The organism is Kitasatospora sp. NPDC005751, from assembly GCF_040630835.1.
Taxonomy (GTDB): Bacteria; Actinomycetota; Actinomycetes; order Streptomycetales; family Streptomycetaceae; genus Kitasatospora.
The window spans coordinates 1-56951 of the sequence record NZ_JBEXYC010000031.1; the positions used below are offsets into that span (position 1 = coordinate 1).

At 74.1% G+C, this 56951-nt stretch carries 50 protein-coding genes and 1 pseudogene (1 of these 51 running past the window's edge); 17 read left to right on the plus strand and 34 right to left on the minus strand.

Translation table 11 applies throughout. The features are described 5' to 3' along the window. Positions 1–146: 146 nt before the first annotated feature. The 7 genes from ABZ497_RS24410 to ABZ497_RS24440 form a co-directional block, all read right to left on the minus strand. On the minus strand, positions 147–680 hold the full coding sequence (locus tag ABZ497_RS24410) for an alpha/beta fold hydrolase (protein WP_359808241.1): 534 nt from the start codon (positions 678–680) through the stop codon (positions 147–149). A 131-nt stretch (positions 681–811) separates the two neighbouring features. Next, a complete protein-coding gene (locus tag ABZ497_RS24415; protein ID WP_329488952.1) occupies positions 812–1633 on the minus strand; it encodes an integrase in 822 nt (273 codons plus the stop codon). A 342-nt stretch (positions 1634–1975) separates the two neighbouring features. Next, the gene (locus ABZ497_RS24420) at positions 1976–3319 is read right to left on the minus strand and encodes an amidase (protein ID WP_359808243.1); all 1344 of its coding nucleotides are present in this window, start codon (positions 3317–3319) and stop codon (positions 1976–1978) included. A gap of 89 nt (positions 3320–3408) precedes the next feature. Next, positions 3409–3639: a hypothetical protein gene (locus ABZ497_RS24425; protein ID WP_329488950.1), complete on the minus strand. Its 231-nt coding sequence runs from the start codon at positions 3637–3639 to the stop codon at positions 3409–3411. A 75-nt stretch (positions 3640–3714) separates the two neighbouring features. Beyond that, entirely contained in the window at positions 3715–4812 is a 1098-nt protein-coding gene (alc, locus tag ABZ497_RS24430) for an allantoicase (protein WP_359808245.1), read from the minus strand. Positions 4813–4871: 59 nt separating this feature from the next. Beyond that, a complete protein-coding gene (locus ABZ497_RS24435) occupies positions 4872–5780 on the minus strand; it encodes a LysR family transcriptional regulator (RefSeq protein ID WP_359808323.1) in 909 nt (302 codons plus the stop codon). An 84-nt stretch (positions 5781–5864) separates the two neighbouring features. Continuing rightward, the gene (locus ABZ497_RS24440; RefSeq protein WP_359808246.1) at positions 5865–6515 is read right to left on the minus strand and encodes an ATP-binding protein; all 651 of its coding nucleotides are present in this window, start codon (positions 6513–6515) and stop codon (positions 5865–5867) included. A gap of 228 nt (positions 6516–6743) precedes the next feature. On the opposite strand from ABZ497_RS24440, the gene ABZ497_RS24445 reads away from it, so the two are divergent. The 10 genes from ABZ497_RS24445 to ABZ497_RS24490 all read left to right on the plus strand — a co-directional run bounded on the left by ABZ497_RS24445 (position 6744) and on the right by ABZ497_RS24490 (position 18981). Beyond that, positions 6744–7583, plus strand: a complete 840-nt coding sequence (locus ABZ497_RS24445) for a hypothetical protein (protein WP_359808247.1) — start codon at positions 6744–6746, stop codon at positions 7581–7583. Between the two features lie 189 nt (positions 7584–7772). Then, positions 7773–8531, plus strand: coding sequence for a YcnI family protein (locus ABZ497_RS24450; protein WP_352296424.1), 759 nt, complete (start codon positions 7773–7775; stop codon positions 8529–8531). Between the two features lie 87 nt (positions 8532–8618). After that, positions 8619–9284, plus strand: coding sequence for an SCO family protein (locus ABZ497_RS24455; RefSeq protein WP_329488945.1), 666 nt, complete (start codon positions 8619–8621; stop codon positions 9282–9284). Further along, complete coding sequence (locus ABZ497_RS24460; protein WP_329488944.1) at positions 9281–9781, plus strand: copper chaperone PCu(A)C; 501 nt, start codon at positions 9281–9283, stop codon at positions 9779–9781. The genes ABZ497_RS24455 and ABZ497_RS24460 overlap by 4 nt, the downstream gene beginning before the upstream one ends. 12 nt (positions 9782–9793) lie before the next feature. Then, positions 9794–11824 (plus strand): FixH family protein, encoded by a 2031-nt coding sequence (locus ABZ497_RS24465; RefSeq protein WP_359808248.1) that lies wholly within the window; start codon positions 9794–9796, stop codon positions 11822–11824. 5 nt (positions 11825–11829) lie between these two features. After that, the gene (gene efeB, locus ABZ497_RS24470; protein WP_359808249.1) at positions 11830–13125 is read left to right on the plus strand and encodes an iron uptake transporter deferrochelatase/peroxidase subunit; all 1296 of its coding nucleotides are present in this window, start codon (positions 11830–11832) and stop codon (positions 13123–13125) included. Positions 13126–13264: 139 nt separating this feature from the next. Next, a complete protein-coding gene (gene pheA, locus ABZ497_RS24475; protein WP_329488941.1) occupies positions 13265–14200 on the plus strand; it encodes a prephenate dehydratase in 936 nt (311 codons plus the stop codon). A gap of 627 nt (positions 14201–14827) precedes the next feature. Next, on the plus strand, positions 14828–16102 hold the full coding sequence (gene serS, locus ABZ497_RS24480; protein WP_329488940.1) for a serine--tRNA ligase: 1275 nt from the start codon (positions 14828–14830) through the stop codon (positions 16100–16102). Positions 16103–16151: 49 nt separating this feature from the next. Beyond that, positions 16152–17000 carry an HAD family hydrolase gene (locus ABZ497_RS24485; RefSeq protein ID WP_329488939.1) on the plus strand — a complete coding sequence of 283 codons (849 nt, stop codon included), beginning with the start codon at positions 16152–16154 and terminating at the stop codon, positions 16998–17000. A 178-nt stretch (positions 17001–17178) separates the two neighbouring features. Beyond that, complete coding sequence (locus tag ABZ497_RS24490) at positions 17179–18981, plus strand: LCP family protein (RefSeq protein ID WP_359808252.1); 1803 nt, start codon at positions 17179–17181, stop codon at positions 18979–18981. 54 nt (positions 18982–19035) lie between these two features. On the opposite strand, the gene ABZ497_RS24495 is transcribed toward ABZ497_RS24490, so the two are convergent. Further along, on the minus strand, positions 19036–19803 hold the full coding sequence (locus ABZ497_RS24495) for a sporulation protein (protein WP_359808254.1): 768 nt from the start codon (positions 19801–19803) through the stop codon (positions 19036–19038). Positions 19804–19968: 165 nt separating this feature from the next. Here ABZ497_RS24495 and ABZ497_RS24500 point away from each other — a divergent pair, with 165 nt between their 5' ends. Together ABZ497_RS24500 and ABZ497_RS24505 are read left to right on the plus strand one after the other, a co-directional pair. Next, entirely contained in the window at positions 19969–20709 is a 741-nt protein-coding gene (locus tag ABZ497_RS24500) for a FadR/GntR family transcriptional regulator (protein ID WP_359808255.1), read from the plus strand. Positions 20710–20771: 62 nt separating this feature from the next. Beyond that, positions 20772–22004, plus strand: coding sequence for an MFS transporter (locus ABZ497_RS24505; protein WP_329488935.1), 1233 nt, complete (start codon positions 20772–20774; stop codon positions 22002–22004). 45 nt (positions 22005–22049) lie between these two features. Here ABZ497_RS24505 and ABZ497_RS24510 read toward each other — a convergent pair whose 3' ends face one another. From ABZ497_RS24510 to ABZ497_RS24525, 4 genes are read right to left on the minus strand one after another with little or no spacing between them, the layout of a single operon-like run. Beyond that, on the minus strand, positions 22050–22766 hold the full coding sequence (locus ABZ497_RS24510; RefSeq protein WP_329488934.1) for an ABC transporter permease subunit: 717 nt from the start codon (positions 22764–22766) through the stop codon (positions 22050–22052). A gap of 40 nt (positions 22767–22806) precedes the next feature. Beyond that, complete coding sequence (locus ABZ497_RS24515; protein WP_329488933.1) at positions 22807–23754, minus strand: ABC transporter ATP-binding protein; 948 nt, start codon at positions 23752–23754, stop codon at positions 22807–22809. Between the two features lie 24 nt (positions 23755–23778). Further along, complete coding sequence (locus ABZ497_RS24520; protein ID WP_359808256.1) at positions 23779–24681, minus strand: ABC-2 transporter permease; 903 nt, start codon at positions 24679–24681, stop codon at positions 23779–23781. Continuing rightward, a complete protein-coding gene (locus ABZ497_RS24525; RefSeq protein ID WP_329488931.1) occupies positions 24665–25636 on the minus strand; it encodes an ABC transporter ATP-binding protein in 972 nt (323 codons plus the stop codon). Before ABZ497_RS24525 ends, ABZ497_RS24520 begins: the two co-directional genes overlap by 17 nt. A 190-nt stretch (positions 25637–25826) precedes the next feature. Here ABZ497_RS24525 and ABZ497_RS24530 point away from each other — a divergent pair, with 190 nt between their 5' ends. After that, positions 25827–26255 (plus strand): hypothetical protein, encoded by a 429-nt coding sequence (locus ABZ497_RS24530; protein WP_352297741.1) that lies wholly within the window; start codon positions 25827–25829, stop codon positions 26253–26255. 13 nt (positions 26256–26268) lie between these two features. Next, entirely contained in the window at positions 26269–28545 is a 2277-nt protein-coding gene (locus ABZ497_RS24535; protein ID WP_329488928.1) for a hypothetical protein, read from the plus strand. A 90-nt stretch (positions 28546–28635) separates the two neighbouring features. Here the strand turns inward: ABZ497_RS24535 and ABZ497_RS24540 are convergent, their stop codons facing one another. The 5 genes from ABZ497_RS24540 to ABZ497_RS24560 all read right to left on the minus strand — a co-directional run bounded on the left by ABZ497_RS24540 (position 28636) and on the right by ABZ497_RS24560 (position 33312). After that, positions 28636–29754 carry a hypothetical protein gene (locus ABZ497_RS24540; protein ID WP_359808259.1) on the minus strand — a complete coding sequence of 373 codons (1119 nt, stop codon included), beginning with the start codon at positions 29752–29754 and terminating at the stop codon, positions 28636–28638. Beyond that, positions 29751–30629, minus strand: coding sequence for a hypothetical protein (locus ABZ497_RS24545; RefSeq protein ID WP_359808260.1), 879 nt, complete (start codon positions 30627–30629; stop codon positions 29751–29753). The genes ABZ497_RS24540 and ABZ497_RS24545 overlap by 4 nt, the downstream gene beginning before the upstream one ends. Next, positions 30626–31507: a hypothetical protein gene (locus tag ABZ497_RS24550; protein WP_359808262.1), complete on the minus strand. Its 882-nt coding sequence runs from the start codon at positions 31505–31507 to the stop codon at positions 30626–30628. The genes ABZ497_RS24545 and ABZ497_RS24550 overlap by 4 nt, the downstream gene beginning before the upstream one ends. A 53-nt stretch (positions 31508–31560) precedes the next feature. Beyond that, complete coding sequence (locus ABZ497_RS24555) at positions 31561–32355, minus strand: hypothetical protein (RefSeq protein WP_359808263.1); 795 nt, start codon at positions 32353–32355, stop codon at positions 31561–31563. Positions 32356–32724: 369 nt separating this feature from the next. Beyond that, on the minus strand, positions 32725–33312 hold the full coding sequence (locus ABZ497_RS24560) for a hypothetical protein (protein WP_359808265.1): 588 nt from the start codon (positions 33310–33312) through the stop codon (positions 32725–32727). 35 nt (positions 33313–33347) lie between these two features. Here ABZ497_RS24560 and ABZ497_RS24565 point away from each other — a divergent pair. Beyond that, positions 33348–33644, plus strand: a pseudogene (locus tag ABZ497_RS24565) (LLM class flavin-dependent oxidoreductase); the annotation flags it as partial. Positions 33645–33692: 48 nt separating this feature from the next. Here the strand turns inward: ABZ497_RS24565 and ABZ497_RS24570 are convergent. Both ABZ497_RS24570 and ABZ497_RS24575 read right to left on the minus strand, forming a co-directional pair. Beyond that, positions 33693–34094: a DNA-binding protein gene (locus ABZ497_RS24570; RefSeq protein WP_359808267.1), complete on the minus strand. Its 402-nt coding sequence runs from the start codon at positions 34092–34094 to the stop codon at positions 33693–33695. Then, the gene (locus ABZ497_RS24575) at positions 34091–34339 is read right to left on the minus strand and encodes a hypothetical protein (protein WP_359808268.1); all 249 of its coding nucleotides are present in this window, start codon (positions 34337–34339) and stop codon (positions 34091–34093) included. The genes ABZ497_RS24570 and ABZ497_RS24575 overlap by 4 nt, the downstream gene beginning before the upstream one ends. Before the next feature lie 20 nt (positions 34340–34359). On the opposite strand from ABZ497_RS24575, the gene ABZ497_RS24580 reads away from it, so the two are divergent. Next, positions 34360–35289 (plus strand): LLM class flavin-dependent oxidoreductase, encoded by a 930-nt coding sequence (locus ABZ497_RS24580; RefSeq protein ID WP_359808270.1) that lies wholly within the window; start codon positions 34360–34362, stop codon positions 35287–35289. A 43-nt stretch (positions 35290–35332) separates the two neighbouring features. Here the strand turns inward: ABZ497_RS24580 and ABZ497_RS24585 are convergent, their stop codons facing one another. Continuing rightward, on the minus strand, positions 35333–35515 hold the full coding sequence (locus ABZ497_RS24585) for a hypothetical protein (RefSeq protein WP_329488919.1): 183 nt from the start codon (positions 35513–35515) through the stop codon (positions 35333–35335). Positions 35516–35910: 395 nt separating this feature from the next. Here ABZ497_RS24585 and ABZ497_RS24590 point away from each other — a divergent pair, with 395 nt between their 5' ends. Further along, the gene (locus ABZ497_RS24590) at positions 35911–36735 is read left to right on the plus strand and encodes an HAD family hydrolase (protein WP_359808272.1); all 825 of its coding nucleotides are present in this window, start codon (positions 35911–35913) and stop codon (positions 36733–36735) included. Positions 36736–36850: 115 nt separating this feature from the next. Here ABZ497_RS24590 and ABZ497_RS24595 read toward each other — a convergent pair whose 3' ends face one another. From ABZ497_RS24595 to ABZ497_RS24660, 14 genes are all read right to left on the minus strand, one after another. Further along, positions 36851–37738: a phosphate ABC transporter ATP-binding protein gene (locus ABZ497_RS24595; RefSeq protein ID WP_329488915.1), complete on the minus strand. Its 888-nt coding sequence runs from the start codon at positions 37736–37738 to the stop codon at positions 36851–36853. Between the two features lie 38 nt (positions 37739–37776). Further along, the gene (locus tag ABZ497_RS24600; protein WP_359808274.1) at positions 37777–38709 is read right to left on the minus strand and encodes a class E sortase; all 933 of its coding nucleotides are present in this window, start codon (positions 38707–38709) and stop codon (positions 37777–37779) included. After that, entirely contained in the window at positions 38706–40535 is a 1830-nt protein-coding gene (locus ABZ497_RS24605) for a substrate-binding domain-containing protein (protein WP_359808276.1), read from the minus strand. Before ABZ497_RS24605 ends, ABZ497_RS24600 begins: the two co-directional genes overlap by 4 nt. Before the next feature lie 65 nt (positions 40536–40600). Continuing rightward, complete coding sequence (gene pstA, locus ABZ497_RS24610; RefSeq protein ID WP_359808278.1) at positions 40601–41869, minus strand: phosphate ABC transporter permease PstA; 1269 nt, start codon at positions 41867–41869, stop codon at positions 40601–40603. Between the two features lie 133 nt (positions 41870–42002). Next, positions 42003–42917 carry a phosphate ABC transporter permease subunit PstC gene (pstC, locus tag ABZ497_RS24615; protein WP_352295183.1) on the minus strand — a complete coding sequence of 305 codons (915 nt, stop codon included), beginning with the start codon at positions 42915–42917 and terminating at the stop codon, positions 42003–42005. Between the two features lie 232 nt (positions 42918–43149). Further along, complete coding sequence (locus tag ABZ497_RS24620; protein WP_359808280.1) at positions 43150–45780, minus strand: hypothetical protein; 2631 nt, start codon at positions 45778–45780, stop codon at positions 43150–43152. Positions 45781–46091: 311 nt separating this feature from the next. Beyond that, entirely contained in the window at positions 46092–46685 is a 594-nt protein-coding gene (locus tag ABZ497_RS24625) for a hypothetical protein (RefSeq protein WP_359808282.1), read from the minus strand. 221 nt (positions 46686–46906) lie between these two features. Then, complete coding sequence (locus ABZ497_RS24630) at positions 46907–47938, minus strand: substrate-binding domain-containing protein (protein ID WP_359808283.1); 1032 nt, start codon at positions 47936–47938, stop codon at positions 46907–46909. Between the two features lie 449 nt (positions 47939–48387). Further along, a complete protein-coding gene (locus ABZ497_RS24635) occupies positions 48388–48795 on the minus strand; it encodes a hypothetical protein (protein WP_359808284.1) in 408 nt (135 codons plus the stop codon). After that, positions 48782–49141 (minus strand): DUF1508 domain-containing protein, encoded by a 360-nt coding sequence (locus ABZ497_RS24640; RefSeq protein WP_359808286.1) that lies wholly within the window; start codon positions 49139–49141, stop codon positions 48782–48784. Before ABZ497_RS24640 ends, ABZ497_RS24635 begins: the two co-directional genes overlap by 14 nt. 263 nt (positions 49142–49404) lie before the next feature. Beyond that, a complete protein-coding gene (locus tag ABZ497_RS24645; protein WP_359808325.1) occupies positions 49405–51069 on the minus strand; it encodes a GAF domain-containing protein in 1665 nt (554 codons plus the stop codon). Between the two features lie 170 nt (positions 51070–51239). Continuing rightward, positions 51240–54782 carry a thiol reductant ABC exporter subunit CydD gene (gene cydD, locus ABZ497_RS24650; protein ID WP_359808288.1) on the minus strand — a complete coding sequence of 1181 codons (3543 nt, stop codon included), beginning with the start codon at positions 54780–54782 and terminating at the stop codon, positions 51240–51242. A gap of 3 nt (positions 54783–54785) precedes the next feature. Then, positions 54786–55811, minus strand: coding sequence for a cytochrome d ubiquinol oxidase subunit II (gene cydB, locus ABZ497_RS24655; protein WP_359808290.1), 1026 nt, complete (start codon positions 55809–55811; stop codon positions 54786–54788). Between the two features lie 83 nt (positions 55812–55894). Then, on the minus strand, positions 55895–56951 hold the 3' portion of the coding sequence (locus ABZ497_RS24660) for a cytochrome ubiquinol oxidase subunit I (protein ID WP_359808291.1). The gene runs 488 nt beyond the window's last position; 1057 of the gene's 1545 nt are visible here — the last part of the coding sequence; its start codon lies off the right edge, out of view; the stop codon is at positions 55895–55897.

Here is a 56951-nt window from a genome sequence, read left to right on the forward strand (position 1 = left end):
GTAGATCAGGTCGGGCTGGTCGATGCGCAGCGGGTCCCGGTTGGTCGGAATCCGCCGAACCCCGTACGGGGTTCGGCGGGCCGCCGCGCTGTCTCCCACCGCCGCCGGTACGGCGATGTGAGCCACCGTCGGATTCGGACGGACCGTCAGTCCCAGCCGTTGTCCCCCCGGATGCTGGGGAGCACCAGCTCCAGGAGGCCCGGGTCCATGTCGGCCAGGGAGCTGTGGCCGAGCTGGCGCAGCTCGGCCAGGAAGTCGGCGTCGTCCGCGGCCGCCGACTCCTCGCGCTCACGGCGGTGCGGGGCCTCGGAGCCGGAGACGAACAGCCGCACCGGGCGCACGCCGTGCTCGGCGCCGAGCCGCAGCGTCACCTCGTGCGCGACCACGGAGCCCATGCTGTGGCCGAACAGGGCCAGCGGCACTCCGTCGGCGGCCAGAACGGCCAGGGCGGCGGCGATCTCGTCCGCCATCGCGTGGACGGAGGGCGCGTAGGGGTCGCCGAGGCGGTCCTGCCGGCCCGGGTAGCAGGCCGACAGCACCTCGATGTCCTCGGGCAGTTCGCGGGCCCAGGACCAGTAGGCGGTGGGTGCTCCGCCGGCGTGCGGGAAGCAGACCAGCCGCAGCCGCGGGGCCGGAGCCGTGTGGTAGGTGCGGAACCACAGCGCCACGGAGTCGGTCATGAGCGTCCTTCGGGGGAGGGGTGCGGCCATGGAGATGCCGATCTATCAGCACCGCCACGGTGCCGCCCGCTCCTATACCGCGCCCATATCGGGCGGTCGGCGGCGCAAGTCCGCCGCCACCGCCCGGTCCGCTACAGCAGCGCGTAGAGGGCCGAGGCGTCGTCGTGCGCCTTGCCGCGCGGCCACCGCTCGCAGGCCGTGTCCGACCGCTCGACCGCCCGCACCTGGGCGATCAGCTCGCCCGGCCCCGACTCGGCGAGCAGTCGCAGGGCGTCCGCCCAGCTGCCCAGTCCGAAGCGCTCGGTGTAGCGCGAGGCGCCGTCGCTCAGCGCGGCCACCGCGTGCAGCCGCTCCAGCTCGACGAAGCCGGTCTCGGCGTGCTGCGCGGCCTTGGGGCTGGCGGCGGCGATCCACGGGCCGGTGCCGGAGTTCCGGGCGGCCCGGACGGCCAGCGCGTACTCCAGGTGCAGCGCGGCGCGCTCGGTGGAGCCGGGCACCGTCGACCAGACCTGGCGGCGCACCTCCTCACCGGCGGGGAAGCGCTGGTTGTCGCCGATCACCTTGAGCGGCCCGTCCTTGTACTGCAGCACCAGCAGCGAGTCCCCGAGCACCAGGTACTCCAGCGCACTGCCGTGCCGCCGGGCGGCGACCACCATGGCGGCGGGCGTGTTGGGGTGGGCGAGGTCGCAGCGGCCCCCGTGCAGCGCCGCCGTCTCCACGATGGCGTCGGCCAGGCACTCGGCGATCGAGCGGTCCGCCCGGTCGGTCAGCCGGGCCAGCAGGTGCACCCCCAACCGCCGTACGTACCAGGGGGTGCCGTGCCGGCACCCCGACTCCAGCCCGGTCGGCGAGCTCGCGCCGTCGAGCAGTACGAGCGCCTCCGGCGAGGCCGCCGCGAAGTCCTCGCTCTCGCGGTCCGGCCGCCGTGCTTCCCCTGCCAGCTGTACCTGCATCCCGACAGTGTGGACGCCGGGTGGGGCGCGCGCCCAGACCCGTGCACGCGGTGCGCGCCGCCGGCGCCGGACCGTCCGGTGGCAGCGGGGGTAATTCGGCCATACCGTCGGATATCGAGTGGACAATTCGGCCAATCAGGGCCTGTCAGGTTTCGCGGTCTCCTTCGAGGGGCCGGGCCGCACGGGACTGACGAGGACGAGGAGCGACGGATGTTCTGGCAGTTCATCGTGCTGGTGGCCGCGTCGATCGGCTTTCCGACCGCGGCCCTGCTGTTCCTGATCGGCGGCCCCCGCTTCCCCGACGAGCAGCGCGACAGGCGCTGACCCCGCCCGCCGCGCCGTTCAGCGGGCCGGGCCGCCCAGGGCCCGCTCCAGCGGCGCGGCCAGGGCCAGCAGCGACTCGTCCGCACCGGCCGCGCCGACCACCTGGAGCCCGAGCGGCAGGCCGTCCGCGCTCACCCCGGCGGGCAGGCTGACGGCGGGCAGCCCGGCGTAGCTCCACGGCAGGGACATCACCGCGTCCCCGGTGCTGCCCAGCCCGGACGGGGCCGGACCGGTGGCGGAGGGCGCGACCACCAGGTCCACCCCCGCGGCCGCCCAGGCCTCGGCGAGCCGGGCGCGGACGTGCTCGCGGACGCCGAGCGCCGTCGCGTGGTCCTCCGGCCGGACGGCCTGGCCGTGCCGGATGCCGGCCGCCGTCTCCGGCCGGTAGAGGCCGCCGAACCGGGCGAACCAGTCGGCGTGGCCGCGGGCCTGCTCGAAGCGGTTGATCGTCCGCACCTGCCGCACCAGCCACGCGAAGTCGGGCAGCAACTCGATCTCGCGCACCGTCGACCCCGCGGCGGCCAGCCGGTCCAGCTGCGCCCGGAAGGCCGCCAGCGCCGCCGGTCCGGCCTGCTCCAGGTACGGCCCGGCGGGCACCCCGAGGACGGGCGGGCCGAGGACGGGCGGCCCGTCGCCGGGCGGACCGCCCTGCCGCTCGCCCCGCCAGTCGTCGCAGAGCAGCGGCGCCGCCAGCGCCGCCCCGGCGAGGTCGGCGGTGAACAGGCCGACGGTGTCGAAGCTCGGCGCGTTGGGGATCACCCCGTCGAGCGGGATCCGCCCGTACGTCGGCCGGAAGCCCACCACTCCGCAGTAGGCGGCGGGCCGGACCACCGAGCCGATCGTCTGGGTGCCGATCGCCAGCGGCACCAGCCCGGCCGCGACCGCCGCCGCCGAGCCGCTGCTGGAGCCTCCCGGCGTGTGCCCGGGGTGGTGCGGGTTCCGGGTCGGGCCCGGAGCGCTGCCGGCGAACTCGGCGGTCACCGTCTTGCCCGCCACCAGCGCGCCAGCGGCCCGCAGCCGGTCCACCACGGCGGCCTGCGGACCGGCCAGCACGCCCGGCGGCAGCGCCGATCCGGCGTGCGTGGGCAGGCCGTCGACGTGGACGATGTCCTTGATCCCGACCGCCACCCCGTACAGCGGCGGGGCGGTGGCCGGATCGGGATGGCGGGCGGCCAGCGCGCGGGCCTCGGCGTGCAGCCGCTCCGGCCGGCCGGCCTCGGGCACGAAGGTGTGCAGCAGCGGGTCCAGCCGCTCGATCCGGCCGCAGAGCCGGTCGACCCGCCCGGCGAGGTCGGCGTCACCGCCCCGCGACCGCGCGACCTCGTCGGCCAGCGACCGCGGACGGACCAGGGACTTCTCCATGCCGACCACGCTAGGGCCCGCCCGGCGGTTCGCGCCGCATCAGCGCGCGGCCGGAGCCGCCGGACGCGCCACGGGCGGCGGCCGCCGGGCTACGGGTGTTCGGTCGCCAGGTACGGGGTCTCGCGCAGGAAGTACGCGCCGCAGGTGTGGCAGCAGAGTTCGGGCGTCTTGCCCCAGTCCGCCGGATCCCGCAGCTGCGCCCCCTCGTCCAGCTCCCGGCCGCACATGGCGACGGCTTCGGAGCCGCGGACCATGTGCCAGAGCCTCACCCCGGCGGACGGACCGCCGTCACCGTACTCGGCGCGCATCTGGTGCATCATTCCCCCATCGTCCGGCGGCCCTCCGGCCCCGGCAACCGGGGGCCGACGGCGCCCGCCCGCCCCGGCCGTACCCGGTCAGACCAGGCTGCCGTGCAGCCGCAGCCGGGCGATGCCGCCGTCGGGGAAGACGTCGAGCCGGACGTGGGTGGCGGGCCGGGGCGCGTCCAGCACCAGACGGTGGACGGCGTCGGGCTGGAGCCGGGTGCGGGGCACCAGCTCGAACCACTCCTGCGGGTCGGCGGCCCGCTCGTCCCGCCCGTGGAGCGCGGCCCAGCCGGCCGCGTTGCCGACGTAGTAGCCGGTGTCGATCTCCACCGCGCGGATCGCGCCGCGCCCGGCGAGGCGCAGCAGGACCCAGTCGTGGCCGGCGTCCCGGCGCCGGCGGTTCTCCCAGCCGTCGCCCATCGCCCGGGACCGGCCGGGCAGCGCGAGGTTGGCCGGGGGCGAGAAGAAGCGGTCGGAGGCGTCCTCGACCGCGCCGCCGTGCTCGATCGCGGCCAGGTCGAAGGTGCCGAGCGCGGCCAGCCAGGCGGTGTCCGGCCGGGCCTCGCCGTGCACCCGCAGCCGGGCGATGCCGCCGTCGGGGTACTGGCTGAGCCGCAGGTGGGTGAAGCGGCGGCCGTCCTCGACGGCGAAGCCGTTGGCGGCGTGGCCGCGCACCGGCGAGGCGGGCACCAGCGGGTGCCAGACGGTGGAGTCGGCGAGCAGCTCCTCCGGGCCCGGGGTGCCGGGGAGTTCGGCGCCCTCCAGGGCGATCCGCTGCGGGTGGTTGCCGCGGAAGTGCGCGGTGTCGACGATCACGCCGTGCACGACCCCCGGCACTCCCAGGCGGATCAGCGCCCAGTCGTGGTCCTCGGCGGTCGGGTGCGGACGGTCGGTGCCGGCGCCGCGGCGGCGGCGGGTCTCCCAGCCGTCCATGATCTGGCCCTTGTTGCCGAAGGTGTGCGGGCGGAACTCGGCGGGCTCGAGCAGCAGCAGGTTCTCCCGCTCGGCGAAGAGCTCGTCGTTGGCGGCGATCACGGCGCCGCCGAGCCGGCGGTCGGCCAGGTCGGTGAGGGCGGTGAAGGCGAAGCTGGCGGAGCGGTAGTCGGCGTAGGGGTTGCCGCCCGCGTAGGGCAGCGCGTCGGCGGTCTCGGGGGCGGCGGTCTCGGGGGCGGTCGCGTCGGTGGTCATGCCTCCACGGTCACCCCGGCACACCCGTCAGGTCCATCACAAAGATCTGACCAGAACGTTCAGCCGGACTGAACGTCCCGGGCGGCCTCGGCCAGGGCCGCGAGCACCCGGCGCAGCGGCGGCGTCCCCTCCGTCCCCGCGCGGACCGCGGCGACCACCCGGCGGGTCGGCAGGTCGGCGGGCAGCGCCCGGACCACCGCCCCGCCGACCCGCCCCGCCGAGGCCAGCCGGGGCACCAGCGCCACCCCGAGTCCGGCCGCGACCATCGCCAGGATCGCCGACCAGTCCGCGGCGGTGTGCGCGCGCTCGGGCACGAACCCGGCGTCCGCGCACGCCGTCAGGGTGATCTCCCGCCAGGGGCCGGCGGCGCCGTAGATCCACGGCTCGTCGGCGAGGTCCGCGAGCCGCAGGTCCAGGGCGTCGGCCCTCGGGTGCCCGGGCGGCAGCGCCACGTCCAGCGGGTCGCTGAGCAGGACGGACTCGACGAAGCGGGGATCGCCGCCGGCCGGCCGCACCGCGAGCGAGAGCGCCAGGTCGACGTCCCCCGCCGCCAGCAGCCCGTAGGCCCCGGCCGCCTCCGTCTCCACCACCCGCACCGCCAGCCGCGGCGCGTCCGCCCGCAGCCGGGCGATCGCCGGGACGAGCAGCCCGCCGATCGCGGTGGCGAAGGCGCCCACCCGCACCTCGCCCGCCTCGCCGTGCAGGTACCCCGCCAGCTCCGCCTCGGCCCGCTCCAGCTGCCCGAACACCACCTCGGCGTGGCGCAGCACCAGCCGCGCCGCACTGGTCAGCCGGACCCGCCGCCCGTACGGCTCCAGCATCGGCGCGCCCACCTGCCTGGCCAGCGCCGACACCTGCTGCGAGACCGCCGACGGCGAGAGCCGCAGCCGCTCCGCCGCGGCCGTCACCGTCCCGCACTCACCGACCGCCCACAGCACCCGCAGCCGCCGCAGATCCCACTCACCCACCGCACCCATCGCGCCAGCGTAGTTCCGCCCCGGCCGCCCCGGAGGGCGCGCCCGGGCCGGCGCCGGGCGGGGTGTCCGCGGTGGTCAGCAGGCCCGCAGCAGGGCGTCGTCCTGCCACTTGAGGATCTTGTCGAAGCTGACGATCGCGCCGCGCAGGGGGTGGTTGCGGAGCTGGACGTGGTCGGTCAGGGCGTGGATCAGGAAGAGGCCGCGGCCGGACTCGGCGGTGAGGTCGGGGAGGGTGTCCAGGTCGACCGGGCGCAGGGTGGGGGCGGGGGCTCCGGCGTGGCAGGGGGGCAGCACGTGGGTGTCGTAGGGGCGGTCGTCGCGGCGGGGGCGGCGGGTGGTCAGGACCGGGCCGGGGACGCTGGCGCGGCCGCGCCGGGGGCGGCGGGCGCCCCGGCCGGTCGCGGCCGGGCGGGCCGGCGGGGCGGCCGGCCGGCGCGGCGGGAACGGGGCGGGGGCGGCGGGCGCGGCGAGGCCGGGGCCGGAGTCCGTGACCTCGATCCGCAGGAGGTCCCCGCTGATCGACGCGGTGACCTGGAAGCCGTCGTCCGAGCGGCCGCAGGCGCCGTGCTCCACCGCGTTGGCGCAGGCCTCGCTGAGGGCGACCCCGAGGTCGTCGGCGATCTGCGGGTCGACGCCCGCCGTCGCCATGGCACCGAGCAGGATGCGCCGGGCCAGCGGCACGCTGGCCGGGTCGCGCTTGAGGTGCAGAGTCCACCAGATGTCCACGGGAGGTCCCTCCTGGCTGCGGCTCCACATACAACTAGGTATCTCCGGGCGATCATGCGGTGAACCGTGCAGGGGGTCGGCTACCGCCCGTTCGGCGGATGGACTGGGGCCGGGGTGTGTGCCGAGCGGCGCACACCGGGGGCCGCACGCCGGGCCGAACGGGGCATTCGTAGGGATTTCCCACCCTGCCCTCGGCGGCGCGGGGGGCGATGAGATGATGGCCCGGCCATGACTGCCCTCGCCGCCGCCCCGCACCCGGGCGCCCCCGCACCGGACGCACCGGTGGGGGCCGCCGCCTGGGACCTGCGGCTTGCGCGGGCCGTCCCGTTCGCCCTGGTCTGCGCGCTGATCGCGGCCGCCGGGCACGCCCTGGCCGGCGGCGGGAACGTGGCCCTGCCCGCGCTCGCGACCGGCTTCGCGGCCGTCCTGGTGCTCGCGGTGGCCTTCGGCGGGCGGGAGCGCTCGCTCGGTGCCATCGCCGGCGCGCTCGGTGCGGGCCAGCTCGGGCTGCACTGCCTGTTCCACGCCTTCGGCGGGCACGCCACCGCGGCGGCCGGCGCGATGGCCGGGATGCACCACGGCGGCTCCGGCCCGCTGACGCTGCCCCAGGTGGCCGGCCGGCTGATCTGCAACGAGGCCAGTCCGGGCACGCTGGCCGGCCTGCCCGGCAGCCCGTCGGCCGAGCAGCTGGTCGCCGGCGCGGGGCTGGACCCGCGGGCGTTCGCCGTCGCGCCCTGGTGGCAGGACGGCCTGTTCGGGATGACGCCGTCGATGCTCGCGGGCCACCTGGCCGCCGCCCTGGCGGCCGGCTGGTGGCTGCGGCGCGGCGAGGCGGCGCTCTGGCGGCTGGTCAGGATCACCGCCACGGCCGCCCGGGAGCACTGGACCACCCCCCTGCGGACGGCGTTCGCGCTGGCCGCGGCGCTGCTGCGGGGCCTGCTCGGCACGCCCGCCGGTCCCGCCCGCCGCTCCGGCGCGCGGGCCGGGGACAGCCGGCCGCCGGCCCGTGCCGCACTGCGGCACAGCGTGGTGCGGCGCGGTCCCCCGTTCGGGGCCCTCGCGTACTGACCCGCCCCCGACGGAGCGCCGGCAAGGCCCCGTACCGGGTCCGGGTGTACGCGGCGACCGCGCCGTACCCGCCGCTCCCCCGCGGCGTGCGGCTCCCACTCGTCCCCACGCCGCGCGGCCCCGCCGAGGCACGGATCACCGTGTCCGGGAGCGGTCCTGCCGCCGAGCCTCCGAACGGAGACCCGAATCATGCGTTCCCTCCCCACCCGCCGTATCGCCGCCGTCGCCCTCACCGCCGCCGCGTCGGTCGTGGCGCTGGCCGGCCCCGCCTTCGCGCACGTCACCGTGAACCCGGGCAACGCCCAGCAGGGCGGCTACACCGCCGTGGACTTCCGGGTGCCGAACGAGAACGACAACGCGTCCACGGTGAAGCTGGAGGTCAACCTCCCGCTGGACCACCCGCTGGCCTCCGTCCGCACCCTGCCGATGCCGGGCTGGACCACGACCGTCGAGAAGTCCAAGCTCGACAAGCCGATCAAGGTGCACGGCAACGACGTCAACGAGGCCGTCTCCAAAATCACCTGGACCGCCGACGCGGGCACCAAGATCGCCCCCGGCCAGTTCCAGGAGTTCCGCGTCTCGATCGGCCCGCTGCCGACCGACACCGACAAGCTGGTCTTCAAGGCGCTGCAGAGCTACGACAACGGCGACGTCGTGCGCTGGATCGACGAGGCCAAGGACGGCCAGCCCGAGCCGGCCAAGCCCGCCCCCGTGCTGGCCCTCGACAAGGCCGCGGCCGGCGGCGAGCACGGCGCGACCGCCGCCCCCACGGCCACCGCCGACGGCCACGGGCACGGCGACGCCACCACCCAGGCCGCCGCCTCCTCGGACAAGGGCAGCGACTCCACCGCCCGCGTCCTCGCCGTGGTCGGCATCGTCGTCGGCCTGGTCGGCGCGGCGTTCGGCGTGCTCGGCCTGCGCCGCAAGAACGGCGGCTCCGCCTCCTGACCCCCGCACCGGCGGGGCCGCGCCCGTACCGCACCCGGGCCCGGGCGCGGCCCCGCCGGTGATCCACCGCGCACGATCGGATCCCCCATGTCCCGCACCCTCCGCACCGCCCGGCTGGCCGGCGCCGCCGCCGTCGCGCTCGCCGCGGCCCTCACCCTGACCGCCTGCGGCTCCGACGGCTCCACCGGCCCCGCCAAGGTCACCCAGCAGAAGGCCGACTCCCCGTACCAGGGCACCGTGCTCGGCAAGCACTTCGACAAGCCCGACCTCCAGCTGACCGACACCGCCGGCCAGCCCTTCGACCTGCGGCAGAAGACCAACGGCCGGAGCACCCTGCTGTTCTTCGGCTACACCAGCTGCCCGGACGTCTGCCCGACCACGATGGGCGACATCGGCGTGGCGATGACCAAGCTCTCCCCCGAGGAGCGCCAGAAGGTCGACATCGTCTTCGTCTCCACCGACCCCCAGCGCGACACCCCGCAGGTGCTGCGCACCTGGCTGGACTCGATGGGCAAGGACTTCATAGGCCTCACCGGGGACCTGGCCAAGGTGAAGGCCGCGGCCAAGTCCCTCGGCATCCTGATCGAGGACCCGGTGGTCAACGCGGACGGCACGGTCACCTCCACCCACGGCGCGCAGGTGCTGGCGTTCCTGCCCTCGGACGACAAGGCGCACGTCCTCTACCTCAGTGGCACCGAGGAGAAGACCTACGAGCACGACCTCCCGCTGCTCGCCCAGGGGGTCGCGGCATGAACGGCGCCGGCGGGCCGCGCGGGTTCCGGCGGACCGCGCTCGCGGGGGCGGTGCTGGCGACGGCACTGGGCGCCGGCGCCATCCTGGTCGCCTGCGGCGCGGGCGACGGCGAGGCCCGGGCCGACGGTCCGGCCCTGCTGAGCGTCGCCGACTCCTACATCCCGCTGCCCCCGGCGGGCGGGATGGCGGCCGGCTACCTCACCGTGCGCAACGACGGCGGCGAGGACCAGCTGGTCAAGGTCTCCAGCCCGGCCGCGCAGTCGGTCACCATGCACCGCTCCACCGCCTCCACCATGGAGCAGGTCGAGCGGCTGGACGTCCCCGCGCACGGCGCGTTGGAGCTCGCCCGGGGCGGCAACCACCTCATGATCATGGGATGGCGGAAGGCCCCCGCCCTCGGTGACGAGCTCGAACTCGACCTGACGTTCGCCCGGACCGGCACCGTCTCGGTCAAGGTGCCGGTCCGGGAACTCACCTACCGCCCGGGCCAGCAGTAAGGGATCCAGGAGATGCTGACGGCCGCGTTGCCGAACCCCACCACCCGCCGCCGGATCGTCGGGCTGCTGGGCCTGCTCGGCGCGGTGCTCGCGCTGCTGCTCGCCGGCGCCGGCCCCGCCTCCGCGCACGCCACCCTGCAGTCGACCGACCCCGCGCAGAACTCGGTCGTCGCGACCGCGCCGCAGGCCGTCACGCTGACCTTCAGCGAGTCGGTGTCGCTCTCCGGGGACTCGGTCCGGGTCCTCGACCCGGCCGGCAAGGCGGTCGACGGCGGCAACCCCGCGCACGCGGACGGCAAGGACAACACCGCCCGGGTCGGGCTGAACAGCGGCCTGGCCAACGGCACCTACACGGTGGCCTGGCGCGCGGTCTCCGAGGACTCGCACCCGATCGGCGGAGCGTTCACCTTCTCGATCGGCGCGCCCTCGGACACCTCCGTCTCCACCACCGCGCTGAGCGGCGCCGAGGCCGACGGCGTGGTCGCCGCGCTGTACGGCACCGGCCGGACCGTCGCCTACGGGGCGTTCGCGCTGCTCGTCGGCGCGGCCGCGTTCGTGCTGGCCTGCTGGCCGGCCGGGGCGGCGCAACGCGCCGTGCAGCGGCTGCTGATGACCGGATGGGTGGCGCTGCTGGTCTCCACCGTCGCGGTGCTGATGCTGCGCGGCCCGTACGAGCGCGGTTCGGGCGTCGGGCAGGCCTTCGACCTGTCGCTGGTGCGCGCCACCCTCGACGAGCGGATCGGCACCGCGCTGGCCGCCCGGCTGCTGCTGCTCGCGGCGAGCGGGGTCTTCCTGTCGTTGCTGGTCGGCCAGCTCGGACAGCCCGCGCCGGCCGCCCGCCCGGAGGAGGCGGACGACACGCGGGCGAGCGGCGACGCACGGACCGCCGAGGAGGCGGAGGAGGCCGAGCTGCGGCAGCTGGAGCGGCGCGCCGCCGAGCGCCCGCAGCACGAGACCCGACTGGGCCTCGGGGTGGCCGGACTGGTGCTGGCCATCGCCCTCTCGGCGACCTGGGTGGGCGCCGACCACGCCTCGGTCGGCATCCAGGTCTGGCTGGCACTGCCGCTCGGCATGCTGCACCTGATCGCGATGGCGCTCTGGCTCGGCGGCCTGGCCGCGATGGCGGTCGGGCTGCGGCACGGGATCGGCGCGGCGGCCGCCGAGCGGTTCTCCAAGGTCGCCTTCGGCTCGGTGGCGGTGCTCACCGCCACCGGGATCTACCAGTCCTGGCGCGGCCTCGGCAGCTGGAGCGCGCTGACCGACACCGAGTACGGGCGGCTGCTGCTGGTGAAGACCGGCTGCGTGGTCGCGATGCTCGGCGTCGCCTGGATCTCCCGGGCCTGGCTGGCCCGGCTGCGGGCCGCTCCGGCGGAGGCCGAGGCGGCCCGGCCGGTCGAGGCACCGGAGCCGGTCGCCGTCGCGGCCCACTCCGACGACCCGGTCCGGCAGGCCCAGCTGGACCGCCAGCGGGCCGCCCGGGCGAGCGCCGGCCGCGACCGCGGACTCACCCCGACCCGGGCCGGGCTGCGCCGCTCGGTGCTGATCGAGTCGGTGGCGGCGGTGGCCGTGCTGGTGGTCACCACGATGCTGACCAACTCCCCGCCCGGCCGAGTGGCGAGCGAGATCGCGGCGGCCGGCACCGCCAACGGCGCCACCGCGCCCGCGCCGGGCGTGCCCGCCCCGCAGACGGTGCCCGGCCAGACCATGGAGCTCAAGCTCCCGTACGACACCAAGGGCCGGACGCCGAACGCCAAGGGCACCGCGACCGTCACCCTCAACCCGGCCCGGACCGGCCCCAACGAAGTCCACCTGAGCCTGGACGGGGCGGACGGCAAGCCGGTCGAGGTCCCCGAGGTGGAGCTCGCCTTCACCCTGCCGGACCGCGACCTCGGCCCGCTGCCGGTGCCGCTGACCGCCGAGGGCCCGGGCCGCTGGAGCGGTACCGCGCAGCTCCCGCTGGCCGGGAACTGGGTGGTGTCGGTGCAGGTCCGCTCCTCGGAGATCGACCAGACCACCGAGATCAAGCAGCTGAAGATCGGGTGAGCGCGATGGGCAGCACCACGGACACCGGCCGGCCGCCCGGCGGCGCGGAGCCCGGCCCGCGCGCCGGCGTCACCCGGCGGGCCCTGCTGGGCACCGCCGGGGCCGGGCTGGTGGCCGGTGCGAGCGCGGGCGCGGCCGGGGCGGTCGCCCTGGACCGGGCGCCCGCGGCCGCACCCGCCGCCGCCGGGCCGAGCGGCGCGCTCGGCGCCGGACGGGTGCCGTTCCACGGCGAGCACCAGGCCGGCATCCTCGAACCGCAGCAGGCCCGGGTCCAGCTGGCCGCCTTCGACCTGGCCGCCGGCGTCGGCCGGGACGGGCTGCGGACGCTGCTGCGCGACTGGTCCCGGACGGCCGCGCTGCTGGCCGCCGGCGAGCCGGCCGACGCGTTCGAGAACCAGGTGGCGCTGGACGCCGGCCCCTGCTCGCTGACCGTCACCTTCGGCTTCGGCGCCACCCTGTTCGACCGGGCCGGACTGGCCGACCGCCGCCCGGCGGCGCTGGAGCCGCTGCCCGCCTTCCCGGCGGACGCGCTGGACCCGGCCCGCGGTGACGGCGACCTCTTCGTCCAGATCGGCGCCGACGACGCGCTGGTCGCCGTGCACGCCCTGCGGGTGCTCCAGCGCCGGGCGGCCGGCACCGCGGCGCTGCGCTGGCAGGCGGCCGGCTTCGCCCGGACGCCCGGCGCCACCGCGCGGCCGACGACCGGGCGCAACCTGATGGGCCAGATCGACGGCACCAACAACCCCAGGCCCGGTGAGGACGGCTTCGCCGACAAGGTGTTCTGCACCGCCGGTGACGAGCGGAGCGCCTGGCTGAACGGCGGCTCGTACCTGGTGTTCAGGCGGATCCGGATGCTGCTGGACTCCTGGGAGGCACTGCCGGTGGACCGCCAGGAGCGGGTGATCGGCCGCCGCAAGACGGACGGCGCGCCGCTCTCCGCGCCCGCCTCCGCCGGCGAGACCACGCCGGTGGACCTGACGGCGCAGAGGGCGGACGGCACGCTGGCCGTCCCCGCCGACGCGCACATCCGGGTCGCCGCACCGGCCGCCAACGGCGGGGCGGCGATGCTGCGGCGGGGCTTCTCCTACCACGACGGCCTGCTGGCCGACGGCTCGCCGGACGCCGGGCTGCTCTTCCTCGCGTTCCAGGCCGACCCGGGCCGGGGCTTCACCCCGGTGCAGCGCAAGCTCTCCCGGGGCGACGGCCTCTCCCGCTTCCTGCGGCACGAGGCGAGCGGGCTGTACGCCGTGCCGCCCGGCGCGCCGGAGGGCGGCTACGTGGGGCAGACGCTGCTGGAGTAGCGGCCGGCCGGGGCCCGGGGCACCTCCCCGCGCCCGCGCCGGCCCCCGCCCGGGATTCCCACGGACCGGAACGCGGCGGTGGGAGGCGGGCGAAGTGACTAAGGTGATCTGCTCGGTAACCCTTTCGCATGGAGGCGGCATGTCGGCCACCCGCTACACCTACCTCGGCCCGGCGGGCACCTTCACGGAGGCGGCCCTGCGCACCCTGCCGGAGGCGGCGACCCGGGAGCTGGTGCCGCTGGCCTCGGTGCCGCTGGTGCTGGACGCGGTGCGCGCGGGCGAGGCCTCGGGCGCGTTCGTGCCGATCGAGAACTCCGTCGAGGGCGCCGTCACCGCGACCAACGACGAACTGGCCGCCGGCACCCCGCTGATGATCTACCGGGAGGTGCTGCTGCCGATCTCCTTCGCGCTGCTGGTGCGGCCCGGCACCGAACTGGGCGACATCAAGACCGTCACCAGCCACCCCGTCGCCCAGCCGCAGGTGCGCCGCTGGCTGGCCGCCAACCTGCCGGACGCCCGCTGGGAGTCCTCGGCCTCCAACGCCGACGGCGCCCGGCTGGTCGCCGAGGAGCGGTTCGACGGCGCCTTCGCGGGCGAGTTCGCGGCGCCGATCTACGGCCTGGACCCGCTGGTCAAGGACATCGCCGACGCGCAGAACGCGACCACCCGCTTCATCCTGGTGGGCCGGCCGGGTCGGGTCTCCTCGCCGACCGGGGCGGACAAGACCTCGATGGTGGTCTGGCTGCCGGACGACCACCCGGGCGCGCTGCTGGAGCTGCTCCAGGAGTTCGCGGTGCGCGGGGTCAACCTGATGCGGATCGAGTCCCGCCCGACCGGTGAGGGACTCGGCAGCTACTGCTTCCTGATCGACTGCGAGGGCCACCTCGCCGACCGCCGGGTGAGCGAGGCGCTGATGGGCCTCAAGCGGATCTGCCCGCAGGTGCGCTTCCTCGGCTCCTATCCGCGCGCCGACCGGCAGGTCACCAAGCACCGGCGGCCGGGCACCTCGGACGCCGACTTCGGCGCGGCGGCCGACTGGCTCTCCCGCTGCCTCGACGGGCGCGGCGACATCTGAGGCGCGCGGGGCCGCCGGGGCGGACGGGGCGAACGGGGTACCCGGCTCCGGGTGTCCCGGGCCTGCGGGGCGGCGCGGCCGGCTGCGGCATCCGGGTGACTCCGGCCGCCCGGACATTTGATCGCCGGCTTTCGTTTTCCTGTTCTTTCTTGACTGTTTTCGACTGAACTCAGCCACCGGGGCAGGTGACCGCACCCGTCGTCCACAGGCTCCGAAGCGGCGGAACCGGCTGTCCACAGGCCCGGCGGCTGTCCACAGCCGAAAGTTATCCACAGGCCTGGGGGCGAGTCGACAAACCGGTATAGCCATCGGCCGTTTCGGTCGGAACACCGGTTAGCGGCGCAGAGATGACTAATCGGACCAGAGTCACCCGTGTGCCAGCAAATCACCCGTCTGAGTGCTTCAATTCCCTCACCCGGGAAGGTCAAATGAGGTTTGAAACCTCAATTCCTAGGTGGCGGCCTCTCTCCCCACCCGGATCCCGGCCATCCACAGCCCACCCGACCCACCTGTGGATAACTCACCCCCCGGCGCTTGCCCACAGGAGTTATCCACAGGATGGGGTGAGTTATCCCCAGGGGAAATCCGCTACCGGTGGACGGGCCCCCGCCCGGTAGGCTTGGCCCCGTGATTGACCTTCGCCTGCTCCGTGAGGACCCTGACCGAGTGCGCGCCTCGCAGCGCGTCCGTGGCGAGGACGTCGACCTGGTCGACGCCCTCCTCTCCGCCGACGAACGGCGGCGGTCCTCGGGCAGTCGCTTCGACGAGCTCCGCAATGAGCAGAAGACGCTCGGCAAGCAGGTCGCCAAGGCCCAGGGCGAGGAGAAGACCGCCCTGCTGCAGCGCACCAAGGCGCTCGCCGAGGAGGTCAAGGCCGCCGACGCCGAACAGGGCGTGGCCAAGGAGGAGGCCGAGCGCCTGCTCCGCTCGCTGGCGAACCTCATCGACCCGGCCGCCCCGGTCGGCGGCGAGGAGGACTTCGTCACGCTGGAGGAGATCGGCACTCCGCGCGACTTCGCCGCCGAGGGCTTCGAGCCCCGTGACCACGTCGAGCTGGGGCAGATCCTCGGCGCGATCGACACCGAGCGCGGCGCCAAGGTCGCCGGCGCTCGGTCCTACTACCTGACCGGTGTCGGCGCGCTGCTGGAGCTCGCCCTGGTCAACATGGCGATCACCCAGGCCACCGCGGCCGGCTTCACCCCGATGATCACCCCGGCCCTGGTCCGCCCGGCCGCCATGGACGGCACCGGCTTCCTCGGCCAGGCCGCCGAGAACGTGTACTTCCTCGAAGAGGAGGAGCGCTACCTCGTCGGCACCAGCGAGGTCCCGCTCGCGGCGTACCACATGGACGAGATCATCGACGCGGACAAGCTGCCGCTGCGCTACGCCGGCTACTCGTCCTGCTTCCGCCGCGAGGCCGGCACCTACGGCAAGGACACCCGCGGCATCATCCGCGTCCACCAGTTCGAGAAGGTGGAGATGTTCGTCTTCACCACGCCCGAGGACGCCGAGCAGGAGCACCGCCGGCTGCTGCAGTGGGAGAAGGACTTCCTGAACGCCCTGGAGCTGCCCTACCGGGTGATCGACGTCGCCTCCGGCGACCTCGGCTCCTCGGCCGCGCGCAAGTTCGACATCGAGGCGTGGATCCCGACCCAGGGCAAGTACCGCGAGGTCACCTCGACCTCCAACACGACCGAGTACCAGTCGCGCCGGCTCTCCATCCGGATGCGCGAGGAGGGCAAGGTCCGCCCGCTGGCCACGCTGAACGGCACCCTGGTCGCCGTCCCGCGCACCATCGTGGCGATCCTGGAGAACCACCAGCAGGCCGACGGCTCGGTGGTGGTCCCGGAGGCGCTGCGGCCGTTCCTCGGCGGGCGTTCCGTCCTGCCCCCGGTCAAGTAACGCCCACCGCACCACCGCCCGAATGCAACTCCCGGGAGACGCACGGCCCATGAGCAGTACCAGCCCCAGCCCCGTCTCCCCCGGCGCCGGTGGCGACCTGCCCTTCCGGCTGGTCGCCACCGACCTCGACGGCACCCTGCTCACCAGCGAGGAGACCGTCTCCGCGCGCACCCGCACCGCGCTGGCCGCCGCCACCGGCGCCGGAGCGGTGCACATCGTCGTCACCGGCCGCTCGGCCGCCTGGGCCCGGCCGGTCTTCGACGAGATCGGCTACCGGGGCATAGCGGTCTGCGGCCAGGGCGCGCAGGTCTACGACGCGGGGGCGCACAAGCTGCTCACCTCGCTCACCCTGGACCGCAGGCTGGCCGCGCTGGCGATCGCCAAGATAGAGGCGGAGACCGGCCCGCTGGCCGTCGCCGCCAACCAGGACGGCCTGGAGGGCGACGTCCTGGCCGGTCCCGGCTACGAACTCCTGATCGGCTCCGACCTGCCGGTGGTCCGGGTCGACAAGGGCGAGCTGCTCGCCGCCCCGCTCAGCAAGCTCTACATCCAGTGCCGCGGGCTCACCGACGACGCGCTCGCCGAGACCGCCCGCCGGGTCGCCGGCGACCTGGTCGGCGTGGTGATGTCCGGCGCCGGCATCGTCGAACTGCTCCCGCTGGGCCTCTCCAAGGCCACCGGCCTGGCCGTCGCCGCCCGCCGCCTGGGCCTGCGGGCCGCCGACACCATCGCCTTCGGCGACATGCCCAATGACGTGCCGATGTTCGGCTGGGCCGCGCACGGCGTCGCGATGGCCAACGCGCACCCGGAGCTGCTGGCGGTCGCCGACGAGGTCACCGTCGGCAACGACGAGGACGGCGTCGCCGTCGTCCTGGAGCGGCTCTACCCGCGGCACTGAGCACCGGCCGGGCCGCCCGACGGCACCCGGATGCTGACCGTGAAAGAAAGAGTTTGTATGCTCCGCTGAAGCTCCGCGTCTCCCGGTGCGGTGCTCCTGTGCGGTTGTCCCGGCCCACCCGGGCCGTGCCCGCCGGACACGTACAGGATTGCTGCTTCCGCCGCTGAGAGGTACGCGCATGTCAGGCCAGTGGGACGAGAGCACGTCGGGGGCGGAAGGCCGGCGGCGCGCCGCGAACGGCCCCCGCGGCACCGGCGCCGCACGCGCGGCCGGCACCCCGCGGCCCGGCGGTTCACGCGGCGGCGCCGGCACCGACGGACCGGCGGACGACGCCCGGGTGCCCGCGCCCCGGCCCGGCGGCCGGGCGGAGGCCCGGCGGGCCGCCCAGGGCAAGGGCGGCGGCCGCGGCAAGGGCGACGGCGGGCGGTCCGAGGACGGGAAGGCCGACGGCACCGCGACGGGCGGCCGCGCGGCCGCACGCAACAGCCGCAAGCCGAAACGGAACACCAAGAAGATCGTGGCCTGGTCGGTGGCCGGCGTCCTGGTGGCGCTGGCGGGCACCGGCGGCGCGATCTACTACAAGCTGAACGGCAACATCAAGTCCTTCGACGCGGACGCGATCGCCACCGACCGCCCGCCCGAGGCGGTCGCCGACGCCAACGGCAACAAGCCCGTCAACATCCTGCTGATCGGCTCCGACTCGCGGGCCGGCAAGAACAGCGACCTCGGCGGCGGCAACGAGGACGGTGCCCGCTCGGACACCACGATCCTGTTGCACGTCTACGCGGACCACAAGCACGCGGTGGGCATCTCGATCCCGCGCGACGCGCTGGTGACCATCCCGGCCTGCAAGCTGCCGAACGGCAAGTGGACCAAGGAGTCGCCGGGGCAGATGTTCAACTCGGCGTTCTCGGTGGGCAACAGCGAGGCCGGCAACCCGGCCTGCACCCAGAACACCGTGGAGAAGCTCACCGGCATCCGGGTCGACCACACCATCGAGGTGAACTTCGAGGGCTTCGCGGCGATGACCGAGGCCGTCGGCGGCGTCGACGTCTGCCTGCCGAACGACATCTACGAGGGGCACCTCAACCCCAACCTGGGCAAGAAGGGCAAGGTCGTCCTGCCCAAGGGTAAGCAGAAGCTCTCCGGCCAGAAGGCGCTGGACTACGTCCGGCTGCGGCACGGCATCGGCGACGAGTCCGACGTCGGCCGGATGAAGCGCCAGCAGGCCTTCCTTTCCTCGCTGATGGCCAAGGTCAAGGGCGAGGGCCTGAACCCGACCACGCTGCTGCCGCTGGCCGACGCGGCCACCAAGTCGATGACGGTCGACCCCGGGCTGGACTCGGCCAAGAAGCTGATGGACTTCGCGCTGTCGATGAAGAACATCGACCTGCACGACGTCAAGTTCCTGACCACGCCGTGGCGCTACAACGGCCCCCGGATCGACCTGGTCCACCCGGCCGTCGACAACCTCTGGAAGACCCTCCAGGCCGACCGCACCATCGACGGCGAGGACGCCACCGGCAAGCAGGAGGACGCGCCGCAGACCCCGGCCCCCGCCGAGACCACGCCGGCCGCGCCCTCGCCGACCGCCGTGGACGGCCCGCCGGTGAAGGTCGCGGTCTACAACGGCACCACCGTCACCGGGCTGGCCGCCAAGGCGGCCGAGACGCTCAAGACCAACAAGGTCACCGTCACCGGCACCACCACCGCCAAGAACACCAACAAGGCGACCACCACGGTGGAGTACGGCGCCGGGCAGAAGGCCAACGCGGAGCGGATCGCGGCGATGTTCCCGGGCGCCCAGCTGACGCCCACCTCGGCGGCCGGCATCAGCCTCGTCCTCGGCAAGGACTACGCCGCGGCCAACCCGGCCGCGACCGGCGCCACGCCCAACGTGCCGGCGCCGCTGCCCACCGAGGTGGTCAACGAGGCCCGCTCGGCCGACGACGACATCTGCAGCAACGTCTCCTACGGCTAGCCGCCGCGGACCCGCCGCCGGCCCCCGGACGCCCCGGGGCCGGCGGCGCGGCCGTCAGAGCGCGGCCCGGATCCAGCCGTCGACCAGCGCGGTGAGGTCCTGGTCGGCCTGGCCGTGCTCGACCACGTGGGTGCGGATGACGTCGCCGCCGCCGTGGCCGAAGAGGCCACCGCGCTTGTCCGCCTCCAGCACCACCTCGACCCGCTGCGCGGTGGTGACGAAGCTGACCTCCAGCGAGTTGCAGACGTGCGCGTACTGCGGCGCGGCGGAGAACTCGATCTCCTGGTAGAACGGCAGCGTCTGGCCGGTGCCCCGGATGTGGCCGGCCTCCAGGTCGGCCGAGCGGAACCGGAAGCCGAGCTGCAGCAGCGAGTCCAGGATCCGGCGCTGCACCGCCAGCGGCTCGATCTCCAGCGGGTCGGAGTCGCCCTTGTCGAGCGCGCCCGCGATGTCGACCTCCGTCCGCACGCCGAGCTGCATGCCGCGCAGGTGCTGCCCGGCGACGACGGTGACCGGGGCCTCGAACGGCACCTGGACGGCGAACGGGATCGACCGGTTCTCGCCGGGCGCCAGCACCAGCGGCGCGGTGACGGAGAACCGCGCGAACGGGTAGAGGCCGGTGCTCTCCCCCTCCTCGTGCTCGATCTCCACCCGGGCGACCAGGGTCAGCGTGATCCCCCGGATGTCCGCCTCGACCGTCCCGCCGGTCAGCTCGACCGTTCCGTGCAGGGTGCCGCCGGGCTGCACGACCGGCGTGGTCAGGACGGTGTCGACGCCGGGACCGCCGACGCCCAGGGCACCGAGCAGCTTCTTGAACACCATGGGGGCGCTCTCCTCGAAATAGGGGTGGACCGAAGTCGTCGGGAGGAACGCCAGGACGACCCGGACGGTTCCCCCGCGCAGGTGCGAGCCAGTTGTAGGATGACCGGGCAAGCGGTTGTAGGATGACCGATGACCGCAGATCGACGCGCAGAGGGGAGCTCCGCCATGACCGCATCCGACCACAGCGAGGACACCTTGCAGGCCGCCGGCCGGCGCTCCCTGGTGGACACCGCCATCGACCAGCTGCGCGAGCAGCTCGCCGCCGGCAGCTGGCCGGTCGGCTCGCGGATCCCCACCGAGCACGAGCTGGCCGAGCGGCTGCAGGTCGGCCGGAACACCGTGCGGGAGGCCATCCGGGTGCTGGTGCACGCCGGGATGCTGGCCACCCGGCAGGGTGAGGGCACCTTCGTGCGCAGCACCAGCGACCCGGCCTCCGTCCTGCGGGGCGTGCAGCGCTCCGGCGTCCGGGACGTCCTGGAGGTCCGGGCGGCGCTGGAGGCCGAGGGCGCCCGGCTGGCGGCGCTGCGGCACACGCCCGAGGACATCGTCCGGATGCGGGCCGCGCTGGCCCGCGAGGCGGAGGTGATCGCGGCGCACCCGGAGCGGGCCGGCCGCGAGGCGACCGTCGAGCACGACCTGGAGTTCCACACCGCCGTGGTCGAGGCCGCGCACAACCCCGCGCTGACCGAGGTGTACCGCTACTTCGGCGCCTCGGTGCGGGAGTCGATGCGGACGGCCTTCGGGGACCACGAGATGCCCGAGGTGGTCGTGGCCACCCACGCGGCGCTGGTGGACGCGATCGAGAGCGGTGACCCGGACCGCGCCGAGGCCGCGTGTCGGACGCTGCTCGCCGAGCCGACCGCGGCCGTCGAGCAGCTCCTCGCCGCCATCGCGGCCCGGAAGTAGGCGGCACCCGCCGCCGCCCTCCCGCGTCCGTCCCCCGTCTTCACGAAAGAGCAGCACGTCCCATGGCCGTCACCCGTGCCCAGCAGCCGGTCCTCGTTCCCGCCCCGCTCCCCGTCCGCACCCGGCTGGCCCACCCCGCCCTGCTGCTGACCGGCATCGTGCTGGTCGCCCTCAACATGCGGGCCTGCCTGGCGGCGATCTCGCCGATGGTCGGCGAGATCCAGCACACCTTCGGGCTCTCCGCGACGGCGAGCGGTCTGATCACCACCGTCCCGGTGCTCTTCCAGGGCGCCGGCGCCCCGCTCACCCCCCGGCTGACCAGGCGGTTCGGCACCGAGCGGGTGGTGCTGGGCGCGGTGCTGGTGCTCGGCGCGGGCGTGCTGCTGCGGGTGCTGCCCTCGGTGGCCGCGCTGTACGCCGGTTGCGTGGTGATCGGGGTCGCGATCGCGGTGCTGAACGTCTCGATGCCGGGCCTGGTCAAGCGCGAGTTCCCGGGCCGGGCGGCGACCATGACCGGCGTCTACTCGACCACCATGCTGGTCGGCGCCACCCTCGCGGCGGGCACCTCGGTGCCCCTGGAGCACGCCCTCGGCGGCGGCTGGCGGGCCTCGCTGGGCGCCTGGTCGCTGCTGGCCCTGATCGCCGCCGTCGCCTGGCTGCCGCAGGTGCTGCGCTCGCGCCAGGAGAAGGCGGCGGTGGCGGCGGCCCCCGCCGGCCGGCCGATCGAGGGGGTCTGGCGCTCGCCGCTGGCGTGGCAGATCAGCCTCTTCATGGGCATCTCGTCGCTGCTGGTCTACACCCTGGTGGCCTGGATGCCGACCATCCTGGCCGACCACGGGATGGACCGGAGCGAGGCCGGTCTGGTCTTCGCCTTCTCCAACCTGGTCCAGGTGGCCGGGGCCTTCCTGGTGCCGCTGATGGCCGGCCGGATGACCCGGCAGCGGACGCTGGCCGTGGTGATGGCCGTGCTGAACGCGGTCGGCATCACGATCCTGCTGGTCTCGCCGGTGCCCGGGGCCTGGGTGTCGGCCACCATCCTGGGCATCGCCCAGGGCGGCTCGCTCGGCCTTGCCCTCGCCTTCATCGTGCTGCGCACCGACAGCGCGGCCGGCGCCGCCCAGCTGGGCGGCATGTCGCAGGCGGTCGGCTACCTGGTGGCCGCGGCCGGACCGGTCGGCGCCGGGGCCCTGCACCAACTGACCGGCGGCTGGAACGTCCCGCTGCTGCTGATGCTGGTGCTGGCGGCGGTCGCCGCCGTGGCCGGCTGGGGCGCGGGCCGCGACCGGACGCTCTGAGGCCCGGTGCCGGCCGCGGGCCCGCCCCGTGGCCGGCCGGGCCCGCTACTCCTCGGCGGCCAGGGTCAGACCGGCCAGCTTCACCGAGGCGAGCAGCGTCGCCGCCACGGTGAGGACCAGCAGCAGCGGGACGGCCACCCCGAGCGCGACGTCCGCGGTGATCGCGCCCTCGCCGGCCACCGCCTCGGCCACCGAGAGCCCCCACTGCTGGACGCTGAGCGTCTTGGCGCCCTTCACGAAGTTGCCGATCAGGGACTCCCAGATCAGCGCGTAGACCAGCCCGGCCACCACGGCGTGCCGGGTGACGACGCCGAGCAGCAGGAACAGCGCGCTGTACGCGGCACCGGCCACCAGCGCGGCGACGGTGTAGCCGAGCGCCAGGCCGTCCTCGGTGCCGTACAGCAGCAGGCCGGCCAGCAGGATCGGGACCGCCGAGAACACCCAGGTGGTGCCGACCGCCACCGCCAGCTTGGTGGTGATGATCTTCCAGCGGGGCAGCGGCTTGGCCAGCAGGTAGACGATCGAGCCGTCGTCGATCTCGGTGGCGATGGCGCCGGTGCCGACGACCAGGCCGAGGATCGGCAGCAGCGTGCCGAGGCCCAGCTGCCCGAGGATCTTGACGGTCAGGTCGTGCTTGTCCCCGCTGGAGCCGCTGGCGATCGCCGAGACGAGCAGCAGCAGGGCGGGGACCACCAGCAGCAGGATGCCGCGGCGGCGGCCCAGCAGGCCGCGCAGCGTCAGCCTGGCGACGGTCGGGTTCATGGTTGGTCGGCCTTCCTGGGGTCCGGTTCCGGGGGTGGGGCTACGCGGAGACGAGGTAGGAGAAGACGCTCTCCAGCGACTCGTCGGCCGGGGCGACGGTGTACAGCCGGACGCCGGCCTGCTGGGCGACCTTGGGCAGCAGGGTGGTGAAGCCCTGGAAGTTGACCGCCTGGATCCGCAGCCCGCCCGCCTCGCCCGCCGCCGCCCTGGTGTCCGGGCCCGGCACGTCCAGCTCGATGCCGGCCGTCGACGGGTCCGCGATCAGCGCGGCGGCCAGCCGGCGGTCGTCGCTGGAGCGGACCAGGTAGCGGTGCGGCCGGTCGGTCATCAGCCGGCGGATCCGGCGGAAGTCCCCGGAGGCGGCGTGCCGGCCGGCCACCACGACCTCGATGTGCCGGGCCAGCTGCTCGACCTCCTCCAGGATGTGCGAGGAGAAGAGCACCGTGCGGCCGTCGGCGCCGAACCGGCGCAGCAGCTCCATCAGCTGCAGCCGCTGGCGCGGGTCCATGCCGTTGAACGGCTCGTCGAGCAGCAGCACGGCGGGGTCGTGGACCAGCGCCGAGGCCATCTTGACGCGCTGCTTCATGCCCTTGGAGTACGTCCCGGTCTTCCGGTCCTGGGCGTACTCCATCTCCACCAGGGACAGCGCCCGCCGGGCCGCCGCGGCCGGGTCGGCGAGGCCGTGCAGCTCGGCATTGGCCAGCACGAACTCCCAACCGGTCAGGTAGTCGTACATCGACTCCCGCTCGGGGACCAGCCCGATCTGCCGGTACACCTGCTGGTTGCGCCAGATCGGCGCGCCGTCCAGGGTGACCGCTCCGGTGGAGGGGGCGAGGAAGCCGCTCATCATGTGGATGAGGGTCGACTTGCCCGCGCCGTTGGGCCCCAGCAGGCCGGTGACGCCGGGACCGATCGCCATGCTGACGTCGTTGACGGCGACCACGTTGCCGAACCAGCGGGAGACCTTGTCGATGGTGATGGTGGCCATGACGCCCTCTCAGATCCTGCGTTGTCAGATGTTGCGGTAGCGGCGCAGCAGCAGCGCGTACGAGCCGGCCACCATCGCGGCGGCGGTGGCGGCGAAGACCACCACGCCGAGGGCGCCGGGCGCGTGCAGCCGGTCCGGCCCGCTGCCGAGGTCGAAGAGCTGGTTCACCAGGCTCTCCACCAGCTCGTTCGGCGCGAGCAGGGCCGTCCACTGCGCGGAGTCCGGCAGGCCGCCCCGGCCTTCCGAGCTGATGCCGCTGACGACGCCGACCACGGCGGTGCTGATCGCCAGGTAGCCCATGATCGCGGCCACCCCGAAGCCGCGGCGCGGCGTGGTGGCGGCGATCACCAGCGCGACCGAGGTGGGCACCAGGGCGTACAGCACGGCGGTGACCAGGCCGTAGAGGACGTGCGCGGTGTTGTGCCCGAAGTCCAGCCCGCCGAGCAGCGCGCCGACGTAGAGCACCAGCAGCGGGGCCGTCATCAGCAGCAGCTGGGCGCAGGCCATCGCGGCGTACTTGGCCCGGACGTAGTCGGCCCGGGTGATCGGGCGGGAGAAGTACAGCGGGACGGTGTGGTGGCGGAGGTCCCGGGAGAGCAGCACGGGCGTCTGCGAGGCCAGGAAGATCGAGACCAGCAGGCCCACGATCCCCAGGTACTCCGGGTAGTCGACCGGCAGTTCGTCCTGGCGCTGGACGAGGGCGATCGCCACCATGATCGCGGCCGGCGCGGTGACCAGACCGAGCAGCAGCATCGGCAGCACCTTGGACCGGCCCGAGCGCCCGAGGCCGTACGCGGCGCGCAGGCTCTGGGTGAACAGCGAACGGGTGGCGTAGGCCCGGCCGAGCCGGGGGCCGGCGTAGCCGCGGTACCCGATGTCGTGGATGACGCCGGTGTCGAGCGACCTGGCCTCAGAGGGCAGTGCCATCTGCGGGACCTCCCTTGCTCTGCTGACCGCTGGTCTCCGTGAACAGCTCGGCGACCCGGTGGCGGCGCTGCTCCAGCCGGACCAGCCCGAGGCCGAGGTCCGCGACCGCGTCGCGGATGGTGTCGTAGGTGTCGTCGCCGGCCAGGCGCACCAGCAGGAGCCGCGCGCCCTCCGGCTCGACCGCGAGCCCGGCGGCGGTCAGCCGCTCGCGCACGGCGGCGCTCGCGTCGCGGGTGTGGTCGTCGGGGAAGTCCGTCACCTCGACCGCGAGGGTCGCCGTCACTCCGGTGAACGACGCGGTCGACGAGGAGCGCAGCAGCTTGCCCCCGTCGATGATGACCAGGTGGTCGCAGGTCCGCTCCAGCTCGCCGAGCAGGTGGGTGGTGACCAGCACCGAGATGCCGAAGTCGGTGTGCACCCGGCGGATCAGCGCCAGCATGTCGTCCCGGCCGACCGGGTCCAGCCCGTTGGTGGGCTCGTCCAGCAGCACCAGCTTCGGGTCGTGGACCAGCGCCTGGGCCAGCTTGACCCGCTGCTTCATGCCCGTCGAGTACCCGCCCATCGGCCGGTACCGCTCCTCGTACAGCCCGACGTGCCGCAGCGTGTCGGCCGTCCGCTCGCGGGCCGCGGCGGCCGGGAGCCCGGCCATCCGCGCCATGTGCACCACGAACTCCGTCGCCGAGACGTCCGGCGGCAGGCAGTCGTGCTCGGGCATGTAGCCGACCTGCTCACGGATCTGCCAGCCCTGGGTGGCGATGTCGAGGCCGAGGACCCGCCCCGTACCGGAGGTCGCCGGGGCCAGCCCGAGCAGGATCTTGATGAGTGTGGACTTGCCCGCGCCATTCGCCCCCACCAGGCCGACCACCCCGGGCTCCACCTCTACGGTGAGCTGATCGAGGGCGGTGACCCGGGGGAACCTCTTGGTGAGGCCGTCCGTCTTGATGACAGTGGACACGTCCCTCACCGTAGTGCGGCCGGACCGTCCGGGCCATGAGCTCGAATGACGACGCCCCGTGCTGCTGCGGTATGACATCCGCCCGATGATCCCCTAGGGGTTCCGGCCCGCCACCGCCCTTGTATTCTTTGCGAATTCCTAACACGGGGGCCGCCGGGGAGAGTGCCCGGCAGGGAGGGACGAGAGCACCATGTCGGATCGCGCGACCGCATTTGACCGGATGATGAACCCCTGGGCGTACGACGCCGACGGGAACCTGACCACCGCGGCCAGGCAGCAGGAGGGTGCCCGCACCCGGATCAACTCGGCGAACGCCCCCGGCGACGGCGGCACCGTCGGGGTCGACCCCGCGGCGCTGGACTCCGCCGCCAACTCGTCGGACCAGATCCACGGCCGGCTCAACGGGGACGGCCGGGCCGCCGACGACGAGACCACCCAGGTGGCCACCTCGCTGGCCAACTGGAGCACCGGCAAGGCGGCCGCGCAGACCGCCGCCACCTGGGACCAGCAGATCGCCGCCCTGAACAGCACCATCGGCGAGCTCACCCAGGCCCTGCGGGACAGCGCCACGAACTACCGGAACAACGAAACCGCCGTCAAGCACGACATGAAGGGCTGAGGGGGCGGACGACATGGTCGACTTCCACGAACTGAGCACCGCCAAGCTGGACGTCCTCGGCACCGCCGCCACCGCCTGGGAGGACGTCGCCAAGAAGCTGAAGGCGATGGACGAGGACTGGGACAACACGGTCATCGCCAAGGTCAACTCCGCCAACTGGAGCGGCCCCACCGCCGACCAGGCCCGGCCCAAGCTCCAGCGGGCCAACGAGCAGCTGACCGCCGCCGTCACCGAGGCCACCGCGATCGGCTCGATCCTCAAGGACGCCGGGAACGACTTCCAGGCGGCCAAGGCCAAGCTGGACAAGGCCGTCGCGGACGCCCGCGGCGCCGGGCTGACCGTCACCGACGACGGCACCGTGAGCTGGCCGCCGGCCGACAACGCCACCCGGCACGACCCGGACGCCAGCCGCGCCTACAACGACGAGAACCGCACCAAGGCCGAAGCGGCCCGCAAGGCGATCGACGCGGCCGTCCAGGAGGCCACCGCCGCCGACGAGCGCGCCGCCTGGGCGCTGCGCTCGGACGCCTCCGCCGACGAGGTGAAGTCCTTCAACGCCAAGGCCGTCGGCGGCGGACCGGAGGCGGACGGCATCCGGGCCGCCCAGCTCGCCGGCAAGGGCGGGAAGATCTCGGACACCGAACTCACCGAGCTCAACTCGCTGCTGGCCGCCAACGCGAACGACCCGAAGTTCTCCACCCGCTTCTACCAGGACCTCGGCCCGAAGGGGACGCTGCAGGCCTGGAACAGCATGGTCGGCGACGAGCAGCAGTTCAACGGCGCCAGCGACGCCCGGTGGAAGCAGTACCAGGAGCTGCAGAAGAACCTCGGCCTCAACCTGGCCACCGCCACCCGCACCACCAACGAGCCCCACCTGTCCGACCAGTGGGCCGCCGACCTGCGCAAGGCCGGCTCCGAGACGATGTGGGACAAGCCGTACCGCCAGAGCGGCCTGGACTACTCGCCCTACGGCTACCAGGTGCTCTCCGGCATCCTGCGGACCGGCGACTACGACCCGCACTTCCTCAACCCGATCGCCGAGCACATCACCCAGCTGGACACCGACGACAAGTACTGGCCGGCCCCGGTGATGGGCCCGCGCAGCGACCGGCGCGGCTACAACCTCCTCGGCCAGGAGGGCGGTTCGGGCTGGGAGCCGACCACCGCCGTACTGGAGGCGCTCGGCCACAGCCCGGAGGCGGCCACCAAGTTCTTCCACGACCAGCCGACCGCGTACAACACCGACGGCTCGGTCAACCCGAACGGCAAGGTCAAGCCCTCGGACTACCTGACGTACTTCACGCACGACAAGGAGTACACGCCGGACACCGTCTCGCAGAAGAACGAACTGCGTCAGCAGGGCATGCGCAGCGGTCCGGACGCCCTCGGCCACGCCCTGGAGGCGGCCACCACCGGCCGGCCGTACGACGACCACTCGGGGGTCGCGCCCAAGCACACCGCCGACCAGGCCGAGGTCATGAACCGGGTCGTGCAGACCTTCGGCACCCACGGCAACGGCGGCGTGCTCGACGACCTCAAGGGCGAGGACGCCAAGTTCGCGCCGCTGCGGGACAGCCTCGGGCACATGACCGCCGACTACATGGGCGACACCCAGCGCGCGCTCTCCCCGCACAAGGACGACCTGCCGGTCAACGGCGCCCCGGCCGGGCTCAAGGAGGCGCCGGTCCGCGGCCTGCTCGACGCGCTCGGCCGCGACCCGGACGCGTACGGCGCCGTGGTCAACGCCAACCAGGCGTACTCGACCGCGGTGGTGCGCGGCCACATCGACAGCGGGCAGACCGACTTCGCCCGGCTGGAGTCGGAGATCGACTCCACCTCCCGGGCCGGCGGCGTCATCAGCGGCATCCTCAACGAGGCCCGGATCGACGAGGTCCACCAGGAGCACGCGTCCTCCGACAAGGAGTACAACGAGGCCCTGGAGAAGAACGCCGGGTACGCGCAGACGGCGTTCAGCACCACCATCGGCCTGGCCACCGAGCGGGTCCCGCTGGCGGGCGAGGCGGCCGACTTCCTCGTCGAGCAGATCACCGACAGCGTGGTGAAGGCCAACGAGCGCGACACCACCGAGGACGGCAACCAGGAGGGGCGCGACTTCGTCGCCGAGGGGCGCGAGGGCGCGGCGGTCGGGGCGAAGCAGGCCGTCATCGACGCCGCCAACGGCACCAAGCTCAGCCCGGAGGACATCCAGCGGCTGGCCGACAGCGCCGGGGACCGGGCCCTCGACGGCTACACCGACGGCTCCTCCGGCAGCCAGAGCTCCGGCGGCTGAGGGCCACTCCGAGCCGCGGCGGTCGCCGCCGCGGCGCGGGGCGACCGGTGGGCGGCGTGCCGGGCACGCCGCCCACCGGGTGGCGCCGGATCAGGCCAGCAGGTCGGACTGGAGCGTGACGACCTGCCGGAACGCGGGCGGCTGGACGCCCCGGGCGTTGGTCATCGTGATGACGCCGATGATGTCGCCGGCGCTCAGGTAGGCCAGGTACCCGGTGGTCCGGCCCTCCCCCGCCAGCGTCGTGCTCTCGCGGGTGGCGAGGTCGACGCCCGAGACGCTGTCCCAGCCGATGACGGAGGCGGGCCGCAGACCCGGCAGGTCCCTCGGCTCGCCGTCGCCGCGCAGGTCGGCGAAGACGTCCCAGGCCTCGACGGAGGAACCGAAGCGGAGCAGCCGGATCTGGGTGCGGGTGCCGTCGGAGGCGGTCCACTCCCGGACGGTGGCGGCGCGGCAGACGTCGCGCAGCAGCAGGGCCCGCAGCTTCGCCGGCTCCTTCTGCTCGGCGGCCATCGCGTCACAGGCGACCCAGTCCGCCGGAGCCGTGCCGGCGGCCGGGGTCGGGGCGGCCGACCCGCCGGTGGCCGCCGGGGCGCTCGCGGTGGCACCGTCGGGCGCGGCGGGCGACGACGCGGCCGGGCTCGCGGTCGGTGCCGCGGTCGATGCCGCGGTGGGGGTCGCGGTCGGGGTCGCGGTCGGGGTCGGGGTCGGGGTCGGGAAGACCGCCGGGGCCGACGAACCGCCGGCTTCCTTCGGGGCCGGCAGGAGCAGGTACCGCAGGTCGGCGGCGTGCCGGCTCTTGTTCTCACCGGGCGCCGCCTGGCCGGACGGCAGCGGCGGCAGGGCCAGCGCGGGGAAGGTGTAGCGGCCGTCGCCCCGGGTGGCCAGGCCCGGGATGTCGGTGCGCTCGGGCGCGGTGACGGCCAGCGCGGCGCCGGTACCGGCCAGCACGCAGACCAGGGCGGCCGCGCCCCAGCGCAGCGCCGCGTTGCGCCGGCGGGTGCGGCGGGCCGCGAGCTCCTCGGGGCTCGGCGGCGGGAGCGACGGCAGGGTCCCGGCCCCGGGGGCGACGGCCCAGGGGTCGGCCCCCGGGACCGCCTCGGCGGGCGGGCCGGCCGGAGCGGCGGGGGGCGCGAACGGTGCGGGGGGCGCCGGGGGCGCGTCGGCCCCGGCAGGGGCCGCGCTGTCGTGCGGGGTGGCGTGGTCGGTCATGCGGACGCTCCCGGGCTGGCGAGGCGGTCGAGCTGCTGGCTGAAGAGGGTGACGATCTTGTCCTTGGGCAGCGGTGCCGCACCCTCGGCGCTCATGATCACCAGGAGGTCGCCCTCGGCGGCCGAGCACTCCAGGTAGTCGATCGGCGCGGACGGCGGAGCGGGCATCAGGTAGCAGTGCGCCTCGGGGTGCCCGGGGATCCCGGGGCCGATCCGGAAGAGCCCGGTGTCGCCGGTGAAGACGGCCGTGTACTCGTTGGCCTTCTGCACCTCCTGCTGGTTGAACTGCCGCAGCCTCAGACCGATCACCAGGTCGTCCGTACCGGTCTTGTAGGTGCGCACCCCGGTGGCCTTGACGTGCAGGCCCTCCCAGTACTGGCGGAGCTTGTCCCGCTTCTCCTTGGGGATCTGCTGGAGGTCGCTGTCCATCTCGGCGGAGAGCTGGTCCGCCGACAGCTCGACGTCGTTGCCGTAGCCGCCGTCGTCCGGGCCGAGCGCATAGCCGGCCGGGACGGGCAGCAGCAGGTCGCGCAGCGACCCGAAGTGGTTGCCGTTGGCCTTGGCGCCGAAGGGGGTGGGCGTGGCGGTCGGGGCGGGCGCCGCCGCCGTCGGTGCGGCGGCGGCGCTGGCGGGCGCGGGGTCGTCGTACCGGGTCTCGATGACGCCGACGCCGATGACCACGCCGACCAGCGCGGCCGCCACGGTCGCGCCGGTGGCCCGCAGGAGCCGGCGACCGGTGGGCCCGGGCCGCTCCGGGCCGGCGGCGGCCGGCCCGGGCACGGGGGCCTGCTCGACCGGCCCGGGCGGCCCGAACGGCTCGACGGGGACCGGCGCGGGGTTCGCGGCCTCGGTCACGGTCACGGTGCTGTCGCTCATACCAGCCGCTCCCACTGCTGCTTGGCGATGTCCTTCACGACATCGGGGTTCACCGGCCGCGTGCCGAAGGCCTCGACCTTCATCACCAGCGTGCCGCGCTGCGCCAGCGCGGTGCCCAGGTAGTACTGCTCGGTGGACTCCGCCCAGTGCGAGGGCTCGCTGTCGACGTGGAAGCCGCCGTTGGCGTCGTCCGCGAACGGCTGGAGCCGGTAGGCGGCGGCGGCGTACTTCGCCGAGGCGGCGTGGTCGGGGGCGTACTGGATCAGCGAGACCCGGACCTTCAGGTCGTCCTTCTTCCAGTCCACCTCGACGGCGCGGCGGAACTCCGCGACGTTCAGGGCGCGGAAGGCCTCCGCCGACCGGCCGGTGTGCTCGGCGAGCTCGCCGATGGTGATCCAGCTGGGCGTGTCGGGGAAGTCGGCCCAGGCCGTGCTGCCGGCCGGCGCCGTCACCAGCAGCTTCCGCAGGTCGCCGTCGACGGCCGGCGGCCTGGGCGCCGCCGCGGCGACGGCCGCCGGGTCCACCACCTCGGCCGGGTAGGACGGCCGGGCGACCTGGATCGGCGGCAACGGGGTCGGCGGACGGTTCGCCTGCACGGCGTAGCCGACGGCGCCGCCGAGCAGGGTGCCCAGCAGCAGTCCGCAGGTCAGCAGCAGCACCGGCCGGGGCCGGCGCGGACGGTGCGGCGGCAGGGCGGCGGCGGGGGGCGCGAACCCGTCGGCGAAGACCACGGCGGGCGGCGCGGCGGGGGCGTCGGGCGCGGGTCCGTCGGCCGGGGCGACCGGTTCGGCGGGCGGTGCGGCGGGGGCGGCCGGTTCGGCGGGCGGCGCGGGCGCGGGTCCGTCGGCGGGCGACGGCTCCACGGGACGGGTGGTCACGGAGTGGCTCCAGGAGAGGGAAAGGTGACGTCGGGCGTGGGCGGCGGAGCGGTTCAGCCGCCGGAGGAGAGCCGCTCGCGCTGGCGCTTCATCAGCTCGCTCAGCAGCGCCTTGTCCGGGGTCCCCTTCACCTCGACGTCGAGCGTGTACTGGACGTCGCCCTGGCTGGAGATGCCGGTCATCGAGCCGGTGTACGCCTGCTGCTTGGGCTTGCGGACGTAGCCGTGGGCGGCGGGATCGCCGTCGATCGCGATCGGGTCCAGTTTCATCGTGTAGCCCTGGACGAACTCGCTCGCCATCGCGGTCGAACCGAAGCGCATCAGGGTGACCGTCACCTCGGCCTTGCCGTCCGCCGTGCGGTACGTCCGGGCGGCGGCCTCCTTGTACCCGTAGGAGCCCAGGACGCGCATGATGCCGTCCTGGTTGTCGAAGAGGTCGGCCACCTCGTCGTCGGTCAGCTTCATCCCGTCCGGCGGCCCGTAGGACTCGCCGGCGTCGGGGATCGGGAGCAGGAAGTACCGCAGGTCGCCTTCGTGCCGGCCCCCGCTGACGGTGCCCTTGAGGGTGCTCACCGGCCGGGGGACGGGTGCGACGGTGGTCGGCGCGGCGGTGGTCGGCACCGCCGTGGGCGAGGCCGACGCGGTGGTGCTCGCACTCGCGCCGGCGGTCGCGGTCGGCGCGGCCTTGGCCGGGGCGGCCACGACGGCCGGCCGGCCGTCGGGCTTCCCTACGGCCACGGTGACGGCGGCGCTGGTCGCCGTCACGGCGAGCAGCCCGGTGGTGGCCAGGGCCACGCCGACGGCGCGCGGCAGCTTCCGCCCCGAGGCGGCCACCGGCGCGGCGGCCACGGGATCAGCGGCGGGTACGGCAGCGGCTTCGGCCGCGGGACCGGCAGGGGTTTCGGACGACGCACCGTTCGCCGGTTCGGCGGCGGACGGCACGTTTTCGGGCGCGGACAAGGAGCTCCCCCGGGGAATGTGGAATGTCGCGCACGGGCCCCTCGCGGGCCACCCCCCGTGGCTCTCCAGGCCGACCGTCACGCGTCTCACCAGGAATTATGAGAGTCGCCCGGGAGGTGTGCCAACAAAATCAATCACCGCACTCCCACCCAATGATCAATCAATCGGACATCCCGTGACCGAACCGCAATCGGCACCCGGAGACCGCGTCGGCCCGCCCGGTGGGAGACCACCGGGCGGGCCGATCGGCGGGACGGATCAGGAGTGGGCGCGCTCGGTCAGCTCGACGACCTTGCCGGCGGAGTCGATCGCGACCTTGTAGTCCCCGGCGGAGCACGGGTAGAAGCCCTTGGTGCTGGTGGGATCGGTGAGGCACTCACCGATGTGCTTCACCAGATCGGCGACGTTGACGTCCTTGGACGGGGCCAGGACCGAGTTCAGGTGGCCCTTGGCGGTGGGCGCGAACGGCGCGCTCTTCTCGGCACCGACCGGCTCGAAGACCACGTCGTTGACCCCGCACGCGGTCTTGGTGTCCTTGTAGACCAGCGTGGTCGTGGTGGTCCCCTTGACCGGGTAGACCCACTTCTGCCCGGCGGGCAGCGGCGCGGCGTCGCAGAACCCCTCCGGCTCGTCGCTCGCACCGGCCGACGGCTTGGCGCTCTTGCCGCCCGTCGGCGCGGCACCCGTCGGCGCGGCGGCGGACGAGGTGGCGGGCGCGACGGCGGGCGAGGTGGTCACCGGGCCGCCGCCCGCCTGGTCCGACGCGTTGTCGGGCCCGCAGGCCGTGAGCCCCAGCGCGGCGACCGCGACCAGGCCGACGCCGCATACTCTCCGGAAAATGGGCATGCCGAAAGAACCCCCGTTTGACGCATGATCAGATTGTGAGGCGTGCGGCGGAAAGACTAGCCCCTCCCACGGACTACTCCGGGGAGCGGGTCGAGGGAGGTGCCGCCGCCTCGCCGGCGGGCCACACACCGCGATGGCGGAAGCTCTGGCGGCGGGCCGAGGACCTCGGGTTCCATGCCGCCTACACCTACGACCACCTGAGCTGTCGCTCGTTCCGGGACGAGCCGTGGTTCGGGGCGGTGCCGACGCTGACGGCGGCCGCGACGGCGACCGAACGCCTGCGGCTGGGCACGCTGGTGACCTCGGTCAATCCTTTTTCACCCATCACGGTCTGACCTGCGGGAAGCCGGCGGAACAGCCGGGCTCCGCTACGCCGGGCCTCAGACGGCGATGAGCCGGACGCGGTCGCCGCAGAGCTTCGCCATGTCGTCGATGTCCGAGGTGAGCATGGCCACCGGTCCCGGCTGACGCAGCGCCATCTCGGCGACGGTCGCGTCGATCGCGTGCTTGTGGCCATGCAGGCCGGTGTGCTTCAGCAATGCTGCGGAGGCCCTGGCGGCCTGTTCAGTGACGGCCTCGATCTTGACCTGTGACAGCACCCAGTTCAGCCGAGCAGCATTCACTCGTGCGTGCGAGACCTCCGCGATGGTGTTGGCGCCGACCACCAGGCTTGCCGTCATGGAGTGAAAAGACCTGACCATCGCAAGCACGTCGCGGTCTTGTGAAATCCAGGCAGACACTCCCCGGGAGTCCAGCACGACGGTCTCAATGCGCTCGCTCACGCGGCGTTCGCCGCACTGCCGGGCTCGGACGAACCGAAGATCCTCGCGTGCGCGGCAGCGAGTTCCTCTTCCGTGAACGCACCGTGCGCCTCTTCGTACCGGCGGAGCTCCTCGCCGAGCAACTGGTGCCTGATCTGTCGGGCGACCGCTTCGGCGACGTAGCCGGAGACGTTGTCCGTAAGCTTCTTCAACTCGGCCACCTGCTCAGTGGGCAGGGTGACCGTGATGCGCGTGGTGGCTGCCATGGGGCAAACATACTCCTGGTATGCGTCGGCTTGGTCAGGCTTCGCCACATAGGGTCGGCAGCATGCGACTGAGCACGGTGATCCTCCCCATCCACCGGTGGAGCGAGGGGCAGAAGATCTGGCGGCGGGCCGAGGACCTCGGGTTCCATGCCGCCTACACCTACGACCACCTGAGCTGGCGCTCGTTCCGGGACGAGCCGTGGTTCGGGGCGGTGCCGACGCTGACGGCGGCCGCGACGGCGACCGAACGCCTGCGGCTGGGCACGCTGGTGACCTCGCCCAACTTCCGGCACCCGGTCACGCTGGCGAAGGAGATCGTGTCGCTGGACGACGTGTCCGGCGGGCGCCTCACGCTCGGGATCGGGGCCGGCGGGACGGGGTTCGACGCGACGGCGATGGGCCAGGAGCCGTGGTCGCCGAAGGAGCGGGCGGACCGGTTCGGGGAGTTCCTGCCGCTGCTGGACGAGCTGCTGCGCGAGGACGCCACGACCCGCGAGGGCACGTACTACTCCGCCGTCGAGGCGCGGAACATCCCCGGCTGCGTGCAGCGGCCGCGGGTGCCGTTCTACGTCGCCGCGACCGGACCGCGCGGACTGCGGCTGGCGGCGGAGCACGGGCAGGGCTGGGTGACGTACGGGGACCCGAAGGGGCCGGCGGACGTGCCGGTGGCGCAGGCGCCCGCCGTGATCGCCGCGCAGATCGCGAAGCTGACCGCCGCCTGCGAGGCGCGCGGCCGGGACGCGGCGGAGCTGGAGAAGGTGCTGCTCCAGGGCTCGACGGCGGAGCAGCCGCTCGCCTCGCTGGACGCGTTCGTGGACTGGGCGGGCACCTACCGGGAGCTGGGGATCACCGAGCTGGTGATCCACTGGCCGGTGCCGGGCTCGATCTTCGAGAACGACCTGGCCGTCTTCGAGAAGATCGCCACCGAGGGCCTCGCCCAGCTGGGGTGAACCGGAGCCGGCCACCGCGGGTGCGGTGGCCGGCCGGTGGCCGTCACGGGTGCGGGCGGGTGCGCTGGGTGGGGACGTGCGGGGTCGCGTCCGGGGTGGTGCGCCGGGCCAGCTCGGCGAGGGTGTCGAAGATGAAGTCGCCGATCAGGACCGGGTCGCGCGTCTCGCGCGGGGCGTCCGGCGGGGTGGTCGGTGGGCGCTCGTCTCGGGCGTGGCGAGTTCGCATGGCTCTTCCTGCCGACGGGGTGGCCGGGATCAGTCATGCCCGGGAAGAGGAAGCAGGACACCCGGCACGGTGGGGGAACGGCCGGAAAGAACGGCTCGGGGGCCGAAATGCGGTGCGGCGGCGGGCGCTTACGCCGATCGGATACCGGCCGGGGGTATTCTCTCGCCCGTGGCGGCGGGCGAACAGCGCAGCGGGGGACGCGGCCAGCGGCGGCCCGGCCCTGCTTCCCCGCCGAACTGCCGGCCGGCGGGGACCGGCGGCTCTTCCTCCCGTTCATGACCGGCGGCACGCTGCACACCGCCGCGCTGACCCTGCGGGTCGGCTAGCGGGCCGCGCCGTCAGGAGGTCGCCGTCGCGGCGGTGACCTCCCGACGGCGGTAGGCGAAGATGGAGCGGTGACCACTCCCCGCACCGCCCCCCGCCTGATCGCCACCGACCTGGACGGCACGCTGCTGTGCGCCGGCGGCACCGTCTCCGAGCGGACCGCCGCCGCACTGGCCGCCGCCGAGGCGGCCGGGGTCCAGGTGGTCTTCGTGACCGGTCGGCCGCCGCGCTGGATGCAGCAGGTCAGCAGCCACATCGGCGGCCACGGCGTGGCGATCTGCTCCAACGGCGGCGCGGTGGTCGACGTGCGGCGCGGCGAGCTGCTGGAGTCTTTCCCGCTCGGCGCGGAGGCCGCGCTGGCGGTGGTGGCGGCGCTGCGGGCGAAGCTGCCCGGTACCGCCTTCGCCTTCGAGTACCCGGCCGGGTTCGCCCGCGAGCCCGGCTACGAGGTGCGGATGTGGGGCCAGGACGAGAACCACCCGATCGGCCCGGCCGAGGAGCTGCTCGGCGCCGGGGGGCCGGTCACGGGCCTGTTCAAGCTGCTGGCGAAGCACCCGGACCTCGACCCCGACAAGCTGCTCTCGGTGGCCCGTGAGGCGGCCGGGCACCTCGCCGAGATCACCCGGTCCGCGCCGATCCCGCTGCTGGAGATCAGCGCGCCCGGCGTCACCAAGGCGAGCACGCTGGCCCGCTGGTGCGCCGGGCGCGGGATCGACCGGAGCGAGGTGGTGGCCTTCGGCGACATGCCGAACGACCTGGAGATGCTGGCCTGGGCCGGTACCGCGTACGCCGTGGCCAACGCGCACCCGCAGGTGCTGGCGGCGGTGCCGCTGCACACGGTGAGCAATGAGCTGGACGGCGTCGCGGCGGTGCTGGAGCGGCTGCTCGGCCACTGAGCCGAAAACGCGAAGGCGCCGCGAAGGGGCCGCGAGGAGGCCGGGAACGCGCGGAGGCCGGGCCGGACCGGCATCCCGCCGCTCCGACCCGGCCGGGCCCGGCCGGGCGGTCCGGCTACCCGAAGCGGCCGTTGACGTAGTCCGCGGTCCGCTGGTCCCGCGGATCGGTGAACAGCTGCTCGGTCGGTCCGGCCTCGACGATCCGCCCCGGGGTGTCGTGGGTGGCCAGGAAGAACGCGCAGGACTGCGAAACGCGCTGCGCCTGCTGCATGTTGTGGGTCACGATCACGATGGTGAGCCGCCCCCGCAGCTCCGCGATGGTCTCCTCCACCCGGCGGGTCGAGGTGGGGTCGAGCGCCGAGCACGGCTCGTCCATCAGCAAGATGTCCGGCGAGACGGCCAACGACCGGGCGATGCACAGGCGTTGCTGCTGGCCACCGGAGAGCGCGCCGCCCGGGGTGTGCAGCCGGGTGGCGACCTCGTCCCAGAGACCGGCCCGCCGCAGGCTGCTCTCCACCAGGTGCTCGCGCTCCTCCTTGGAGACCTTGATGCCGGCCAGCTTCAGCCCGCTGGAGACGTTGTCCTGGATGGACATCGCCGGGAACGGGTTGGGCCGCTGGAACACCATCCCGATCCGCCGCCGGACCTCGGCGGGGCGCCGGCCGGGCCGGTACACGTCGTCGCCGTCCAGCAGCACCTCCCCGGCGAGCTGCGCGCCGCGGACCATCTCGTGCATCCGGTTGAGGATCCGCAGGTAGGTGGACTTGCCGCAGCCGGAGGGGCCGATCAGCGCGGTGACCTCCCCGGCGGGCATGCCGAGCGAGACCCGCTCCAGCACCTTGTGCGAGCCGAACCAGGCGGAGACGTCCCTGGTCTCCAGGCCGGCCAGCGGGGCGCCGGCGGCGTCCGCCGGGTGGACGGGCGGCAGGGTCAGCGTGGTCTCGCTCGCGGAGCCGCCCCGGTCGAGCGGGGCGAACGGGTCGAGCGGGGGTACGTCGGTCATCGGTGCATCCGTCATCGGTACGGTCCTCCGGGCGCGCTTCAGTAGAGGTTGGGCAGCAGGGCGGCGGCGTTCTCGTAGACGGCCCAGAGGATCGCGGCGATCACCGGCGCGATGCTGAGCCAGGCGGCCGAGCGGCGCCAGATCCGGGCCAGCAGGATCGCGGCGACCACCGCGCCCAGCAGCCCGAGCGACCACAGCTGCAGCGTGGCCAGCGCGCCCTTGTCGGCGGCCAGCGCCTTGTCGTACGGCACGGTGGCGGGGCGCCCGCCGGGGTTGACCTCCGGGTCGCCGTCCAGCCGGGCGCCGATCATCACCGTCGAGCCGGGGATCCAGTCGGAGTCCCCGGTGACCAGCACCAGCCGGTTGCGGACCGGGTCGCTGATCGGGTGGTCGCCGTCCCCGTAGACGTTGACGGTGTAGGTGAACCTGCCCTGCCCGGTGGTCGCCTCGATCCGGTCGCCGACCCGGAGCCTGGACAGCTCGGCGAACGGCGCGCCGAAGGTCGCCCCACGGCCGAACACCACCGCGACCCCGCTCTGCCCGGGCAGCGCGGTGTCCCGGCGGTGGCCGGGCCCGCGCATCAGGTCCCGGCCGGTGGTGCCCTCCACCACGACGGCCCCGTGCAGACCGATCGCCGGGATGTCGAGCAGCGCGACCGGGTCCCCGTCGGCGGCGCCGCCGGTCGGCGCGACCGCCTTGGCCAGCTGGTCCCGGAAGGTCTTGTACGCGGTCGACTGGTAGTGCCGCTGCTGGAGGTGCGAGAGCGTGAAGAGGTACCCGACGAATCCCATCGTGAGTGCCGCCAGCAGGCTGACCGCCCAGGCCCCCTGGAGGAACCGCCGCCGGGCCGGCCGGGCGGCGCCGGGGCCCGCCCCGGCCGCCCTCGGGTCCGGGACGGGCGTCGCGGCGGCCGGCGCGGCCGGGGTGCCGGGGGCGGGGGGCGCCGGCTTCTCCAGCGCCGGGGCGGTCACGACCGGCCGCCGGCGGAGTTGCGGCGCCGCATCAGACGGCGGCCGAGCAGCGGCGGGACGAGCACGACGGCGAGCAGTTCGAGCGCGGTCAGGGTGGACAGCATCCAGTCGTCCGGCCGCCCGTCGACGGCGACCACGTTGGCCGTGACCTCGCCGGCGGTGGCGGCGCGGCCGCGCGCGACCACCTGGCCGGTCTGCGGGTCGACGACGTCCTCGGCCGCGGCCTGGTCGCCCTCGGTGCCGGTGCCCGCGGCCGGGTCGACCGCGCCGGGCTGGTCGGCCGCGCCGCCGGGGCCGCCGCCGGTAGTCCCGCCGGCCCCCGCCGCGCCACTTGTGCCCCCGGTGCCGGACGATCCGCTGCCGGTGCCGCTCGCCGAGGGGGTCTTCCCCGCCCCGCCGCTCGCGCTGCCGCCCGTCCCGCCGGTGGCGGAGCCGGCGCCCCCGGTGGCGGAGCCGCCGGTGCCGGAGCCCGAGCCGGACCCGGACTTGACCGCCTGGCCGCCCTGCACGGTGCAGTCCAGCGGGGCGCCCTTGGCGTCGCACGGGCTGGGCTGCGGGGCGTTGTCCAGCACGGTCAGCCGGCCGGCCGAGTTGAAGGTCGGGTTGGCGCAGTTGGAGAGGGTGTTGGCGTCGACCGGGCTGGCGTTGCCGGGGATGTGCTGGGTCTGCAGCAGCCCGCCGCGGACCAGGTTGCGCGGGATCGGGGAGTAGCCGAGGCCGTCCGCCTCGCCCTGGCCCTCGCAGAGTACGTAGGCGAGGAAGCGGCTGAGCGCGCTGCCCTTGTCGTTGGTGAAGCGCGGCGGCGGCGGGAGCGCCGCCCCGGCCCGCGGCACGATGAGGTAGCTGTAGCTGGAGAGCGGGTACGACCTCGGGTCGTTCATCGAGTAGACGCCGTCGAGGTTCTGCTGGAGGTAGTCCGGGTCGTCGGCGGCGGTGCTGTCGTCCACGCCGCGGATCTTGGCGGCGGTGAGCGCGACGGCGACGTTGGAGGCGGTCGGCAGGGTGTAGTAGCCGGCCGGGTTGAGCACCTTCACGACCGGCCAGTTGCTGCGCTTGGCGAAGGCGTACTCGTCGTAGCCGATGGTGCCGAGGCCGGACGGGGCCTTGATGTAGCCGGCCACGACGTCGGAGCCGTTCTGCGCGGTCATCCGGCCCGACGGCGGGAAGAACTCGGTGTAGTCACCGCAGCTGACGCCGTTGACGCTCTTGCAGTACTCCTCCCACTGCGCGCCGTGGGTGTGGCTCATCCAGCGGGTGAACTGGGCGGTCGCGCCGGAGCCGTCGGAGCGGACCACCGGGGTGATCGGGAGGCTCGGCAGGGCCTTGCCGTAGTCCGCGGTGATCTTCGGGTCGTTCCAGTTGGTGATCTTGTTGGTGAAGATGTCGACCACGGTCTGCGGGGAGAGCCGCAGGTCGCGGACCTGCTTGCCGGCGACGACCAGGTTGTACATGAAGGTCGTCCCACCGGCGGTGATCGGCACGTAGGAGAAGCCGTACCGGGGGTTCTCGGCCTTGCCGGAGCCGCCGGCCTGGCCGGCCTGGCCGAGGCCGGTGTCGGTCTGCGAGCGGAACGGCACGTCGGAGGCGGTGAAGTCGTCCTGGCCGATGCTCCACTGGTTGCGGCCGGCCGCCGAACCGATCGGGTTGAAGTTGATCTGGATGCCCTGCGGAGCGACGTCCTGGCGCCACTGGTCGATGGCCGGGCCGGCCCAGCTGGAGCCGTCGGCGTTGAGCGCGGTGGCCGCGAAGGCGGGGGTGCTCTGCCCCAGCAGGAGGGAGCCCGCGGCGAGGATCAGGGACAGCAGCACGGCGAACGTGCGTGCCACGGGGCGGCTTGGGGCCTCCCACGACATGGGAACTCCTCTGGTGCTGAAGGCGTTTGGGCGGGACATCAGTGCTCCCCGAGGGCGGTGGCCACGCCGGCGGGCCGGGCGGCGGTACGGGCGGCGGCCGCGGTCGAGGGCCGGGCGGAGCCCCGGTGCCCGCCCCGGGCGGAGGCCTCGGCGACGGCGGCGGCGCGGTCGATCCGGCGCTTCTGGCGGCGCGTCAGCTGACCCGGCTTGCGGCCGCCGACGACGCGGGCGGTGACGAACAGGACGAGCACCACGATCATCAGGGTCAGCGCGGCGGCGAAGGCGCGCGCGATCATGTCGGGGTAGGGCTGCTTGACGTAGTTCCAGATGTACAGCGGCAGCGAGACCTGGTGCTCGCTGAACGGATTGCCGTTGAACTGCGAGGTGAACCCCGAGGTCAGCAGCACCGGGGAGGTCTCGCCGACGCCGCGCGCCATGCCGAGCACCACGGCCGTCACCAGTCCGGGGCGGGCGGTCGGCAGCACCACGTTCCAGACCGTGCGCCACTGGCTGCCGCCGAGTGCGTACGAGGCCTCCCGCAGCGTGCCGGGCACCAGCCGGATGACCACCTCGGCGGCCCTGGTGACGATCGGCATCATCATCACGGTGAGGGCCAGCGAGGCCGCGAAGCCGCTCTTCTCGAAGCCGAAGGTGATGATCACGACGCCGAGGATGAACAGGCCCGCGACGATCGACGGCAGCGCGGTCATCGCCTCGACCAGGGTCCGCACCGGCCGGGCCATCCGGCCGCCGACCTCGGACATGAAGACCGCCGCCGCGATGCCCAGCGGGACCGCGAACAGCGTGGCCAGGCCGAGCTGTTCGAGCGAGCCGACCAGCGCGTTGAGCGCGCCGCCCGAGGTGATCGGGGAGAGCGGGGCGGTGTGGTCCATCGACTCGGTGAAGAAGTTGAGGTGCCGGGCCGCGTCGTAGCCGCGCACCAGCACGTAGCCGATCTGGTCGGCGATCAGGCCGACGACCAGCAGGCCGGAGCTCCAGGCGACGACCGAGACCAGCCGGTCCCGGACCATCAGCGGGTTCCACTGGAGGCGGCCGATGGCGAAGTAGCCCACCAGGAACAGGGCGTACCAGCAGAGCAGGAAGCCCTGCGCACCGCTGAACGGCAGGATCCGCTCGTAGAGCATCCAGTCCAGGGCGAGCGAGCCGACCAGCGCACCGACCAGGGTCAGCACGTCCTCGCGGGTGAAGCCGCCGAGCCGGACCCGCTTCTCGGGGTGCGGCGCGGCGGCCGCGGGTGGGTCGGCCGGCGCGGCCACGGTGGCCGGGGGCAGGTCGAGGGTGGTCATCGGGCGGTCCCTTCACGGCGGAGCGGCAACGGGCGGCGCGACAAGGGGCCGCTCGGCAACGGGCGGCGCGACAAGGGGCCGCGCGGTGACGGGCGGCCCGGCAACGGGCGGCGGGTGGCGGGGTGGGCCATGGTCAGTCCGCCGTCGAAGCGCCGGAGCGGGACCGGTTGATCACGAACCCGGCGCCCAGGTTGACCAGCAGGGTGAGCGCGAAGAGCACCAGCCCGGCCGCCATCAGCGCGGAGAGCGAGAGCTCGTCCGACTCGCCGAAGCGCAGCGCGATCAGCGCCGAGATGGAGTTGGCGCCGTTCTCCAGGATGTGGCTGATGGCCTTGAAGTTCGGCGAGATGATGAGCGCGACGGCGATCGTCTCGCCCATCGCCCGGCCGAAGCCCAGCATCACCGCGCCGATCACACCGCCGCGGCCGAACGGCAGCACCACCGCGCGGACCATCCCCCACCGGGTCGAGCCCAGCGCGTACGCGCCCTCCCGCTCGCCCTGCGGGGCCTGCGAGAACACCTCCCGGCTGAGCGAGGCGACGATCGGGATGATCATCAGCGAGACGACCACCCCGGCGATGAAGGTGGAGGAGGTGTAGGACGTCCCGATGTCGCCGGTGCGCACCTTGAGGAAGGGGATCGCGTCGCCCAGGTGGTTGGTCAGCCAGCGGACGAAGCCGATGATGCGCGGCTGGAGGAAGAACAGCCCCCAGAGGCCGTAGACGATGCTGGGGATCGCGGCCATCAGGTCGATGAGCGAGACCAGCGTCGCCCGCAGCCTGGTCGGCGCGTACTCGGAGATGAAGATCGCCGTGGTCAGCGCCACCGGCACGGCGATCACCAGGGCGATCACCGCGATCAGCAGGCCGTTCGGCAGGACGGCGGCGATCCCGAAGTTGTGGGCCTGGGTCTGCCACTTCTGCTCGGTGAGGAAGGACCAGCCCACCTCGCCCAGCGCGTTCGCGCCGCGCAGGATCAGGAAGAACGCGATCAGTCCCATGATCGCGAAGACGGAGAGGCCCGCCACCCGCAGCGCTCCCCGGAACACCCGGTCTCCGGGCGTGGCAGGGGCGGTGATGACGCGGGGGACATCGGGTTCTGGTGGACGTGGAGCCCCGGCGTACGGTGCCGCGGGCTCGGCGGCGGCTGTCATGGTCTGCTCTCCGGCGCGCTCGGTACGGAAGTACTCGGTACAGGGGAGGCCCCGGGCCGTGGCGCCCGGGGCGGAGGACCCGGCGGGGCCGTGACGGCGGCCCCGCCGAGCCGGTGCGACCGCTGGATCAGGGCCGGCGGCGCACCCGCGCCCAGGTCCGGCCCACGGCGGAGACGGCGCGTTCGCCGGCGGGCGTGCCGCCGAGGAAGAGCGCGGCGGGGCCGCCGATCAGCAGCACCAGGCCCGCGATCACCGCGATCGGCAGCAGCAGCCGGGCGGTGCCGGCGCGGTCGGCCGCCGGGGAGCCGGCGGCGACCGGAGCGGCCGCGAGCGGGCCCGCCGAAGCACCCGGCGTGGCGGTGGCCTTGGCCCCGCCGGCCGCGGCGGCCGGAGCCTCCGCGCCGCCGGTGGCCGCGCCACCGGTACCGCCCGCGCTCGCGGTGCCCCCGGTGCCGATCCCGCCGGCACCACCGACGGCGCCGTCGCCGAGCCCGCCGGTGCCGGAGCCGGTGCTGGTGGACGAGCCGCCGGTGCCGTCGCCGGTGCCGGTGACCGGGGTGGTGGTGACGCCGGCGCCGCCCGACTCGCCGCCGGTGGCGCCGCCGGCCCCGCCGGTCGTCCCGCCGTCACCGCCGGACGGGGTGGTCGGCGGCGGGGCGACCTGGTTGCCCGGCCACTTGTTGTCCTGCGTCTCCACGTGCTTCGCCGCGTCGAGCGTCTGCTGGCGCTGGGCACCGGTGAGGCTGAGGAAGCCCGGGGCGAGCTTGCCCGGCTCCACGCCGTAGACCTGGCCGCCGTTGGCGACGGTGGTCAGGAACCGGGTGATCGCGGGCGCCTTGTCCGCCGCCCCGCCGGTGGGCACCATCGCGTACTGGACGGTGGTCAGCGGGTAGGCCTGGGTGTCCCGGGCGAAGGCCGTGCCCGCGACGCCGTAGGGCAGCAGCTGGGTCCCGGTGGCGGCGTCGGTCGGCATGTCGCCGACCGCGGACTGGAACCCGTTGGTGGTCGGCGAGACGAAGCCGCCGGCCGGGTTGCGCAGGGTGGCCTCGGGCAGCGAGAAGGCCTTGGCCTGGGCGCTGTCCATGATCGCGAACAGCTTCCGCTCGCCGCGGGCCATCGGGTCGCACTTGAGGTGGTTGCCGGTGGCCGGGTCCGCCATCCAGAGCTGGCAGGTGGACCGGTTCTCCAGGATGGTCCGCAGCACCTGGGTGAGACCGCCGAGGACGGGGTTCCACTCGTACTGCCGCATCCGCTTGGCGGCCTCGCTGACGTCCGTCGGCCCGGTGAAGTCCTGCGGCTGGAGGGTGTCGGCCGGGTACCCGGAGTAGGCGCCCCGCTGGTAGAAGGTGTTCACCCGCATCCCCCACGGGTCGTCCTCGCCGTCCAGGAAGCGGACGGCCTCCGGGTCGGCGGCGATCCACGCGGTCAGCTGGTAGACGAGGTCCGTGGTGCCGCCGACGATGGTCGGCTCGAACTCCGCGGGCGTGCACGAGCGGGGCCAGTGCAGCCCGCTGCTCTCCGGGAACCGGTTGTACTGGAGGAAGTCCTCGTCCAGGAAGACGCAGCTGGGGTTGCCGCTCACCGACGCGACCGGGCTTCCCAGCGGCGCGTAGGACTGGGTGAGCAGTTTGGCCATCAGGCGCGGGGTCAGCCTCATGTCGCGGAGCTGGCGGCCGGTGTCCGGGTCGTCGACGAGGAAGACCGCCGAGATCCCGGTGGTGGCCAGCGGCGCGTAGACGTACGGCCGGGCCGGGGTCGCGGTGTCGGGGTACGCGGTCAGCGCGACGTCCACGCCGGCCGACCCGCCCAGGAACGCCGCCCTGGCCTGCGGCTCGCCGCCGGAGGAGGAGTACTGGAAGGCGAGCGGGGAGGACGCCAGGCAGAGGCCGGTCCGCCACTGCTGGACGGCCCGGTTGGCCATCTCCAGGCCGGCCGCCTTGAAGTCGGCGGCGCGGTTGTCGCAGTCGGCGGCGGTGGGCGAGAAGTGCAGCGGGACGACGGTCCGCTTCTCCCAGGCGCACTGCTCGCCGACCTGGTACCCGGCGTACTGGTTGCCGTCCCACGCCCCGGCGTAGGCCTCCAGGCCGCCGTCGCTCGCGGTGTTGAAGAAGCCGTCCACGTCGCTGAGGTGGTCGGTGCAGTCGACCGCGCCGTTCCGTGCCTTGTACGGGTCCTGGGTGTCGCCGCCGTAGTTGGGCTCGACCACCAGGGAGCACGGGTGCGCGGCGTCACAGCCGAGCGAGGGGCTCTGGGTGGCGGTCCAGATCTCGATGGAGGTCTCGCCCGAGCCGTCGGCGCCCGTCGGCGCGATCGCCATGTTCGAGGGGAAGTCCGGCGTCGTGGTGCCCTCCGCCGGGGCCTTCTGGTTGAACCCCTTGCCGCCGTCGGCGTTGTACAGCTTGCTGCCGTAGCAGTCGGTGATCTTGGGGTCGAGACCGCGGCACTGGTAGACCCGGACGGCGTAGAGCGCCTGCTTGGACCCCTTGGTGACGATGGTCAGCGGGGTGCCCGAGGTGTCGACGGTCGGGGTGAATCCGCTCCAGGAGACCTGCAGCACCTGGTTGGACAGGTTCTGGGTCTGCGCGACCGTCACGCTCCCCTCGGCGCCCTCCTCCCAGGTGTTCGGGTCCCACACCTTGGGGCCGGGCTTGGTCACGGCGGACGAGGTCGCCGCCGCGGCCTGCGACGACGTGCCGAGGCCGATGGGGGCCACGCCGAGCGCCACCACCACCGACCAGACGAGGGCGACCGCCGGCAACCTCCGGCGCCACCCCCCGCGTCTCGTACCGGGTAGTAGTCGGAGTCTCATGACGGGCACCTCCGTGCGAACGCGCACCGCCGTGACGCGGCGCGAGAGTGGATCAGGCGGCGAGCAGGCCGGCGGTTCCGGTTCGCATCCATTCGGCCAGCCCTACATGGCCGGATCCGGTCGTACCGATGTACGAGACCACAACGCGACGACTCTGTAGCGGAGTTGGGAACTCCACCTGCGAACGGCGGGCCCGTGCCGTCGCACGGGCCCGCCGTCCCACCGAGCCGGTCGCAGGTGTCGGCTGCCGGTGGTGGAGCTCAGCTGCCGGTGGTGAAGCTCAGCGAGAAGTCGCCGATCGACTGGCCGGCCTTGAAGAAGGTGGTGTTCAGCTTGGTGTCCACGTACTGCGCGCCCTCGGCGTCGACCTTCAGGTCCGCGGCGGTCACCGTCTGGGTGGCGCCGGTGCGGGTGATGTCGGTCGAGCCGGCCGGGTCGAGCAGCGCCACCGGGGCGGTGCCGCCGACCGGGACCCCGGTGATCGCCCAGCTGTCGGCGCTGAACGCCAGCTGCTTGAAGACCGCGGTCTTGCCGGTGAACAGGTTGACGAAGAGCAGGCTGCCGCCCAGCTGGACGTTGCCGTAGTAGCCCTGGAGGTTGACGTCGCCGCCCGTCACCGGGAACGACGTGGAGAAGCCCGTCGTGGAGTCGTAGGACGGGGTGGCGGTGGGCAGCGGGATGACCACCAGGCCGTTCAGGGCGGAGTCCTTCAGGAAGGCGGTGCTCTCGTGCACCACCGCGCTGCCGGTCGGGGCCGCGGGGGCGGCGTCGGCGGCAGCCGCACCGCTCATACCGGTCACGGCGAGGACGACTGCGGCACCGGTGGCGGCAAAGCGGGCGCTGGTACGGGTCATGCTGAACTCCTTGGGAGAGGTGATGTGCTCGGTGGTGCGGGCGGTCGTTCGACCGCCCCGACGGCCTTCCTCCTCCGCACTGCCCGGCGGCGGAGGAGGCCGAAGTCGATGGGCGCCCGGCCGGCTCCGACAGGCACGAAGGGGTGCCCGGGTGTGGCCGGCGGCCACGGGCACGAAGCCCGTGGCCGCCGGATGGTGCGGGGTGTGATCAGCGGGTGTGGTCAGCTGTGGGTGGTGCTGCCGCAGGCCGCCGCCGGGAGGGGCAGGAAGCCGTAGCTCTTGATGTCGTTGGTGCCGTTGGAGCAGATCCAGCCCGAGGGGCCGAAGATCGCGCGCAGCGCGGTGCCGTGGGCGTTGGTGGCGGTCCACTCGGCGTCACGGACGACGTTGTAGACCACGCGGCCGAACGCCGAGGCGGCGAACGGGGCGTTGATGGTGTTGGTGGTGGTGTTGACCGGCACCAGGGTGCCGACGTTGCGCAGGGTCAGGCTGCCCGGGGCGGAGGTCGGGGTGGAGTGGCCGCCCACGGTCTGGGACAGGTACGAGGCCACCGAGTACGGGAAGACGGTGTCGGCGCCGGCCAGGCGGGTGTCGACGCCCTCGTTCTCCTCCGGGCCGTCCTGGACGCAGCTGCCCACGGTCGGGTTGCCGATCGCGGTCAGGAAGAAGGCGCGGGTGCCGGAGCTCGCCTGCGGCAGCCAGGGCTTGATCGTGGCGTTGGTCAGCGAGGCGTTGATCTGCGTCCAGTTGGTGATGGAGCAGTCGTAGATGCCCTTGAGCTGGGCGGCGGTCAGACTCGCCGGGGCGTGGCCGCCGGAGTTGGCGGACCAGGTCACCGCGTCCTTGGCGAACGCGACGAAGATGTCCGACGCCGGGTCGGTGGACTTCGGGGCACGCGAGGAGCGGGCCACGTCCAGCGCGGAGCCGGAGGTGTTCAGCTCGGTGATGCCGGCGCCGGAGCCGTTCGGGCGGACGATCGAGGAGGCGCCCGACTTCAGCGTGATGTTCGTCGAGCCCGTGGCGTCCCAGCTGTAGTAGCGCGGCGAGGTGGTGTCGCCGATGCTCGTCAGGTAGGCGTTGTAGTCGGTCGAGAGCCGGGTCGACACGGCCTGCGTGGTGTCGGAGCCCGCGCTCACGATGTCCTGGGCGGCCGGGGTCACGCTCGGGTCGGCGCTGGCGGTGCCGGCGGCGACGGTGGCGAGCGAGGTGGCGATGGCGGCGACGGCGAGCAGCTTGGCAGCGGTCTTGCGCATGTTCCTGTTCCTCCGGTGGGAGAGAGGTGCATCGCTTGCCCGGGCCCTGGTTGGGGGTCCGGGGCCGGTGGCCACATCCGCGGTGGCCGCTCCGGCAGAGCTGATCCTGTCGGGACGGGCTGTTCCCCCGGAAGGGCCGTCAGCGGCGGCCGGCGATTGTCGACTCATCGGTTCGGACAGGTTTAGTGACTGGTCAGCCCGGCCGCAGCGGAGTGGAAAGCCGCAGGTCGGAGGCCGATGACGTTCTTCTCCAGGTGGCGGCTCGGGGGGTTGCCGGAAACCTGCGCTTCACCGGACCGGGGGGGAACGGGCGCGGACGGGGCCAGCGCCGGGGCCGGGCTCGCCGGGCGCGGACGGCGGGACGCACGGCATCCCGGCCGGCCGGAACGGGGGTCTGACGAGGCGCCATCCGCGGGGGCCGTCAGGGCGCCGCGCACCGGGCGAGGGTACTACCAGGGCCGGCGGGCGTCCCGGCCGGTTCTGCGCAGCTCCTGGCCGATCCACTGGAGCCCGGCCAGGAAGCCGTCGACGCCCGCCTGGCACTGGTCGCGCCGGAGGTAGCCGCGGGCGCTGCGGGCGATCGGGCCGGCCTCGACCACGCCGGGCCGGGTGCTGCGCACCGGCAGCTGGGCGGTCCAGACCCAGAGCCGGGCCTCGGACTGCCCGACGGTACACCGCAGGGCGGCCCGCTCGATGATCAACTCTCTGACCGCGTCGGCGAGTTCGTTCTCGCTGCGATAGGTGCGGACGCCGACGCCGAGCTGTCTCCCGTTGGCGGCGCGCAGCGACCAGCCGAGGCACCGGTCGGCGGCGGGCACGATCAGCAGGCGCGGACCGCGCCGCTCAGCGGCGGGCATCGGAGCGTCTCAACGGTGCCGCGCGTTCCGGGAGTTCGAGGGCGGGCTGCTTGGCGAGCAGCACCACGAACCGGCGGAAGGCGTTCTGGCAGGTCGCGTACCGCTCGTAGGCGCGGCTGGAGCGCACCTCGGGGAGCAGGCGCGAACCGGGGACGACCCAGACCCAGCCGATGCCGTCGCGGACATGGGTGATCCGGGCGACCAGGGCGTCGGCGCCGGCGCGTAACCCGTCGAAGCCGCGCTCGGCGTCCGCGGCCGTCTCGTATCCGGCCGCGGTGACCGCGACGACCCGGCCGTTGGGAGCCTTCAGCTGCCAGCGGTAACGCCCGTCCGGTGCCCGTTCCACCCGGAATCCCCCACGCCCTGCACCTGCTGCGGTGTGACCGCGGTTCGACGCGTCCACTGCTCCCCCAGTCCGGTTCCCTCCGAGACGGGAGTAAAGCTATGTGTGCACACGAGCACGCCGGAAGGGAAGGAAATGCACAACTTGCTCCGTTGGCCGCGAAGTTCTCCCTCGTTAAACATTCACCGACTGCACACCAACCACACGCCCGGCCCCCTCACCGAACTCCCTTGACCCGCACAGACCGTTCGACAGCGCGCGAAGACTCAGAGCCGCGCGGTCCAGCGCACCCGCGTCCCCTTTCCGTACGGACCGGGCTCGTGCCAGGCGTCCCCGCCGAGCACCTCGGCCCGTCGGGTGAGGTTGCGCAGACCGCTGCGGCGGCCGCCGGGGGGGATGCCGACGCCGTCGTCCGTCACGGTCAGCAGCACCCCGGGACGCCCGGCCCGGTCGAGTGACTCCGGGTCACCGCTCACCGGGCGTCCCTCGTCGTCCAGGTGCACGGTGGCGTCGACCTCCACGCCGACCCGCGAGGCCCGTGCGTGCCGGGCCGTGTTGGAGAGCATCTCGCGCAGCGCGGCCAGCAGTTGACGGCCGGTCTTCTCGCCGACCAGGCTCTCCACCGGGCCCGTGAAGGTCACCGAGGGCTTGAAGCCGAGCGCCGCGGCGGCCTGGCTGCCCTCCCGCAGCACCCGCGTCCGCAGGGTGTCCGGCGCGTCGCCGTGGTTGTCGTGCTGGAGCGCGTAGATGGTGGTGCGGACCTCCTGGATGGTGGCGTCCAGCTCGTCCACCGCGTTCCCGATGCCGACCTTCACCTCGGGCACGACCGCGCGCCGGGCGGCGCTCTCCAGCATCATCCCGGTGGCGAACAGCCGCTGGATCACCAGGTCGTGCAGGTCGCGGGCGATCCGGTCGCGGTCCTGGAAGACGGCGAGGCGCTGCTGGTCCCGCTGTCCCTCGGCGAGCCGCAGGGCCAGCGCGGCCTGCGAGGCGAAGGTCTCGGCGAGCTGCTTCTCGGTGTCGGTGAACGGCACCGCGCCGCGCGGGCGCCAGACGCAGAGCCCTCCGAGCACCCGGCCGGCGGCGACCATCGGCACCGCCATCGACGGGCCGAAGCTGCGCGCCAGGCGGATCACCACGGTCGGGTCGCTGGACATGTCGTCGAGGTAGACGCTGTCGCCCTGGAGGAGCCGGGCCCCGAAGCTCTCCTTCGGCAGCAGCTCGCCCTGGACGAACTCCGCGGCCTCGCCGGAGGCGTGCGCCACCCGCATCTGGCCGTCGCCCTCGCCGTCCACGGTCGGCAGCAGGATCATGCCGAGCGCCGCGTCCGCCAGCTCGCGCACCTGCTCGGCCGCGACGGTCAGCGCGACCTCGGCCTCGTCGGCGGAGAGCAGCGCCGTGGTGACGGCGGCCGCGCCCGCGATCCACCGCTCGCGCCGCCGCCCCTCCTCGTACAGCCGGGAGTTCTCGATCGCGACGCCGGCGGCCGCGGCGAGCGCGTGCACCACCTGCTCGTCCTCGGGGGTGAAGGCGCCGCCGCCCTGCTTCTCGGTGAGGTAGAGGTTGCCGAACACCTCGTCACGGATCCGGATCGGCTCGCCGAGGAAGGTCTTCATCGCCGGGTGCTCCGGCGGGAACCCGGAGGAGCGCGGGTCGGTCGCCAGGTCGGTCAGGCGCAGCGGCTCGGGCCGGTCGATCAGGGCGCCGAGGATGCCCCGGCCGGCCGGCAGCTCGCCGATCGCGGCGGCGGTCTCGTCGTCCACGCCGACGTGGATGAAGTCCGCCAGGCCGTGGCCGCCCGGTGCGATCACGCCGAGCGCGGCGTACCGGGCGTCCACGAGCTCGGCGGCGCCGGTGGCGATCCGGTGCAGCGTCGCGTGCAGGTCCAGCCCGGCGCCGACCGACACGACGGCCTCCAGCAGCCGCTGCATCCGGTCGGTGACGGCGGCCGCCGACTGCAGCCGCTCCGCCACCTCGGTGACCAGCGTGTCCAGCCCGAGCGAGGAGATCTCGGGCACCCGGTGGGGCGCCGGGTCGGGAGCGGCGGGGGGTGGCAGGTCTGGCGTGGGGTCCATGGTGTCGAGCGTAGTTTGTACGGTTTTCAGCCGAAGGTCGGCGCGACCACCGGCGGGCGACCGGCTGCGGCGGTGCCCACCGCCACCGGGCCGTCCGCCGCGCGCTCGCGCTCCCACATCGCCCGCAGCCGGCCGCCCGGCTCCGCGACCAGCTCCGACCAGGTGCCGCGTTCGACCACCCGGCCGCCGTCCAGGACCAGGACCTCGTCGACGGAGCCGTCGTCGAGGCCGGCCAGTCGGTGGGTGATCAGCACGGTGCTCCGGCCGGCCGTGGCGGCGAGCAGGTCGGCGGTGAGCGCGTCGGCGGTGGGCAGGTCGAGGTGCTCGGCGGGCTCGTCCAACACGAGCACCGGGAAGTCGGCCAGGAGCGCCCGGGCGAGCGCGAGCCGCTGGCGCTGGCCGCCCGAGAGCCGGGCGCCGTGCTCCCCGACCATGGTGTCGAGGCCCGCCGGGAGGGTGTCCGTCCAGTCCAGCAGCCGGGCGGCGGCGAGCGCGGCGCGCAGCTCCCGCTCGTCGGCCGAGGGCCGGGCCAGCCGCAGGTTCTCCCGCAGCGAGCTGTCGAAGACGTACGCGTCCTGGGCGCAGAGCCCGATCACCCGGCGGACGTCGTCCCCGGCCAGCTCCCGACTGTCCACAGCCTGTGGACGGCCGTCGGCGAACGTGATCCGGCCCGCGGCCGGCTCCAGGAAGCGCAGCAGCGCCTGGGCGAGCGTGGTCTTGCCCGAGCCGGACGGGCCGACCACGGCGATCCGGCGGCCGGCGGCGAGCTCCAGGTCGAGGCCGACCAGCGCGTCCGCCTCCTGTCCGGGGTGGCGGACGGTCAGCCCGCGGACGGTGATCGGCAGCGGCTGCCCGGGCAGGGCCGCCGGGGCGGCGGGCTCGGTGACCGGGGCGGGCGCGTCCAGCACCTCGGCCAGCCGGGCCGAGGCGGTCCGGCTGCGCCGGCGGGCCTGGACGGCGAGCGGCATCCCGGTGACGGCCTCGAAGGCCGCCAGCGGGGTCAGCACGACCACCGCCAGGCAGACCGGCGCCAGCGCGCCGCTCTGCACACCCCGGATGCCGACGGCCGCGGCGGCGGCCACCGTCAGCCCGGTGAGCAGCGCGATCAGCCCGGTGCCGAGCGCGGTGGTGGCGGCCGAGCGGGCGGCCAGCCCGGTCAGCGCGGCGTCGGCGGACCGGACGGCGGCCAGCCGGCCCGGCAACGCCCCGGCCACCGTGAGTTCGGCCGTTCCGGTGAGGGTGTCGACGACGGCGGTGGCCAGCCGGCCGCGGGCCGGGGCCTGCCGCCGCTCGGCACCGGCCGACCAGCGGGCGGCCAGCGCGGGCACCACCGCCCCGGCCAGCAGCAGCCCCAGCCCGAGGACCAGGCCGGCCGCGGGCAGGAAGGCGGCCATCGCCGCCGTCGCGGCCGAAGACACCACCGCGGCCACCGCCGCCGGCAGCCGCCAGCGCAGGTGGTGGTCCTGGACGGCGTCGACGTCGGCGACCAGCCGGGAGAGCAGGTCCCCGCGCCGGAAGGCCGGCAGCCCGGCCGGGGCCAGCACGGTCAGCCGGCGGTACACGGCGGCCCGCAGGGTGCCGAGGGTGCGCAGCACGGCGTCGTGCGAGACCAGCCGCTCGGCGTAGCGGAACACGCTGCGCCCGATGCCGAAGGCCCGCACCGAGGTGACGGCCATCATCAGGTAGAGCACCGGCGGCATCTCGGAGGCGTAGGAGATGAGGTAGCCGGAGGTGGCCATCAGCGCCACCGCGCAGCCGAGCGCGAGCGCGCCGAGCAGGACGGAGAGCGCCAGCCGGGGCCGTACGGTCGCCGCTCCGGCGGGCTCCTCCGGCAGGGTGTCGGCGGCCGGAACCGGCCGCCCGTCGTGCGCGGGCCGGGGTGGCGCGGCGGTGCCCGCGGGCACCGGCGGCCCCTCCAGCCGGACCAGCCGGTCGGCCACCGCCAGCAGCGCCGGCCGGTGCGCGACCAGCAGCACGGTGCGCGCCGGATCGGCGCTCAGCACCCGGACGGCGTCCACCACGGCCGCCTCCGAGGCGCCGTCCAGGCCGGCGGTCGGCTCGTCCAGCAGCACCAGCGGCCGGTCGTCGGCGAGCAGTACCCGGGCGAGCGCCAGCCGCTGGCGCTGGCCCGCCGACAGGCCGGCGCCGTCCTCCCCGAGCACGGTGGCGAGCCCGTGCGGCAGCCGCCGCACGAAGTCCCGCGCGTGCGCGGACCCCAGCGCCGCCCACAGCTCGTCCTCGCCGGCGCCGGGCCGGTAGAGCCGCAGGTTCTCGGCGACGGTGCCGGCGAACAGGTGCGGGTGCTGCGGCACCCAGGCGATCTGCCGGTGCCAGCTCGCCGGCTCCAGCTCGTCCAGCCGGTACGTCCGCCCGTCGGCGGCGGTGATCCGGACGCTGCCCGCGTCCGGCACGGTGAGGCCGAGCAGGACGGCGAGCAGGGTCGACTTCCCGGCCCCGCTCGGGCCGGTGAGCGCGGTGGTGGTGCCCGGCCGCAGGGTCAGCCCGGCGGCGTCCAGCGCCGGTGCGCTCCGGCCGGTGTGCAGCACCGTGAGGCCCTCGGCCTCGACGACGGCGCCGGCGAGCGCGGGGGCGGGGACGGTCCCGGCCGGCGGCAGCGGGGTCTCCAGCACCGCGAAGAGCTCGTCGGCCGCGGTCAGCCCCTCCACGCTGGAGTGGTACAGCGCGCCGACCTGGCGGATCGGGAAGTAGACCTCGGGCGCCAGGATCAGGATCAGCAGCCCGGTCTCCAGGTCGAGCGTGCCGTCCACCAGCCGGAAGCCGATCGAGACCGCGACCAGCGCCACCGACAGGGTGGAGAGCAGCTCCAGGGCGAACGAGGAGATGAAGGCGATCCGCAGGGTGCGCAGGGTGGCCCGGCGGTAGTCGGCGGTGATCCTGGCGACGGTGGCGGCCTGGGTACGGGCCCGGTTGAACACCTTGAGCGTGGGCAGGCCGGCGACCACGTCCAGGAAGTGGTGCGAGAGCCGCGAGAGGGTCTCCCACTGCCGGTCCATCCGGCTCTGGGTGGCCATCCCGATCAGCGCCATGAAGAGCGGGATCAGCGGCAGCGTCCCGGCGATGATCGCGGCCGAGGTGAGGTCGGCGCCGACGACCCGCAGCAGCACGATCACCGGGACGACCACGGCGAGCGCCAGTTGCGGCAGGTAGCGGGCGAAGTAGTCGTCGAGCGCGTCGACGCCCCGGGTGGCGAGGGTGGTGAGTTCGCCGGTGCGCCGGCCCGCCAGGTGGGCCGGGCCGAGCGCGGTGGCGTGGTCGAGCAGCCGGCGCCGCAGGGTGGACTTCACCCGGGCCACCGAGCGGTGCGCGGTGAGTTCGGTGAGCCAGCCGACCAGCCCGCGGCCGACCGCCGTCAGCGCCAGCCAGAGCAGCGGCGCGGTCAGCTCGTCGAGGCCGGCCCGCTGCTGGAAGCCGCGGACGACGATCTCGGCGATCAGGCTCGCCTGGGCGACCACCAGGGCCGCCCCCGCCCCGCCGAGCAGGACCGATCCGGCGAGGAAGGCGCGGGTGGTGCGGGCGTACCCGAGCAGTCGGGGGTCGACGGGCTTCACGGCTCAGCCCTGGTCGAGCGCGGCGGCCGGGTCGTGCCCGGGGATGTGCTGGACGCCGATCCGCTTGCGGAAGACCCAGTACGTCCAGCCCTGGTAGAGCAGCACGAGCGGGGTGAAGACGGCCGCGACGATCGTCATCAGCTTCAGCGTGTACGGCGAGGAGGCGGCGTTGGTGACGGTCAGGCTCCACTCCGGGTTCAGGGTGGACGGCATCACGTCCGGGAACAGCGAGAGGAAGAGCATCGCGACCGCTGCCACGATGGTCGCCCCGGAGAGGACGAACGCCCAGCCCTCGCGGGCCAGTTGGTTGGCCACCAGGGCGCCGACCAGGGCCAGCACCGCGACGGCCAGGACCGCGAGGCTCCAGCCGTTGCCGTGGTCGGCCTGGGTCCAGAGCAGGAAGGCCAGTGCCAGCACCGCCGTCACCAGGCCGAGTCGCATCGCCAGGGCACGGGCCCGGTCGCGGATCTCCCCGACCGTCTTCAGTGCGGCGAACACCGCGCCGTGGAAGGTGAAGAGGGTGAGCGTGACCAGTCCGCCGAGCAGCGCGTACGGGTTGAGCAGGTCCCAGAAGCCGCCGACGACGTTCTTCTGCGCGTCGATGTCGACGCCGCGGACGATGTTGGCGAAGGCCACGCCCCAGAGGAAGGCCGGGAGCAGTGACGTCCAGAAGATGGCCTCCTCCCAGTTCCGCTGCCAGCGCGCGTCGGAGCGCTTGGCCCGGTACTCGAAGGCGACCCCGCGCACGATCAGGCAGACCAGGATCACCAGCAGCGGGATGTAGAAGCCGCTGAACAGCGTCGCGTACCAGTCCGGGAAGGCCGCGAAGGTGGCGCCGCCGGCGGTGAGCAGCCAGACCTCGTTGCCGTCCCAGACCGGGCCGATGGTGTTGATCAGCACCCGCCGCTCGGCGGTGGAGCGGGCCAGCGGCTTGGTGAGGATGCCGATGCCGAAGTCGAAGCCCTCAAGGAAGAAGTAGCCGATCCACAGGACGGCGATCAGGACGAACCAGACGTCGTGGAGTTGCATGTCGGATCCTCAGTAGTCCTCGGTAGTCCGCGGTGGGGCTCGGTGAACCGGGCGGGCCCGGTGGCTCGGGTGGGGGCCCGGGCTCAGTAGGCGAAGGCGAGCGGCTTGTCCGCGTCCTCGTCCGGGGACGGGCCGCGCAGCGTCGGGTCCTCGGTGGGCGGCCGCTCGGAGGTGACCGGCCCGGCCTTGGCGTACTTGACCAGCAGCCGCACCTCGATGACGGCGAGGATCGCGTACAGCGCGGTGAAGGTGGTCAGGGCCCCGATCTGGGTCCCGATGCCGACGTTGGGCGACACCGCGCTCGCGGTGGTCATCAGCCCGAAGACGGCCCACGGCTGGCGGCCCATCTCGGTGAAGATCCAGCCGAAGCTGTTGGCGATCAGCGGGAACCCCATGGTGAGGATGCCGATCCGCCAGCTCCACTTGGTGAGGGCCGGGCCGAGTTCGCGCTTCGGCAGCAGCATCAGTCTCGGCACCTCGGTGTCGCCGGTGCGGAACTCCGGTGCCAGCAGCCACTTCCGCCGGGTGGTCCAGAGCCCGACCACCCCCGCCACGAAGGAGGTCATCCCGAAGCCGATCATGAGGCGGAAGCCCCAGTAGGTGACGAAGATGCTCGGGATGTAGTCCTTCGGATCCCCGCCGTACCGGGCGGCCTCGGCATTGGCGGTGTCGTTGATGCCGGGGACGGAGGAGCTGAAGTCGCTGTTGGCGAGGAAGGAGAGTATCCCGGGGATCTCCAGCTCGACCGAGTTGTGGCCCTTGCCGACGTCGCCGACCGCGAAGACCGAGAACGGCGCCGGGGCCTGGCTGTCCCAGAGCGCCTCGGCGGCGGCCATCTTCATCGGCTGCTGGCGGAACATCACCTTGGCGAGCGAGTCGCCGCTGAGCGCGGTGCCGAGGCCGAAGACCACCGCGAGGACCAGGCCGAGGCGCAGCGAGGTCCGCATCACCGCGACCCGCTTGGGGTCGGCGGCCTCCGGCCGGCGCTTGGCCTTCCAGAGGTGGAAGGAGGCGATGCCGACCATGAAGGCCGCGCCGGTGAGGAAGGCGGCGGTCAGGGTGTGCAGGACGACGGTGACGGTGGTGTCCTGGAACAGCACCCGGGCGATGTCGGTGAGCTGTGCCTTCCCGGTGACCGGG

Coding starts and splice junctions, on each gene's coding strand:
- ABZ497_RS24465 (WP_359808248.1), top strand. CDS start 9,794: ATGCTGACGGCCGCGTTGCCGAACCCCACCACCCGCCGCCGGATCGTC.
- ABZ497_RS24585 (WP_329488919.1), bottom strand. CDS start 35,515: ATGCGAACTCGCCACGCCCGAGACGAGCGCCCACCGACCACCCCGCCG.
- pstA (WP_359808278.1), bottom strand. CDS start 41,869: ATGACCACCCTCGACCTGCCCCCGGCCACCGTGGCCGCGCCGGCCGAC.
- ABZ497_RS24415 (WP_329488952.1), bottom strand. CDS start 1,633: ATGCAGGTACAGCTGGCAGGGGAAGCACGGCGGCCGGACCGCGAGAGC.
- ABZ497_RS24520 (WP_359808256.1), bottom strand. CDS start 24,681: ATGGCACTGCCCTCTGAGGCCAGGTCGCTCGACACCGGCGTCATCCAC.
- alc (WP_359808245.1), bottom strand. CDS start 4,812: ATGACCACCGACGCGACCGCCCCCGAGACCGCCGCCCCCGAGACCGCC.
- ABZ497_RS24575 (WP_359808268.1), bottom strand. CDS start 34,339: ATGGCAGCCACCACGCGCATCACGGTCACCCTGCCCACTGAGCAGGTG.
- ABZ497_RS24505 (WP_329488935.1), top strand. CDS start 20,772: ATGGCCGTCACCCGTGCCCAGCAGCCGGTCCTCGTTCCCGCCCCGCTC.
- pheA (WP_329488941.1), top strand. CDS start 13,265: ATGTCGGCCACCCGCTACACCTACCTCGGCCCGGCGGGCACCTTCACG.
- ABZ497_RS24455 (WP_329488945.1), top strand. CDS start 8,619: ATGTCCCGCACCCTCCGCACCGCCCGGCTGGCCGGCGCCGCCGCCGTC.
- ABZ497_RS24410 (WP_359808241.1), bottom strand. CDS start 680: ATGACCGACTCCGTGGCGCTGTGGTTCCGCACCTACCACACGGCTCCG.
- ABZ497_RS24460 (WP_329488944.1), top strand. CDS start 9,281: ATGAACGGCGCCGGCGGGCCGCGCGGGTTCCGGCGGACCGCGCTCGCG.
- ABZ497_RS24500 (WP_359808255.1), top strand. CDS start 19,969: ATGACCGCATCCGACCACAGCGAGGACACCTTGCAGGCCGCCGGCCGG.
- ABZ497_RS24635 (WP_359808284.1), bottom strand. CDS start 48,795: ATGCCCGCCGCTGAGCGGCGCGGTCCGCGCCTGCTGATCGTGCCCGCC.
- cydB (WP_359808290.1), bottom strand. CDS start 55,811: ATGCAACTCCACGACGTCTGGTTCGTCCTGATCGCCGTCCTGTGGATC.
- ABZ497_RS24490 (WP_359808252.1), top strand. CDS start 17,179: ATGTCAGGCCAGTGGGACGAGAGCACGTCGGGGGCGGAAGGCCGGCGG.
- ABZ497_RS24625 (WP_359808282.1), bottom strand. CDS start 46,685: ATGACCCGTACCAGCGCCCGCTTTGCCGCCACCGGTGCCGCAGTCGTC.
- ABZ497_RS24425 (WP_329488950.1), bottom strand. CDS start 3,639: ATGATGCACCAGATGCGCGCCGAGTACGGTGACGGCGGTCCGTCCGCC.
- ABZ497_RS24485 (WP_329488939.1), top strand. CDS start 16,152: ATGAGCAGTACCAGCCCCAGCCCCGTCTCCCCCGGCGCCGGTGGCGAC.
- ABZ497_RS24420 (WP_359808243.1), bottom strand. CDS start 3,319: ATGGAGAAGTCCCTGGTCCGTCCGCGGTCGCTGGCCGACGAGGTCGCG.
- ABZ497_RS24645 (WP_359808325.1), bottom strand. CDS start 51,069: ATGCAGCGGCTGCTGGAGGCCGTCGTGTCGGTCGGCGCCGGGCTGGAC.
- ABZ497_RS24560 (WP_359808265.1), bottom strand. CDS start 33,312: ATGCCCATTTTCCGGAGAGTATGCGGCGTCGGCCTGGTCGCGGTCGCC.
- ABZ497_RS24540 (WP_359808259.1), bottom strand. CDS start 29,754: ATGACCGACCACGCCACCCCGCACGACAGCGCGGCCCCTGCCGGGGCC.
- ABZ497_RS24545 (WP_359808260.1), bottom strand. CDS start 30,629: ATGAGCGACAGCACCGTGACCGTGACCGAGGCCGCGAACCCCGCGCCG.
- ABZ497_RS24515 (WP_329488933.1), bottom strand. CDS start 23,754: ATGGCCACCATCACCATCGACAAGGTCTCCCGCTGGTTCGGCAACGTG.
- ABZ497_RS24580 (WP_359808270.1), top strand. CDS start 34,360: ATGCGTCGGCTTGGTCAGGCTTCGCCACATAGGGTCGGCAGCATGCGA.
- efeB (WP_359808249.1), top strand. CDS start 11,830: ATGGGCAGCACCACGGACACCGGCCGGCCGCCCGGCGGCGCGGAGCCC.
- ABZ497_RS24535 (WP_329488928.1), top strand. CDS start 26,269: ATGGTCGACTTCCACGAACTGAGCACCGCCAAGCTGGACGTCCTCGGC.
- ABZ497_RS24510 (WP_329488934.1), bottom strand. CDS start 22,766: ATGAACCCGACCGTCGCCAGGCTGACGCTGCGCGGCCTGCTGGGCCGC.
- ABZ497_RS24450 (WP_352296424.1), top strand. CDS start 7,773: ATGCGTTCCCTCCCCACCCGCCGTATCGCCGCCGTCGCCCTCACCGCC.
- ABZ497_RS24495 (WP_359808254.1), bottom strand. CDS start 19,803: ATGGTGTTCAAGAAGCTGCTCGGTGCCCTGGGCGTCGGCGGTCCCGGC.
- ABZ497_RS24630 (WP_359808283.1), bottom strand. CDS start 47,938: ATGCGCAAGACCGCTGCCAAGCTGCTCGCCGTCGCCGCCATCGCCACC.
- ABZ497_RS24530 (WP_352297741.1), top strand. CDS start 25,827: ATGTCGGATCGCGCGACCGCATTTGACCGGATGATGAACCCCTGGGCG.
- ABZ497_RS24445 (WP_359808247.1), top strand. CDS start 6,744: ATGACTGCCCTCGCCGCCGCCCCGCACCCGGGCGCCCCCGCACCGGAC.
- ABZ497_RS24595 (WP_329488915.1), bottom strand. CDS start 37,738: ATGACCGACGTACCCCCGCTCGACCCGTTCGCCCCGCTCGACCGGGGC.